The sequence below is a fragment of the Vreelandella nigrificans genome (assembly GCF_002374315.1).
Lineage (GTDB): Bacteria > Pseudomonadota > Gammaproteobacteria > Pseudomonadales > Halomonadaceae > Vreelandella > Vreelandella nigrificans.
This window is the reverse complement of the sequence record NZ_NWUX01000007.1, coordinates 1-56,445: the sequence shown is the minus strand read 5'-3', so window position 1 is coordinate 56,445 and position 56,445 is coordinate 1. Positions and strand designations below refer to the sequence as shown.

57 protein-coding genes and 1 riboswitch (1 of these 58 only partly in view) are annotated in these 56,445 nt (G+C 55.4%); of the genes, 43 read left to right on the top strand and 14 right to left on the bottom strand.

Annotated features, from left to right (window positions below; genetic code table 11):
• The 4 genes from zwf to CPA45_RS10145 all read left to right on the top strand — a co-directional run.
• Window positions 1–272, top strand: the end of a protein-coding gene (gene zwf / locus CPA45_RS10160) for a glucose-6-phosphate dehydrogenase (RefSeq protein ID WP_096651438.1). Its footprint begins 1,222 nt before the window's first position; the window shows 272 of its 1,494 coding nt (coding positions 1,223–1,494); its start codon lies beyond the left edge, outside the window; it ends in the stop codon at window positions 270–272.
• Between the two features lies 1 nt (window position 273).
• A complete protein-coding gene (gene pgl, locus CPA45_RS10155; RefSeq protein WP_096651437.1) occupies window positions 274–939 on the top strand; it encodes a 6-phosphogluconolactonase in 666 nt (221 codons plus the stop codon).
• Window positions 940–980: 41 nt separating this feature from the next.
• Window positions 981–1,643 carry a bifunctional 4-hydroxy-2-oxoglutarate aldolase/2-dehydro-3-deoxy-phosphogluconate aldolase gene (locus CPA45_RS10150; protein WP_096651436.1) on the top strand — a complete coding sequence of 221 codons (663 nt, stop codon included), beginning with the start codon at window positions 981–983 and terminating at the stop codon, window positions 1,641–1,643.
• Window positions 1,644–1,848: 205 nt separating this feature from the next.
• A complete protein-coding gene (locus tag CPA45_RS10145) occupies window positions 1,849–3,375 on the top strand; it encodes a glycoside hydrolase family 32 protein (RefSeq protein WP_096651435.1) in 1,527 nt (508 codons plus the stop codon).
• A gap of 77 nt (window positions 3,376–3,452) precedes the next feature.
• Here CPA45_RS10145 and CPA45_RS10140 read toward each other — a convergent pair whose 3' ends face one another.
• From CPA45_RS10140 to CPA45_RS10115, 6 genes are all read right to left on the bottom strand, one after another.
• Window positions 3,453–4,412, bottom strand: coding sequence for a carbohydrate kinase family protein (locus CPA45_RS10140; RefSeq protein WP_096651434.1), 960 nt, complete (start codon window positions 4,410–4,412; stop codon window positions 3,453–3,455).
• A gap of 37 nt (window positions 4,413–4,449) precedes the next feature.
• The gene (locus CPA45_RS10135) at window positions 4,450–5,319 is read right to left on the bottom strand and encodes an aldo/keto reductase (RefSeq protein ID WP_096651433.1); all 870 of its coding nucleotides are present in this window, start codon (window positions 5,317–5,319) and stop codon (window positions 4,450–4,452) included.
• 16 nt (window positions 5,320–5,335) lie between these two features.
• On the bottom strand, window positions 5,336–6,301 hold the full coding sequence (gene glk / locus CPA45_RS10130) for a glucokinase (protein WP_096651432.1): 966 nt from the start codon (window positions 6,299–6,301) through the stop codon (window positions 5,336–5,338).
• Complete coding sequence (gene edd, locus CPA45_RS10125; protein WP_096651431.1) at window positions 6,301–8,190, bottom strand: phosphogluconate dehydratase; 1,890 nt, start codon at window positions 8,188–8,190, stop codon at window positions 6,301–6,303. The genes glk and edd overlap by 1 nt, the downstream gene beginning before the upstream one ends.
• A gap of 190 nt (window positions 8,191–8,380) precedes the next feature.
• The gene (locus CPA45_RS10120) at window positions 8,381–11,479 is read right to left on the bottom strand and encodes an efflux RND transporter permease subunit (RefSeq protein WP_096651430.1); all 3,099 of its coding nucleotides are present in this window, start codon (window positions 11,477–11,479) and stop codon (window positions 8,381–8,383) included.
• A gap of 8 nt (window positions 11,480–11,487) precedes the next feature.
• A complete protein-coding gene (locus CPA45_RS10115) occupies window positions 11,488–12,546 on the bottom strand; it encodes an efflux RND transporter periplasmic adaptor subunit (protein ID WP_096651429.1) in 1,059 nt (352 codons plus the stop codon).
• 214 nt (window positions 12,547–12,760) lie between these two features.
• On the opposite strand from CPA45_RS10115, the gene CPA45_RS10110 reads away from it, so the two are divergent.
• The 13 genes from CPA45_RS10110 to CPA45_RS10055 all read left to right on the top strand — a co-directional run bounded on the left by CPA45_RS10110 (window position 12,761) and on the right by CPA45_RS10055 (window position 25,065).
• Complete coding sequence (locus tag CPA45_RS10110) at window positions 12,761–14,260, top strand: efflux transporter outer membrane subunit (RefSeq protein ID WP_244287577.1); 1,500 nt, start codon at window positions 12,761–12,763, stop codon at window positions 14,258–14,260.
• A 115-nt stretch (window positions 14,261–14,375) separates the two neighbouring features.
• Window positions 14,376–15,425 (top strand): nicotinate-nucleotide--dimethylbenzimidazole phosphoribosyltransferase, encoded by a 1,050-nt coding sequence (cobT, locus tag CPA45_RS10105; RefSeq protein ID WP_096651428.1) that lies wholly within the window; start codon window positions 14,376–14,378, stop codon window positions 15,423–15,425.
• 2 nt (window positions 15,426–15,427) lie between these two features.
• Window positions 15,428–16,432 (top strand): adenosylcobinamide-phosphate synthase CbiB, encoded by a 1,005-nt coding sequence (gene cbiB / locus CPA45_RS10100; RefSeq protein ID WP_096651427.1) that lies wholly within the window; start codon window positions 15,428–15,430, stop codon window positions 16,430–16,432.
• A complete protein-coding gene (cobD, locus tag CPA45_RS10095; RefSeq protein ID WP_096651426.1) occupies window positions 16,429–17,544 on the top strand; it encodes a threonine-phosphate decarboxylase CobD in 1,116 nt (371 codons plus the stop codon). Before cbiB ends, cobD begins: the two co-directional genes overlap by 4 nt.
• A complete protein-coding gene (locus tag CPA45_RS10090) occupies window positions 17,528–18,091 on the top strand; it encodes a bifunctional adenosylcobinamide kinase/adenosylcobinamide-phosphate guanylyltransferase (protein ID WP_096651425.1) in 564 nt (187 codons plus the stop codon). Before cobD ends, CPA45_RS10090 begins: the two co-directional genes overlap by 17 nt.
• A 13-nt stretch (window positions 18,092–18,104) precedes the next feature.
• A complete protein-coding gene (gene cobS, locus CPA45_RS10085; protein ID WP_096651424.1) occupies window positions 18,105–18,875 on the top strand; it encodes an adenosylcobinamide-GDP ribazoletransferase in 771 nt (256 codons plus the stop codon).
• Window positions 18,812–19,465 carry a histidine phosphatase family protein gene (locus CPA45_RS10080; protein ID WP_096651423.1) on the top strand — a complete coding sequence of 218 codons (654 nt, stop codon included), beginning with the start codon at window positions 18,812–18,814 and terminating at the stop codon, window positions 19,463–19,465. The genes cobS and CPA45_RS10080 overlap by 64 nt, the downstream gene beginning before the upstream one ends.
• Window positions 19,417–19,842: a bifunctional adenosylcobinamide kinase/adenosylcobinamide-phosphate guanylyltransferase gene (locus tag CPA45_RS10075; RefSeq protein WP_096651422.1), complete on the top strand. Its 426-nt coding sequence runs from the start codon at window positions 19,417–19,419 to the stop codon at window positions 19,840–19,842. The genes CPA45_RS10080 and CPA45_RS10075 overlap by 49 nt, the downstream gene beginning before the upstream one ends.
• Window positions 19,843–19,941: 99 nt before the next feature.
• Window positions 19,942–20,106: a hypothetical protein gene (locus tag CPA45_RS22835; RefSeq protein WP_165771535.1), complete on the top strand. Its 165-nt coding sequence runs from the start codon at window positions 19,942–19,944 to the stop codon at window positions 20,104–20,106.
• Between the two features lie 20 nt (window positions 20,107–20,126).
• A riboswitch (cobalamin riboswitch) is annotated at window positions 20,127–20,369 on the top strand.
• 170 nt (window positions 20,370–20,539) lie between these two features.
• Window positions 20,540–22,357, top strand: a complete 1,818-nt coding sequence (locus CPA45_RS10070) for a TonB-dependent receptor domain-containing protein (protein ID WP_096651421.1) — start codon at window positions 20,540–20,542, stop codon at window positions 22,355–22,357.
• 25 nt (window positions 22,358–22,382) lie between these two features.
• A complete protein-coding gene (locus CPA45_RS10065) occupies window positions 22,383–23,261 on the top strand; it encodes a cobalamin-binding protein (RefSeq protein WP_340640221.1) in 879 nt (292 codons plus the stop codon).
• Window positions 23,261–24,292 carry a FecCD family ABC transporter permease gene (locus tag CPA45_RS10060; RefSeq protein WP_096651419.1) on the top strand — a complete coding sequence of 344 codons (1,032 nt, stop codon included), beginning with the start codon at window positions 23,261–23,263 and terminating at the stop codon, window positions 24,290–24,292. Before CPA45_RS10065 ends, CPA45_RS10060 begins: the two co-directional genes overlap by 1 nt.
• Entirely contained in the window at window positions 24,292–25,065 is a 774-nt protein-coding gene (locus CPA45_RS10055; RefSeq protein ID WP_096651418.1) for an ABC transporter ATP-binding protein, read from the top strand. Before CPA45_RS10060 ends, CPA45_RS10055 begins: the two co-directional genes overlap by 1 nt.
• A 43-nt stretch (window positions 25,066–25,108) precedes the next feature.
• Here CPA45_RS10055 and CPA45_RS10050 read toward each other — a convergent pair whose 3' ends face one another.
• From CPA45_RS10050 to CPA45_RS10040, 3 genes are read right to left on the bottom strand one after another with little or no spacing between them, the layout of a single operon-like run.
• A complete protein-coding gene (locus tag CPA45_RS10050) occupies window positions 25,109–25,873 on the bottom strand; it encodes an ABC transporter ATP-binding protein (RefSeq protein WP_096651417.1) in 765 nt (254 codons plus the stop codon).
• Complete coding sequence (locus CPA45_RS10045) at window positions 25,873–26,937, bottom strand: FecCD family ABC transporter permease (protein ID WP_096651416.1); 1,065 nt, start codon at window positions 26,935–26,937, stop codon at window positions 25,873–25,875. Before CPA45_RS10045 ends, CPA45_RS10050 begins: the two co-directional genes overlap by 1 nt.
• A 31-nt stretch (window positions 26,938–26,968) precedes the next feature.
• Entirely contained in the window at window positions 26,969–27,982 is a 1,014-nt protein-coding gene (locus tag CPA45_RS10040) for an ABC transporter substrate-binding protein (RefSeq protein ID WP_096651415.1), read from the bottom strand.
• 342 nt (window positions 27,983–28,324) lie between these two features.
• Between CPA45_RS10040 and CPA45_RS10035 the strand changes: the two genes are divergently transcribed.
• From CPA45_RS10035 to cobJ, 9 genes are read left to right on the top strand one after another with little or no spacing between them, the layout of a single operon-like run.
• On the top strand, window positions 28,325–30,073 hold the full coding sequence (locus CPA45_RS10035) for an AAA family ATPase (protein ID WP_096651414.1): 1,749 nt from the start codon (window positions 28,325–28,327) through the stop codon (window positions 30,071–30,073).
• On the top strand, window positions 30,060–30,653 hold the full coding sequence (cobO, locus tag CPA45_RS10030; protein ID WP_096651413.1) for a cob(I)yrinic acid a,c-diamide adenosyltransferase: 594 nt from the start codon (window positions 30,060–30,062) through the stop codon (window positions 30,651–30,653). The genes CPA45_RS10035 and cobO overlap by 14 nt, the downstream gene beginning before the upstream one ends.
• Window positions 30,653–32,023 (top strand): cobyrinic acid a,c-diamide synthase CobB, encoded by a 1,371-nt coding sequence (locus tag CPA45_RS10025; protein WP_096651412.1) that lies wholly within the window; start codon window positions 30,653–30,655, stop codon window positions 32,021–32,023. The genes cobO and CPA45_RS10025 overlap by 1 nt, the downstream gene beginning before the upstream one ends.
• The gene (gene cobW / locus CPA45_RS10020) at window positions 32,010–33,116 is read left to right on the top strand and encodes a cobalamin biosynthesis protein CobW (protein ID WP_096651411.1); all 1,107 of its coding nucleotides are present in this window, start codon (window positions 32,010–32,012) and stop codon (window positions 33,114–33,116) included. The genes CPA45_RS10025 and cobW overlap by 14 nt, the downstream gene beginning before the upstream one ends.
• Entirely contained in the window at window positions 33,116–36,979 is a 3,864-nt protein-coding gene (gene cobN, locus CPA45_RS10015; protein WP_096651410.1) for a cobaltochelatase subunit CobN, read from the top strand. The genes cobW and cobN overlap by 1 nt, the downstream gene beginning before the upstream one ends.
• A complete protein-coding gene (locus CPA45_RS10010) occupies window positions 36,957–38,117 on the top strand; it encodes a cobalamin biosynthesis protein CobG (RefSeq protein ID WP_096651409.1) in 1,161 nt (386 codons plus the stop codon). The genes cobN and CPA45_RS10010 overlap by 23 nt, the downstream gene beginning before the upstream one ends.
• Window positions 38,107–38,736: a precorrin-8X methylmutase gene (locus tag CPA45_RS10005; protein WP_096651408.1), complete on the top strand. Its 630-nt coding sequence runs from the start codon at window positions 38,107–38,109 to the stop codon at window positions 38,734–38,736. Before CPA45_RS10010 ends, CPA45_RS10005 begins: the two co-directional genes overlap by 11 nt.
• Window positions 38,733–39,458 (top strand): precorrin-2 C(20)-methyltransferase, encoded by a 726-nt coding sequence (locus CPA45_RS10000; protein ID WP_096651407.1) that lies wholly within the window; start codon window positions 38,733–38,735, stop codon window positions 39,456–39,458. The genes CPA45_RS10005 and CPA45_RS10000 overlap by 4 nt, the downstream gene beginning before the upstream one ends.
• A complete protein-coding gene (gene cobJ, locus CPA45_RS09995) occupies window positions 39,455–40,204 on the top strand; it encodes a precorrin-3B C(17)-methyltransferase (RefSeq protein WP_096651406.1) in 750 nt (249 codons plus the stop codon). The genes CPA45_RS10000 and cobJ overlap by 4 nt, the downstream gene beginning before the upstream one ends.
• 15 nt (window positions 40,205–40,219) lie before the next feature.
• On the opposite strand, the gene CPA45_RS09990 is transcribed toward cobJ, so the two are convergent.
• On the bottom strand, window positions 40,220–40,954 hold the full coding sequence (locus CPA45_RS09990) for a cobalt-precorrin-6A reductase (RefSeq protein ID WP_096651405.1): 735 nt from the start codon (window positions 40,952–40,954) through the stop codon (window positions 40,220–40,222).
• On the opposite strand from CPA45_RS09990, the gene cbiE reads away from it, so the two are divergent.
• From cbiE to CPA45_RS09965, 5 genes are all read left to right on the top strand, one after another.
• Window positions 40,953–42,161 (top strand): precorrin-6y C5,15-methyltransferase (decarboxylating) subunit CbiE, encoded by a 1,209-nt coding sequence (gene cbiE / locus CPA45_RS09985; protein WP_096651404.1) that lies wholly within the window; start codon window positions 40,953–40,955, stop codon window positions 42,159–42,161. The two genes, CPA45_RS09990 and cbiE, sit on opposite strands and share 2 nt — an antisense overlap.
• Window positions 42,158–42,571: a cobalamin biosynthesis protein gene (locus CPA45_RS09980; protein WP_096651403.1), complete on the top strand. Its 414-nt coding sequence runs from the start codon at window positions 42,158–42,160 to the stop codon at window positions 42,569–42,571. The genes cbiE and CPA45_RS09980 overlap by 4 nt, the downstream gene beginning before the upstream one ends.
• Entirely contained in the window at window positions 42,568–43,371 is an 804-nt protein-coding gene (cobM, locus tag CPA45_RS09975) for a precorrin-4 C(11)-methyltransferase (protein ID WP_096651402.1), read from the top strand. The genes CPA45_RS09980 and cobM overlap by 4 nt, the downstream gene beginning before the upstream one ends.
• Entirely contained in the window at window positions 43,368–44,147 is a 780-nt protein-coding gene (cobF, locus tag CPA45_RS09970) for a precorrin-6A synthase (deacetylating) (protein WP_096651401.1), read from the top strand. Before cobM ends, cobF begins: the two co-directional genes overlap by 4 nt.
• Window positions 44,148–44,222: 75 nt before the next feature.
• Window positions 44,223–44,663 carry a YtoQ family protein gene (locus CPA45_RS09965; RefSeq protein ID WP_096651400.1) on the top strand — a complete coding sequence of 147 codons (441 nt, stop codon included), beginning with the start codon at window positions 44,223–44,225 and terminating at the stop codon, window positions 44,661–44,663.
• 625 nt (window positions 44,664–45,288) lie between these two features.
• Here CPA45_RS09965 and CPA45_RS23185 read toward each other — a convergent pair.
• On the bottom strand, window positions 45,289–45,420 hold the full coding sequence (locus tag CPA45_RS23185) for a hypothetical protein (protein ID WP_279628811.1): 132 nt from the start codon (window positions 45,418–45,420) through the stop codon (window positions 45,289–45,291).
• 294 nt (window positions 45,421–45,714) lie between these two features.
• On the bottom strand, window positions 45,715–46,551 hold the full coding sequence (locus CPA45_RS09960; protein ID WP_208858486.1) for a helix-turn-helix domain-containing protein: 837 nt from the start codon (window positions 46,549–46,551) through the stop codon (window positions 45,715–45,717).
• Between the two features lie 144 nt (window positions 46,552–46,695).
• Between CPA45_RS09960 and CPA45_RS09955 the strand changes: the two genes are divergently transcribed.
• The 7 genes from CPA45_RS09955 (at window position 46,696) to srmL (ending at window position 52,067) form a co-directional block, all read left to right on the top strand.
• Window positions 46,696–47,241, top strand: a complete 546-nt coding sequence (locus CPA45_RS09955) for a GNAT family N-acetyltransferase (protein ID WP_096651398.1) — start codon at window positions 46,696–46,698, stop codon at window positions 47,239–47,241.
• A 110-nt stretch (window positions 47,242–47,351) separates the two neighbouring features.
• Window positions 47,352–47,786 (top strand): GNAT family N-acetyltransferase, encoded by a 435-nt coding sequence (locus CPA45_RS09950; RefSeq protein ID WP_096651397.1) that lies wholly within the window; start codon window positions 47,352–47,354, stop codon window positions 47,784–47,786.
• Window positions 47,787–48,124: 338 nt separating this feature from the next.
• Window positions 48,125–48,730 carry a GNAT family N-acetyltransferase gene (locus tag CPA45_RS09945; protein WP_208858485.1) on the top strand — a complete coding sequence of 202 codons (606 nt, stop codon included), beginning with the start codon at window positions 48,125–48,127 and terminating at the stop codon, window positions 48,728–48,730.
• An 83-nt stretch (window positions 48,731–48,813) separates the two neighbouring features.
• Window positions 48,814–49,068 carry a GNAT family protein gene (locus tag CPA45_RS09940; protein ID WP_208858484.1) on the top strand — a complete coding sequence of 85 codons (255 nt, stop codon included), beginning with the start codon at window positions 48,814–48,816 and terminating at the stop codon, window positions 49,066–49,068.
• A 336-nt stretch (window positions 49,069–49,404) separates the two neighbouring features.
• On the top strand, window positions 49,405–49,866 hold the full coding sequence (locus tag CPA45_RS09930; protein ID WP_096651396.1) for a GNAT family N-acetyltransferase: 462 nt from the start codon (window positions 49,405–49,407) through the stop codon (window positions 49,864–49,866).
• A gap of 85 nt (window positions 49,867–49,951) precedes the next feature.
• The gene (locus CPA45_RS09925) at window positions 49,952–50,407 is read left to right on the top strand and encodes a GNAT family N-acetyltransferase (protein WP_096651395.1); all 456 of its coding nucleotides are present in this window, start codon (window positions 49,952–49,954) and stop codon (window positions 50,405–50,407) included.
• 535 nt (window positions 50,408–50,942) lie between these two features.
• Window positions 50,943–52,067, top strand: coding sequence for a PheS-related mystery ligase SrmL (srmL, locus tag CPA45_RS09920; protein WP_096651394.1), 1,125 nt, complete (start codon window positions 50,943–50,945; stop codon window positions 52,065–52,067).
• 83 nt (window positions 52,068–52,150) lie between these two features.
• Here srmL and CPA45_RS09915 read toward each other — a convergent pair whose 3' ends face one another.
• On the bottom strand, window positions 52,151–52,459 hold the full coding sequence (locus tag CPA45_RS09915; protein WP_096651393.1) for an AzlD family protein: 309 nt from the start codon (window positions 52,457–52,459) through the stop codon (window positions 52,151–52,153).
• Window positions 52,449–53,177, bottom strand: a complete 729-nt coding sequence (locus CPA45_RS09910) for an AzlC family ABC transporter permease (protein WP_244287576.1) — start codon at window positions 53,175–53,177, stop codon at window positions 52,449–52,451. The genes CPA45_RS09915 and CPA45_RS09910 overlap by 11 nt, the downstream gene beginning before the upstream one ends.
• A 113-nt stretch (window positions 53,178–53,290) precedes the next feature.
• Here CPA45_RS09910 and CPA45_RS09905 point away from each other — a divergent pair, with 113 nt between their 5' ends.
• From CPA45_RS09905 to CPA45_RS09890, 5 genes are all read left to right on the top strand, one after another.
• Complete coding sequence (locus CPA45_RS09905) at window positions 53,291–54,157, top strand: LysR family transcriptional regulator (protein WP_096651392.1); 867 nt, start codon at window positions 53,291–53,293, stop codon at window positions 54,155–54,157.
• A gap of 747 nt (window positions 54,158–54,904) precedes the next feature.
• Window positions 54,905–55,192, top strand: a complete 288-nt coding sequence (locus CPA45_RS22965) for a hypothetical protein (protein WP_208858483.1) — start codon at window positions 54,905–54,907, stop codon at window positions 55,190–55,192.
• Window positions 55,185–55,562 carry a hypothetical protein gene (locus tag CPA45_RS22960; protein WP_208858482.1) on the top strand — a complete coding sequence of 126 codons (378 nt, stop codon included), beginning with the start codon at window positions 55,185–55,187 and terminating at the stop codon, window positions 55,560–55,562. The genes CPA45_RS22965 and CPA45_RS22960 overlap by 8 nt, the downstream gene beginning before the upstream one ends.
• A 12-nt stretch (window positions 55,563–55,574) precedes the next feature.
• Window positions 55,575–55,826 carry a transposase gene (locus CPA45_RS22955; RefSeq protein ID WP_340640253.1) on the top strand — a complete coding sequence of 84 codons (252 nt, stop codon included), beginning with the start codon at window positions 55,575–55,577 and terminating at the stop codon, window positions 55,824–55,826.
• A gap of 223 nt (window positions 55,827–56,049) precedes the next feature.
• A complete protein-coding gene (locus CPA45_RS09890; protein ID WP_208858481.1) occupies window positions 56,050–56,427 on the top strand; it encodes a hypothetical protein in 378 nt (125 codons plus the stop codon).
• Window positions 56,428–56,445: the final 18 nt, after the last annotated feature.

Sequence of the window (56,445 nt, the reverse complement as noted above, 5' to 3'; positions counted from 1 at the left end):
GTCCATTGCATTTGGATTTTAATAGCGCTTTCCCAAAATCGCGTATCCCTGATGCCTATGAACGTTTGCTGCTAGAAGTGATGAAAGGCCAGCAGTATCTATTTGTACGCCGGGATGAAGTTGAGCATGCCTGGCGTTGGTGCGACCAGCTCATCGACGGCTGGAAAGTACGGGAAACACCGCCGCGCCGCTACCCCGCCGGCTCTTGGGGGCCGGTTGCCTCCATCGCTATGATTACCCAAGACGGCCGCAGCTGGTATGAGGATTATTGATATGAGTGAATTACGCCAAGCGTTGGCCGAGCAGTTAGCAGAGGCGGTTTTTCAAGCATTAACGGATGATCTTGCCCGACAAGAACGTGTTCTCTTGGTCGTATCTGGTGGCTCCACTCCGGTGCCATTTTTCAAAGCCCTAGCGGCGAAGCATCTGCCTTGGAAGCAGGTTGATATTACCCTGGCCGATGAGCGTTGGGTCGATGAGCAAAGCCGCGATAGTAATGCCAAGCTCGTACGGGAAAACCTGCTCCAGGGAGCGGCTGCTGATGCCAACTTTGTACCATTGACCACTGGTGATTTGACGCCGGAAGAGGGTGTTGAGGAGGTTGCTAAGCGCGCAGCATCTCTGCCCTGGCCTGCCAGTGTTGTCATCTTGGGTATGGGGGGAGATGGCCATACAGCATCGCTATTCCCTGATAGCCCCGAACTGACCCTGGCGCTTGCCACGGATGAGCTTTTAGTGGCGGTAAGAACACCAAGCCAGCCACAACCACGGATTACCTTCTCTGCCGACCGTCTGCATCAGGCAAAGCGGCATATTCTGCATATTACCGGCGATGAAAAACGCACTGTATTGGCCAATGCCATGAGTGGTGATGATGTTCGCCAACTGCCCATCCGCGCCTTCCTATCTTGCCCGCTGGCGATTTACTGGGCGCCCTAGGGGCAGGCCTTCGCCAATAATAATTGCTTGGAGATTTATAGATGACCATCGATAAACAGTTACCCTCAACCCGCACCGCCGAGCTAGACAGCATTTGCTTAAAAGCTGAAGTCATTCCGGTAATTACCATAGAGCGCATTGAAGATGCCGTACCGCTGGGTCGCGCCCTGGTAGAGGGTGGCTTAACTGTGTTGGAGATCACCCTGCGTACTGACTGTGCACTAGAAGCCATCAAACGTATGCGTCAAGCGTTACCGGGTGCCAGTATTGGCGTGGGTACGGTATTAACGCCGGCCCAGTACCGTCAGGCTGAGCAGGTCGGTGCAGATTTTGTGGTCACCCCCGGCGCAACCGAAGCGCTATACCGCTACGGCGTAGAGAGCCCTGTGCCCATGTTGCCCGGTGTTTCGACTATTTCCGAGCTAATGACCGGGTGGCAGTACGGCTATCGCCGTTTCAAGTTCTTCCCTGCTGAATCCAGTGGCGGTGCAAAAGCGATTAAAGCATTTGGTGCCCCGATACCGGAAGCGCGCTTCTGTCCCACTGGCGGCATTACCGTAGACAATGCTGATACATACCTTTCCCTACCCAACGTCATGTGTGTAGGTGGCTCCTGGTTAACGCCCAAAGCAATGGTTGATGCAGAAGATTGGGACGGCATCCGTGAGCTAGCTCGGCAAGCCTCCGAACGGTTTCACCACTAATCTGTGATTAGCATGATGTAGGCCATACTGAGCACTCTCGTAACTTGCCTCACTGATGTCGGGTCGTGTGCGCAAGACGTTTGCCCGAGCATATTGCCATGCTCGGGCTTTTTTATACCTACTTTACACATACGCCTAAAGAAGGTAAGCCTTATAGCTATTGGTCGTGATACGCTAACTTAAACGATTAAGTTAAGGTTTTAGCATGACGTTAGCGAATTTTGTGCCCCAGCGGCCGCAGCTGCACATGACGCCGCCTATGGGCTGGATGAATGATCCCAATGGGTTGGTATATTTTGAGGGCGAGTACCATCTCTTTTATCAATATCACCCTTTTGACACGGTTTGGGGGCCTATGCACTGGGGGCATGCGGTTAGTAAAGACCTATGCCGCTGGCAACATTTGCCTATTGCGCTTGCACCAGATGAGCAGGGGGCGTGCTTCTCAGGTAGTGCGGTGGTGGATGAGCTCGATGTAACAGGACTATTTGGTGGTAAACCGGGGTTGTTGGTGTTTTACACCTGCCACAAAGTGCTCTCCAGTGACCCAGAGGATTATGAGCAGTCTCAGTGCGTAGCCTACAGCTGTGACCGTGGGCGTACTTGGCAGCGTTTTGCACATAATCCAATCTTGCCACCGCCAGGATTTAAAGACTTTCGTGACCCAAAAGTGTTGTGGCACTCGGCTACCCAGCGTTGGGTAATGGCGCTGGCCTGCGGGCAGGAAATTCATTTTTATACTTCGAAAAACCTGCTGGACTGGCAGTTTGCCAGCGCCTTTGGTGAGGGCCACGGGGCGCATACTCAGCACCCTTGGGAATGTCCTGATCTGTTCGAACTACCCGTGGAAGGTGCTAGAAATGGGCAAGTGTCTAGCCGTTGGGTGTTAATCGTAGGCATTGGCGCTACGCCAGATAATGCCTTTGGCTCGTTCACGCAATATTTTGTGGGGGAATTCGACGGGCAGTGTTTTATTAACGATCATTCGCCCCATGACGTCATGATGATGGACGAAGGGCGCGACTTCTACGCCGTGCAAAGCTGGTCGAATACCCCGGGGCGTCGTTTAGCCGTGGCTTGGCTCAATAATTGGCAGTATGCCAATCATGCGCCCGAAGCAGGTTGGCGAGGAATGATGAGTCTACCTAGAGAGCTCACCCTGCGTGCGACATCAAGAGGTATTCAGCTTTGTCAGCGTATCGCCAGCGAGTGCCATGAAGCGTTAACGGCTTATCCGCAAACCATTGTGCCGCAGGAGTGGCTAGGTGTTGGCCAGCATGTGCTCTTGGCCTCTCAGCAAGCGATAGGGCGTGGGGTGCTTACGTTTACCTTGATGCCAGGCAGCCGAGTGGCGCTGTCACTTCAACAGGGCGATCATCAGTGGCTTATTCTTGAAGCGGGAGACGAGGACGTTGCACTGCGCTATACGCGACAAGGTGTGAATGGACAAGCTGCTTTCGATAACCATTTTGCCTGTGATCATGCGGCGGGTAGCATTGATGGATTAACCGTCACGGTAGAGTGGTGGTGCGACCATGGCTCGTTGGAGATTCTGGTTAACGGTGATACGCAGCAACGAGCGATTACTCAGGTTAGCTTTATAAGTCAAATTAAAGGCTCACTTGATGTGAAAGTTTTGGAAGGCAGCGCAAGGTTACTAGAAGGCAATGTGGTATCGAGGAAAGAAGCGGTAGCGCAAGAAAAAAATGCGGTCACTTCTTGTACTTATTAGCGTGTTAGTGGGATGTAGCGTATAAGCTGGAGACATGGTTAAGGGCGTGTTGTTGCACGCCCTTTTTGCTACAGGCGTTACGTATTTCTTAGCGCTTCAATATCACTATGAGTTGGCAGTGCGGCGTAGGCGCCTGGGCGTGTCACTGCGTGAGCGCCACAGCGGCAGGCAATATCTACCGCTCGGGTTAGAAAGGCACTGTCCTGATGCCAGTTCTCATCAATGCCGTGTTGTGAAAGCTCCGCCAGCAGGCCGCCAATAAACGCATCACCGCCAGCGGTAGTATCAACAGCGGTCACCTGTGGCGGCGTGATTGTGTGATCAAGGCCGACGCCTTTCAGGACCACATTGTTAGGGCCGTCGGTGATTAAAATCACTTTTACCCCACTGGCAAGCCGTTCAGATAGCCACGCTTCCTGTGAGTGCCCGCCACGCAGATAATCAAGCTCCTCTAGCGATACTTTGATGAGATCGGCGCTGTCCAATAGCTCGGTCACTAGCCAGAGGTTAGCTGACCCTTCGATCCACAAATTGTGGCGTAGGTTGGCATCTACACTCACTAAACAGCCTGCACGCTTAGCCATCGATGCAATGGCTAAGGTAGTGTCGGCAATTTCTGAATCAGTCAGACTATTGCTGCATAAGTGGACAATAGCGGGTTGTTCAAATACGCCGTGGGGCAGGTGCTCAGTGCGATAAAGCAAGTCGGCTGCCGGTGGGCGATAAAAATCAAACGTGCGCTCGCCGCTACTGTCCCTGGAGACAAACGCCAGCGCCGTCCGTGCTTCTTTTGTCAGTACCACGCCCTGGGTATCCACACCATGGCTTTTTAGCTCACGAATAAGGAAGTGGCCAAACGTATCGTCGCCTACCATGCCTAAAAACTGGCTGGGCACGTTAAGTCGGGCACAGGCAACGGCGACATTAGCAGGTGCGCCACCTGCGTAAGGTGTGAAGGTTTCCTGCCCAGTGTCATCGCCTAAGCGGCTGGATAGCATATCAACCAAGGCTTCACCGAAAGCAATCACCGGCGTCATAAGTTATTCCTTGTCATTATTAATATTGATGAAGGGGTTACGCGACACAGTGGCCTCGCGCGGCCTCTAATAGCGCGTACCAGGTCTCTCTTGGAAGCGTCTCAGGCCCGTTTAGCATTTCAGCAATCCGCTCTGGCTTTACGCTGCCCACAACGGGGACCGGGCGATTAGGCAGTGTACGCAGCCAGGCTAGTGCTAGCGCATTAGGGGTGCTGTTTTGCTCGCGGGCAAAGTGGTTAAGAGCGTTACCCACGTCGCCTTGCATTAGTGTGCCGCCCGCTAGCGGTGACCATGCCATCGGCGCATGACCGTCGGCACATAGATCATCAAAGCTGCCATCAAACAGTGGGGCGGTATGGTTAATGGAAAGCTCGATCTGGTTGGCACGTAAAGGGTGGTGCATGGCGTTTTGTAGCCTGCGCCACTGACTTGGCAAATGATTGGAAATGCCCGCCGCGCCAATTTTGCCTGCCATAATCGCTTCATCCAGTACCCGGCCAGTAGTGACGGCATCCATTAGTAGATCAGGGCGGTGAATCAAAAAATGATCTAGCCGCTCAACGCCCAGGCGGTTCAGGGCATTGTCAATGGCGTGGCTTAGATAATCGGGGCTAGCATTGTAGTGCTTCACCTTGTTAGAGCTGCGGGCTGGGTTGTCGTTGGCAATGCTAGCCTTGGTCACCACGTGAAGCCGCTTGGCCAGCGAGGGGCGGGCGCGCAGCGCTTGACCAAACAGCGTCTCGCAATCACTGTTTCCGTAAATGTCAGCATGGTCGAAACAGTGCAAACCCTGCTCAATACGCGCTTCGATCCAGTCGGCAAGGTGATTCGTTTGGTGCATCTCTGGTGCTTCATGCAGGCGCATCATGCCGAGAACAAAGGGCACGTCGAAGGTGTGAGCAGGCATGGGCATTCCTAATAAGTTAAAAGACTTCTTCGTTGTGCAGCGCTTCGGCGGCGCCCAGCAGCCCCACCCATGGGTGGGTAACAACCCATACGGGGATATCGGCGTTATAGGCGCCCATACGACCCTTATTCACAAAACTGTCACGTAACTCGGACTTTGGTAGCCACTCCAACAGGCGCGGTAAAATACCGCCGCAGAGGTACACGCCACCTCTGGCGCCCATGGTCAGGGTCGCATCGCCACATACATCGCCAAGAATTTTTAAAAAGCGCAATAGGGTAGTGGTAGCAATGGGATCACCCTGGTTAGCAGCTTGGGTAACCTCTGCTGGCGTTGTGTAGCTAGGTGTTTGTTCGTTCAGTGCACAATGTGCCTGATACAGTTCCAGAAGGCCTTGGCCGCATAAAATGCGCTCGACGCTAACGCGGTTGTGGTGTTGTAAAAATACGTCAAGCAGCGCACGTTCGGTGCTATCCGTCGGGGCGAACGTCACATGGCCGCCTTCGGTGGGCAGCGGTATCCATGCATGCTGACCGGGGAAAACACCCGCAACGCCTAGCCCTGTACCGGGGCCAATCACCAAACGGGCGGAATGGGATTGAGCCACACCTGCTTGTACTTGCACTAAGTTGCCAGTGTCCACATGGGGCACGCCCAGCGCCTGAGCGGTAAAGTCGTTAATCACTTTGAACAGCGACAGGTTCAGCGTCTGCTGAACATCACTTTTCATAAAGTCCCAGTGATTATTGGTCATTTTGACCCGCTCGGCGTGAACGGGGCAGGCGAAAGCTAAGCAAGCTTCTTGAGGCGCGTTGTCACCCGTCGCGCCGACACGTTCCAGGTAGTCCTTAACCGCTTCCACTACACCTGGGTAGTCGGCGCAGGGCAGGTTCACAATGTCGTGAGGCGCTACCTCGCCTGGCGTGACCAGCGCCAAGCGTGCATTAGTGCCACCAATATCACCAATTAATGCCGATCGCATCAGGCATCCTCTTGAAGAATCTGGTCTTGTTGGCGAGCAAGGTCGTCGGCTTCGAAGCCGCCCAGCGAGCCGGCGCCTTCTTCACCACGCATGGCCAAGTGGCGGAAGCCGCTAAATAGTTCGCGGCCCAGACCAACGTGATAGTGGTCCAAGTTAGCCTCTACGTGCTCGCGATCTGTCCAGGTAGCGGTGTCAACTTTCGCTTCCAGCGTACCTGCATTGGCGTCCAGGCGTACAATATCGCCGTCCCGTAGTTTTGCCAGCGGGCCGCCATCCAGCGCTTCAGGGCTGATGTGAATCGCTGCTGGCACTTTGCCAGAAGCACCGGACATGCGGCCATCAGTTACCAGCGCCACCTTGAAACCGCGATCTTGCAGCACGCCTAAGAACGGTGTCAGTTTGTGCAGCTCTGGCATGCCGTTGGCTTTCGGGCCTTGGAAGCGTACGACCACAATCACATCGCGATCCAGAGAACCCGATTCGAAAGCCGCCTTCATCTCGTTTTGGTCTTCGAAAATCTTTACGGGTGCTTCTACTACACGGTGCTCCTCAGCAACCGCCGAGACTTTAATCACACCACGGCCTAGATTGCCTTTCATTACGGTCAGGCCGCCGGTAGCGGCGAAAGGGGTGGCCACTGGGCGTAAGACGTCTTCATCCAGGCTTTTCTCAGGGCCTTCACGCCATACTACTTTGCCATCTTCCAGAAATGGTTCTTGGGTGTAGGCAGTGAGATCAGTACCGAATACGGTGGGAATATCCCCGTGCAGTAGGCCTGCACCCAGCAGCTCGCGGAACAGGTAGCTCATACCGCCCGCTGCCTGAAAATGGTTAATGTCCGCTTGGCCGTTGGGGTAGACCTGCATCAAGCTAGGGGTGACCGCTGACAGATCAGTGAAGTCGTCCCAGTTTAGGGTGATGCCTGCGGCAGCAGCCATGGCAATCAGGTGCATCGTGTGGTTGGTTGAGCCGCCAGAAGCGAGTAAGCCCACCACCGCGTTGACAATTGCGCGCTCGTCGATCTGTTTATAGAACGGGCGGTAGTCGCCGCCGGGTGCGGTGTTACGAATCGCTTGTTCCGTGGCGTAACGGGTGAGTGCTTCACGCATCTCAGTGCCTGGGTTTACAAACGAGGTACCCGGTAGGTGAAGCCCCATTACTTCCATCATCAACTGGTTAGAGTTAGCCGTGCCGTAGAACGTGCAGGTGCCAGGGCTATGGTAGGAGTCGGACTCCGCTTGCAGTAGCTCTTCTCGGCCAACTTTGCCTTCAGCGTAAAGCTGACGAATGCGCGCTTTCTCTTTGTTCGGTAAACCGCTGGGCATCGGGCCCGCCGGTACGAACATCGCAGGCAGGTGGCCAAAGCGTGCCGCGGCGATAAACAGACCAGGGATAATTTTGTCGCACACCCCCAGATAAAGGGCAGCATCGAACATGTTATGAGAAAGCCCTACAGCCGCGGCCATAGCGATGACATCGCGGGAAAACAGCGAAAGCTCCATGCCTGGTTGCCCTTGGGTAACACCATCGCACATGGCAGGAACGCCACCGGCAAACTGGGCGGTTGAGCCCATGGCATTAGCGGCTGCTTTAATCGTTTCAGGGAAGGTTTCAAACGGCTGGTGGGCCGAGAGCATATCGTTGTAGGAGGAGATAATTCCCAGGTTGGCGCTGTTCATCAGCTTTAAGGCATCTTTCTCCTGGGCGCTACAGGCGGCAAAACCATGGGCTAGGTTGCCGCAAGAGAGCTCCGCGCGATGCACGCCACGGCTGTGCTGATCGGCCATGCGGCGCTCATAAAGTGCGCGCCGTTCGGCAGAGCGTTCACGAATGCGTTGGGTAACATCAGCAACAGTTGAGTTGAGGGTGGCGGGGGTTGGGCTCGGCATATAGACCTCTGCACGGTAGAAACGGCAAGTTTGGATTGTGGTTATCTTACATATTTTATACTCATTTTAAGATACTTTGCGGCAATAAAAGCTAATTTTGTAGTTTTATTACTCTACTTTTGTGTTGTTGAGCATTGGGCGACACCCAGCGCCAGCAGAAGGGCCTGCTGGTGCTGGGCGGATAGGTTGGTTATTTCTCTACCTCATCGCTTTGTATACTAAATAGCATGGCATAAAGGGTGGGAACTGCCACTAGCGTTAGCAACGATGCGAATGCAAGGCCGCCCATAATTGTGACCGCCATATTGTTGAAAAAAGCATCTACAAGCAGTGGCAGCATACCTAGGATGGTGGTTCCGGCAGCTAGGAAAACTGGGCGTAGTCGGCTAACGCTGGCATCTAACAGAGCTGTAAAACGTGCTTTGCCTTCGTGAATTTGTCCATCTATTTCGTCCACCAAGACGATGGCATTTTTCATTAACATGCCGGATAGGCTGAGCATGCCCAGAAGAGCGGTGAAAGAGAAAGGCAGGCCCGATATCAACAAGCCAATTACCACGCCACATACCGACATTGGCACTACCAACCAGACGATAAGCGGCTGTTTCAGTTTACCGAAAAGCAGTATTGAGATCAGTAGCATAACCAGCAGGCTAATAGGTAGCTGTTGGGCTAGTCCTGCCTGGGCTTCGCCAGAGTCTTCGTGCTCTCCGCCCCACTCTAAGCGATAGCCTGGCGGTAGAGGAATCGACTCGATCTCTTGGCGAATGGCATCAAAGGCTTGCGCTGCGGTATAACCCTCAGCGGGGTCGGCGCCGACCGTTAATGTACGTACGCGATTGCGTCGTTGTATTAACGACTCTTCGCTTTGCAGTTCAAACTCGCTAACCACTTGGCTTAGCGGTATAAATCGCTGCTGGGCGCCGCTCCAGACATGGCGATCTTGAAGGAGTGCCACATCGTCACGCTCCATCGCGGGAGGGCGAGCGACAATCGGCAGTAAATATTCCCCTTCTCGGTAAGTGCCCGCCCGCACGCCTGATGAAGCAAACTGCAGTGTGCGGGTGATATCCTCGCGGCTGACCCCGGCAATGCGCGCCCGCTCTTCGTTAATGTGTGGTGCAACCACCAACTCCTGCTGGCGCCAATTATTACGTGGGTCAATAAGATATGGGCTGGTATCTATACGTCGTTCTGCCTCAGCTGCCAGTTCGCGCAATACCGTAGGTGAAGGCCCTTGAAAACGGGCTTCTATATCGGCGCCATCCCCTGGGCCAAACTGTAGCCGTTGGGTGCGAATCTGTGCACTAGGAAAGGCTTCATTGAGTTCCCGATAGAACTGACGGTCAAGCGCTGGAATAACGTCCAGATCTTCAGTGCGTACCATTAGTTGAATATAAGCACTGTTCGGCTGCTCAGGGGCGTACGTCAACATGAAGCGCGTGGCACCTTGGCCTATAAAGCTGGCCACTGACACGACGCCATCTTGCTCCAATATATACGCCTCTATCTCCTCAGCATGGCTGGCCGTCGCACGAATATCACTGCCCTGGGGTAGCTCCACATTGACCAAGAAGAGTGGGGTGGTGGATTGAGGAAAGAAGGATTGGGGGAGGTGTGTAAAGGCCCATATACAAACAGCAGTAACGAGTACCAGTGCTGAAACGGTAATCACGCGCAAACGCAAGGCTAGTATCAGTAGCTGGCGGTAGACTCGATAAAACAGGCCGCCATAGAGTTCGTGCTCGCAGGCCTCTTCCTCGTTACTGTTTGCCCGCTGGTCTGTTGTGTTTTCTGAGTCTGAGTCGTTCTTGCGTAGCAGGTAGTAGCCAAATAGTGGGGTAACCGTAATGGCAAGCAGCCAGCTCAGCAGTAGCGAAACCAGAATAACGATGAACAATGAGTAGAGAAATTCACCGGTCACATCATCTGAAAGCCCAATGCCTGCAAAGGCCATAATGCCGATAATAGTGGCACCTAATAGTGGCAGCTGGGTGCGATTGGCTGCTCTGCTTGCGGCCTCTTTGGCGCCCACCCCTCGCTTGATATTGCTCACCATGCCTTCTGCAACCACGATGGAGTTGTCTACCAACATCCCCATGGCAATAATTAATGCACCAAGCGATACACGCTCCATATCAATGCCTAGCAGACCCATAAACAGCAGGGTACCTAGCACGGTTAGCAAGAGAGTGCTGCCTACCACAACACCTATACGCCAGCCCATGACTAAGCAGAGTACGCCTATCACAATGGCCACTGACATCAACAGGTTGAGCAAAAAGTCATTGATGGCATCATTAACGACATGGTGTTGTTCGTAGAGTGGATGAAGCTCTACTCCCAGAGGAATTCTGCTTTTCAACTCCTCTAAACGTGCTTCAACGGCTTCACCAACTTCAATGATATTTTCATTGGCGTTGCCAGCAATTCCGATCGTAAAGGCGGCTTGGCCGTTGTAGCGAATTAAGTGTCTGGGCAGTTCACTGGGCTGACGGTAAATATCCGCAATATCTACCAATGATATTTGTTCCGTGGTGCCTGGCCGGCCAATACGGATCGCCTCAATAAGGGCAGTACTGTCAATATCACTGCGCGCTACCAAGCGAACCTGACGGTCTCCAATTCGCAGGCTTCCGGCATTTTCCACAGTATTTTCGGTTTGGATGGTATTAATGACTTGGTCGATGGGAATACCGAGTGTCGTCAGGCGCTCATTAGAGATATCTATATAGATCGTTTCTTCGCGCTCGCCAGCGGAGGTCACACGGGCAACGCCGGGCACTGCAAGCAGTTCTCGTTGTAGAAACGTTGATATATCGCGAATTTCTCGAGCGCTAAAACCCTCGGCGGTTACGGCGTAAAATAGCCCGTAGACCTCACCAAAGTCGTCATTAATTTGTGAGCCAATGGCACCCTCGGGCAGATCGCCTTGGGCATCATTGATCTTGTTACGCAGCTCATCCCAAATTTGGGGTAGCTGGTTACTGTGATAACTGGAGTGCACCTCAACTTTAATCTCAGAGCGTCCAGGCAGCGATTTCGACTCGATAATGTCGATCTGCTCCATCTCCTGAATGGCGCGCTCAAGCCGCTCGGTAACTTCGTCTTCTACCTCTGTGGCGGTGGCGCCAGGGTAAAAGGTGTTAATAATGGCGTTGGGGATGGTAAACGAGGGGTCTTCAAGTTTGCCTACAGTGTTAAAGCCCCATAAGCCCCCAAAGAAGCAAATCACGATAATCAGCCACGTATTTAAGGGCCGCTCAATCGACAGCTTAGCGATATTCATAGGGCCTCCTAAAGCGCTTTTTCGAGCGATTTGACTTGCATGCCATCGCGTAGCAACTGGACACCCGCAGCGGCAATCGACATGCCTGGTGGTAGGCCAGCAACAATAACCACGTAGTCATCGGTTATTTCTCCCGCTGCTACCTGCCGGGGAGAGACTGTGCTGCTGTCAGGGTCATATACCCAAACGCGAAAGCCACCGTTTTCTGTATGGTCCAAAGCGCTGGTGGGAACCATCACCACTGAGGGAGTCAGCGCATCTTCAAGCTCGATAAACACGGTGGCGGTGGTGCCGGGTAAAGCGATAACAGATATGTCATCAGCGGGGGCAAACTCAACCTGGTAGGTTTGCGCAACCTCGTCAGGTTCTGTTACGTGTTCCCGGTAGACCAGGGGAATACGCTTACCGGGCAAAGTGGCAATTTCAGCTTCGATGTTGAAGGCACGGTCGCTTTCTAAATGCTGCATCAGTGCTTCCGGCACGTTAATACGGATACGTAGCTCCGAAATATCTTGGATGCGAACTACTTCAGTATTAGGTGGAACCGTTGTGTGATTTTCCACCAGGCGTCGGGTAATAAGAGCATCGAAAGGAGCGTGTAGCGTGGTGTAGGCAAGTTGCTGCTTGGCATTCTCCAGCTGGGTTTCGGCTAATTCTGCATCGGCGCGCGCCGCATCCAGTACCGATGCGGAAACCGCGTTGTGGGAATAAAGATTGCGCTGTCGATTGAGGTGCTTGCGTGCCTGCTCCACTTCGGCTTCGGCACTCCGAACCTGCAAAGCATAGTCAGTCGGATCTAGCTGAGCGATCAATTCTCCCTGCGCAACGGTAGTCCCCTGGACCACAGGAAGTGTTTGAATACGACCGCCTACCTGAAACGCTAAATTCACCGTACTCTTCGCATCCACACGCCCTACAAAGCGCCGGCTAGGGACAGTGTCCTGCTGCCCTGTTTCAAATAGCTTGATAACTTGCACGGTAGACGGTGGGGGCGCTTCATCGTCAGCGCAGCCAACGAGTAGTAGAGCCGCTGCTATCGATAGTATCCATAAATGGTAGAGCCTCATTACATGCCTCCCTGCAGGCGATAATTCATTCGTAAGTCGTTCCATTGGATTGATGATGTCTGGGTCTTCAACCCAGGACGTGTTTCAACTGCCCACTATAATAGGTACTCTTAACACATTCGAACAGGCGTTTGGTTTTTTGCTGTTCTCAGTCACTTAAATAGCGCAGTAAGAAAAGCGACCACTAAAATTAAGGAAGGCGAGCGTGCAAGGGATGATGCAAAAAACGATGTCAAAAACGGCGCCCAGCAGGGATGGTGCAAAGCGCTACTGTTTAGGCATGATGTTGGCACTGCTGCTAAGCGGCTGCGCCGTTGGCCCCGACTATCAAGCGCCCGAACTTGCACTACCCGATACGTGGCCTGAACACATTACGCTCAGCCAGTCGGAGCGGGATGATTGGCGCAATTGGTGGCAGCAGTTTGATGATCCTGCGTTGGATCGGCTGGTTACCCGTGCCACTCAGGATAACCTTGAGTTAACGATCCAGTTGGCGCGCATTCAAGAAGCGCGTGCTCAGCTCGGTTTTACAGAAGCGGATCAGTTTCCAACTGTAGGCTATCAAGCTGAGGCGACCCGTGAGCGTACTCCGGGGGCTGCGCTGCCAATTGATTTCGAGCCGATCCAAGACCTGTTAACCACGACTAATAATCAGTACACCCTGGCGGCCAGCCTGGAGTACGAAATTGACTTATGGGGGCGCTTGGCCAATGAACGAGAATCAGCCAAAGCGGCTTTTCAACAAAGTCAGTTTGCACGAGATGCGGCAGAGATCGGCGTGATTGGTGATGTTGTGACCACCTACTTCAATCTAAAAAGTGCAGAAGCGCAGCGCCAGTTACTAGACGAAACCATCACCTCTTATGAAGAAACCTATCACTTGCAGCGTCTACGTTTTGAGCATGGTGATATCAGTGAGCTGGATGTTAGGCGAGCTGAGGCCGAACTGCAGGGATTACGTGCAGAACGACCAGCGTTGGCACGGCAGGTCGAGTCACTACGCGGTGCATTAGGTGTTCTCGTTGGTATGTCGCCCCAAGAGCTGATCAGTGCGTTGGATACGGGTAATTCGCAGCTTGCCGATATTACTCAGCCTGAGAGAATTCCACAGGTGATGCCGTCGGAGCTATTGCAGCGTCGGCCTGATATCCGTTCCGCTGAAGCCTCGCTCATTGCAGCAACAGCTCAGGTGGGTGTGGCAGAGGCGAATCGCCTTCCGTCAATTAACTTAACCTCCTTTCTTGGCACAAGTGCGGTAAGTGGCGGTGACTTGTTCAGCAATGCAGCACGAACTTGGGGGGTAGGTGCCTCTGTGATGGGGCCTTTGTTTGATTTCGGCCGAACCCAGGCTGGGGTTGATAGTGCCGAGGCGCGGGTCGAACAGGCCGAAGCACAGTATCGTCTGACGGTCTTGACGGCTTTTAATGAAGTACGTGATGCCCTATACACCTACGACTTTACCTCTCAGCGGTCTGCAGCAGTAGAGGATCAAATAAGCGCAGTGCAGCGCGCCCGTGACTTGGCAGTATTGATGTATGACCAAGGGCAGGTGAGTCAACTGGAACGTTTAGATGCAGAGCGTAGTTTACTTTCAGCACGCCTGGAGCAAGCTGATGCCAGGCGCGAGCAGTTAGCTGCGGCGGCCACACTGTTTAAAACGCTGGGCGGAGGCTGGCAGGCCGAGCACGAAGCCAATCAGGATGCTACTCCGTAATAGCTCAATAATCGAGCCGCTAAAGTGCGTTGGTTTTGATACTATTATGTGCTCTTAAACGGCTGATCTTTTTTCTGATTTTCATTTGGAGCCGTTGTGCTGTTCAGGAGCCGCCATGCATCCCATTGTCACGCTAATTAAGCCAACTAACCATGATGCAGGTGAGCGCACCCGCGTATACCTAGATACCTTGACCAAACCGCCGGGAAGTTTAGGGGCGCTGGAAGATCTCGCTATTCAGCTCAGCGCCATTACTGGCGAGCTTAAGCCCACCGTTACTCCGCCAGCAGTGCTGGTGTTTGCCGCTGATCATGGTGTTGCAGCCGAAGGCGTCTCTGCCTTTCCCCAAGAAGTGACCGCGCAAATGGTGGCTAATTTTGCCAACGGCGGTGCAGCTATTAACGTTTTTGCTCGCCAGATAGGCGCCCAGGTCGAAGTGGTGGATGTAGGGGTTACATCTACTTTAACCATTCCAGGCGTTACCCTGGCGAAAGTGCGTGCGGGCACCGCCAATATGGTGGTGGAAGACGCCATGCAGGCTGACGAAGCTTTAGCCGCGATAGATGTCGGTATCGCGGCTGTTGAACGGGCCAAAACAGCGGGTGCTAACTGCATTGTCGTTGGTGAAATGGGCATTGCCAACACCACCGCCAGCAGCGCAATGCTGGCGGCGTTCCTTGGTGTACCGGTCACCCACGTGGTGGGAGCAGGTACGGGGATTAACAGTGCTCAGCAGGCCCATAAAGCCGCGGTGATTGAGCGTGCCATTTGCGCTCGGCAGGCCAGCCCAGATGCGCCATTAGAGGTGCTTGCTAAGCTAGGCGGCCTGGAAATTGCCGCTATGACCGGCGCTTACTTAGCATCGGCGGCTAACCGGACGCCAGCCATTGTGGATGGCTTTATCGCCACCATCGCGGCGCTTACTGCCTGCCGGCTTTGCCCTGCAGTGCGCGGTTACCTGATTTTTGGCCACCGTTCCCAAGAGCCGGGGCACGACATCGCCTTAAAGGCGTTAGATGCTAAACCACTGCTCGACATGGGAATGCGGCTAGGCGAAGGAAGTGGAGCCGCACTGGCCTATCCTTTACTGCAAGCCGCAACCGCGATGGTGGCGGAAATGGCCACCTTTGCCGATGCGGGGGTTAGCGATAACGCTGGGCTATGAGCATGTTGAGCGATTATTTGCCCGCCGCCTTAGTGATGGTCGTCGTCGCGATAGTGATTGATCTGATCGTCGGTGACCCGCGCTCACTGCCTCATCCGGTAGTGCTAATCGGGCGCTTTATCAGCGCTTTTGAGCGGCTATGGAATCGTGGTTCTGCCTACCAGCGACGGGTAAGTGGGGTGGTGCTAACCATTATCGTGGTGGGTGGTGTATGGAGTGTTAGCTGGCTGATACTGGTGTTGCTGGCGCAACTGCACCCTGGGTTAGCGCTGATCGCCGAGCTTTGGCTGCTCTCTACTACACTTGCCATCAAAGGGTTGGGTGATGCAGCCCGTGCTGTAATCAAGCCGCTTGCTCAAGGCGATTTGGCTGCTTCTCGCATAGCGCTGGGAATGATTGTAGGGCGCGATACGCACAACCTGCATGAAGCTGAGATTACCCGGGGCGCGGTGGAAACCGTGGCAGAAAACACCGTGGATGGAATCACCGCACCGCTATTTTTTGCTCTGATTGGTGGGGCACCGCTAGCACTGGCCTATAAAGCGGTGAATACTCTCGACTCAATGGTTGGTTATAGAAACCAGCGTTATGCCGATTTTGGCTTTGCCTCTGCCAAGCTAGATGATGTAGCGAACTGGATTCCGGCACGTTTAACGGTGCTATGCCTATGGCTGGCTGGACTGCTATTGAGTATTTCAGGTGTTTTGCACCTGCGTTGGCAAGGCGCACTGCGTGGCACTTGTCGCGATGCGCCGCGCCACCCCAGCCCCAATGCTGGCTGGCCGGAGGCCATGGTGGCAAGGCTACTTGGCGTTCAGTTGGGTGGCACCAATTACTATCAAGGAGTAGTGTCTCAACGCGCTACTCTAGGTGAGCCGCTGGAAGTGCTACAGGTCGCACATATCACTGCCACGGTGCGCTTAATGCACGGCGCTTGGCTGCTGTTTATGTTGTTGTCCGTGGCGGTGATAGCTGGATTGTCATTCATTTTTAAGGGGCTACTATGAGTCAATTTATGTGGCCCAGCCACGGTGGCCAAGCCGAAGCACTGCTAGCGCACTTCGGTTTGCCTCTCGATCACCGTCTGGAAGATTTTAGCGCCAACCTTAATCCTTTGGGGCCACCGGCATGGGTGAGTGATTGGCTCGTCAAACAGCTGGCAGGTCTTGAGCGTTACCCTGTGCCGGACTATTCCAATGCTCGTCAGGCCATCGCCGCCCATCATAAGCTTCAACCCGAGCAGGTACTCCTAACCAACGGTGGCGCTGAGGCGATTTTCCTTGCCGCTGCACTGCATGCGGGTAAACAAGCGGCGGTTCTCACTCCCAGCTTTGGCGAATATGCCCGGGCGTGTCATGCGCATCGCCTCTCGCTCACCGAAATTACACTCCCCGCACCACACTTTGCGCTGGATCTTGAGGCACTGCTGGCGTCTCTGAGCGGTATTGATGTGCTGTTTCTATGTCGGCCCAACAACCCGACGGCAACGCTTATCGACTTTCCAACAATGGAGAGTTTGCTTGAGCACACCGCTTTGATGGGTTGCCGGGTGGTGGTCGATGAAGCCTTTATCGATATGGTGGATAACCCGCAAGATAAGGCATCGTTGGCGTCGATAGTAGGGCGCTATCCGCACTTGATTCTGCTGCACTCAATGACCAAGTTTTATACTCTGCCGGGGCTGCGGTTGGGCTATATACTGGCGGATGCGGCAACCATAAACACCGCCGCCACCCATCAGCCCCCCTGGAGCGTTAACCACTTGGCGGCAGAGCTGGTGGCACCTTTGTTGGCGGATGAGGCTTTTGCTCGGCGCACCCAACGCTGGTTGGCCACTGAGCGCCCGAGTTTGGAGCAGGAACTTAACGCACTAGGCATGGACGTCGTGCCTAGCCACGCCTGTTTTTTTCTTATTCGCCCAAGCACTGAACAGCGCAGGGCTGGCCTCACGAGCGATGCACTGTTTGAGCGTTTGCTACGCCACGGGATACTGGTACGTCACACTCATAATTTTTCTGGCCTTAATGGTGAATGGCTACGGATAGCACTGCGTGACGAACCTGCCAATCGCCGGCTAATCAATGTACTGAAAAAGATACTGAATGATTGTCTTTGTTAGTGGTGGAGCACGCTCCGGAAAAAGTGAGCTCGCCGAGCAGCGTGTGCTTAGCGCAGCTGACGGCTCACCCTGCTATTACATTGCTACCGCCGTCGTGTATGACGACGAGATGATCGAACGAGTGGCTCGACACCAACAGGCTAGGAATGGGCAACCCATTCGATGGGCCACAATAGAAGCACCGCTGGCGATTGACCAAGCAGTGGCTCAAGTGCCCGATGGCAGCGCAGTACTGCTGGACTGCTTAACCCTGTGGGCCAGCCAAGTGCTATATGCCAGCGAGCTTAGTGAAGAGGACGGCTTGGCGCTGTTGCAAAGAGCGGTGGGCAGCGCTAAAGCACGCCATGTTCACCTGGTGATTGTCTCCAACGACATTAACGAAGCACTACTTCCCTCCGACCCTGAAACATGGCGCTACCTGGCATTTCTCCAGCGTGTCCACCGCTGGTTAGCGGCAGAGGCGGACTCGGTAGTTGAAGTGGTAGCAGGCTGCGCGATCGAATGGAAAACCGAGGAGTTGAAACCGCCTAAGGAGTGCAGCATATGAAGGAGCGCTCGCCATGAGAAATATACTATTTGGTCTATTGCTGGCGCTGCAATTCCTTACCCGAATTCCGGTTCCCGTTGTCTGCCCCTGGACGCCCGTAACTCGACGCTGGGCCGTTCGCGCCTACCCATTAGTCGGCCTGCTGATCGGCAGCGTACTGGCGCTGGTAGCCATCGCCATGCAAAACGTTCCCACGCCGCTTACCGCTTTGGCGTTACTTAGCTTATGGGTCGCGCTCTCAGGTGGGCTGCATTTGGATGGCGTGATGGACATCGCCGATGCCCTGGGCAGCAACCAGCCTCTGGCGCGCCGCTGGGAGATCATGAAAGATCCGCAAATTGGCAGCTTTGGGATATTAGCGTTGCTGTTTTTGCTCGCCTGGAAGGGTGTGCTGCTATGGGCGTTGCTGACCTATCAGGCGCCGTTATGGTGGCTCTTAGTCATCCCCGCACTAGGCCGGTGGGGTGGCGTTGCGTTACTGGTGTTGACACCTTGCGCCCAACAAAAAGGCTTGGCATGGAGCTGGCAGCAGTCACTTAGCGGTCAGGATGTGGCGTTCGCGCTATTACCATTGGCGGTGATAGCACTGTTAACCCCGCTGGTCGTATTGATATGGCTAATGGCCATCGTTTTTGTAGTACTAATGCGCTGGTTTATATTGCGACTGTTTAACGGCATCAACGGCGATATGGTCGGTGCCACCATTGAAGGAGGAGAGCTTTGGCTACTGATCTTACTGTGGAGCTGGTGGCAGTTCGTCACGGTATCACCGCTTGGAATTTAGAGCGCCGCTACCAGGGCCAACAAGATATTCCGCTACTATTTCCCGATGCCGAAGCAGGATTATTGGCACTGCGTGAAGCTCTGGAGAGTGAACGTTTTGATGCTGTCTACTCAAGTGATCTGCAACGCTGCCAGCAAACCTTGGAATGGGCTGAAGCAGCCAAGCCGGGCGTGCCAATTACGCTTGAACCGCGCCTTCGCGAGCTCGATTTTGGTGAGTACGAAGGTAAGATTTATGACGAGTTAAAAGATTTATCCCATTACCGTGCGTGGGTCGATAGCGTGGGGGAACTGCAAATCCCCGGTGGAGAATCTGCTGCCCAGCTACGCGAGCGTTTGGATGCTTGGCTGCACGATGTTGCGGCTAATGCCCAAGCGGATGGCCATAAAAAGGTATTGGCAGTGACCCATGGCGGCGTGATTCGTGAACTGCGACGACGCTTTGAGACAATTCACTTCTGGGATGGCACGGTAGCTCAGGCCCAAGGCAGGCGCTGGCAGCTAATTTATCACGCCGACACCAATGGAAAAGGAGAATGGCAATGCAGCTCTTCATCGGCGGTGCCTGCGCAGGTAAGCGCGACGCCGTAGCCGCGCGTTTTCCTGCTGCGCAGTGGAGGCGGTTAGCTGTCGATACGCCATTCGCCGGCAGCTACCAAACGCTAGTTGCCAACTCGCCGCTAGTGGTAACAGGTGTGCTTGAGTGGCTCAGCGCTATTTCAGACAGTGCAGACAGTGAGGTTCTTCGCCAGCAGTGGCAGAGAGATTTGGTGAAGCTTTGTCAGCGTGCCAACCAGCTAAACGTACCGTTAATCATCATTGCTACTGAAGTGGGGCGGGGGATTGTTCCCATGCAGCCTCAACAGCGTCGGCTACGGGACCTAAATGGTTGGTTTGTGCAGGATGCCACCACCCAGGCTGAGCAGGTGTGGTACGTGCGCCATGGTTTGGTAATGGCGGTTAAGTAGTCCTCCGTGCAATGAAGTTAATTCACCATTTATTGAATAAAAGTATAATTAGGCCTGGGCTGCTAAATTACGTTTGGCGGCGCCTGCTTGGTTTTACTCATGCAACTACTTATAGCAGGCCATGAACACGGTGTTCCGGTTACTATCCCAATTTTACAATTGGTGATGGGGCTTGCTGTTTTTACCTTGTTGTTGACTGGCCTAGAAGGCGAGCTTGAAAGAGAGGGGCCGCTTATGGGCGTTGAGTGGCCATCACAAAATTGACCGTCCCCCTACAAGTTGCTAGCTTACGCCCACTCTCAGGTGCTGATGGTGGATACCGCTATCAGTTAAACGGGAAGTTGGTGAACACAGTGTGTGATTCCAACGCTGCCCCCGCAACGGTGATCGAGATAAGAACGGCCAAGATGCCACTGTGCTTGCGCATGGGAAGGTGGTCGTGCGGAAAGAAGCGGCTTGCTTAAGTTAATTGTGAAAGCCCTCTTTCGCTCGTTAGCCCGGAGACCGGCCCGAGAGTATAGGTTCAAACAGAACCGATACATGCCGAGACGCGGTGGGCGTTCTCAGGGTGATTAGTGGTGGTGTGATGCGCTCGTACGATGCGACCGTGTAATGCAACCACTACTCCCTTGTTTTGCCCTTCGCCCGGTCAAAAAAATACGCCGTGCGGGTGAGCACGACGAGCAAGGGACCTTCCATGAACCATTGTTTCCAAACTACCGCTAAATTAGCGGCTTTTGCCATGGCCGCATTACCGCTTGCAGTTCAGGCTCAAGTACTAGAGCAGACGACTGCGGCATCCTCTTCCGAAGCAGCGCTAAACCCAGTGGTTGTAACGGCGGCACTTGCACCGCGTACGGCTAATGAAAGCCTTGCCTCTGTTACCGTGCTAGACAAAGACACATTTCGTCGCCAGGACCCTGCCAGCATTACTGACCTTTTACGGGGCCAGCCCGGCGTGGATGTTTCTAGCAATGGCAGCTTTGGCAAAAACAGCAGTGTCTTTATTCGTGGCACTGGCAGCGGCCAAAATGTACTGCTGATTGATGGCATTCGTCTACGTTCAGCCACGAGCGGTGGCGCTGCCTGGCAACACCTAGAGCCGCGTATGTTTGATCGCGCTGAAATTGTGCGTGGCCCGCGTGGCAGCCTATATGGCGCTGATGCAGTGGGAGGTGTCATCCAGCTATTTACACCTGAAGGGCGAGAAGATGGCCCACAGCCGCGCATCTCCGTGGGTGGTGGCTCGTTTAATACCCAGAGGATAAGTACAGGCATTAGTGGTAAGGAGGGCGGCACCCGCTACAGCTTTGCAGGTAGTCATTTCACTACTGACGGTCAGCCAGTGCGCCGCGACGGTGATAATAAAGGCTACGACAACACCACGGCGTTAGCACGGGTGTCTCATACCTTTGATAGTGGTGCAGAGGCGGGTGTGCTAGTCCTTCGCGCCCGTGGCAATAATGAGTACGATGGAGGTGAAAACGACTTTGTGCAGCAAGTAGCGGGTGTTTATGGTGAGCTCCCAGTTACTGACAGCTGGCGTAGCCGTTTAACCCTCAGTGAAGCCCGTGATGAAAACGATGACTTTTCCGCCTTTGGTGATTCCGTCTTCGATACGAAAGTGAGTACCGCTCGTTGGGAGAATACCTTTATTGTCGGCGATCATGAGCTGGTTGCGGGCACAGAGTATAGTGAAGATCGGGTAAATAGCACCACGGCCTATGATGAAACCAGTCGCAGCAACACTGCGGTATTTACCCAGGCGCTTCTCGACTTTTCGCCATTCACGCTACAAGCCAGTCTGCGCTTTGACGATAATGAATCCTACGGTGAGGAAGTGACTGGCAGCGTTGGATTAGGCTACGACTTGGATGGCCACCATACCCTGCGGGCCAACTATGGCACGGCATTTAATGCACCTACCTACAACCAGCTCTATTTTCCTGGTTTTGGTAATCCTGACTTGAACGCTGAGACTTCTGAAAGCGTTGAGATAGGCGTGCGAGGCCAGTACGCTAGCTGGTTCTGGGATGTGGCGCTCTACCAAACCGAGATCGATAATTTGATTACTGGCCAAGGGCTTCAGTTTAATGTGCCGGAAACCCGTATCCGCGGCGCAGAGCTGGCTGCAGGGGTAGAAGTGAATGACTGGACGCTGGCTGCTGCGCTGACATATACCGACCCTGAAAACCGTCTAACCGGGAAGCGCCTTCAGAACCGCTCTTCCCAAAGCATTCGTTTGGACGCTGACCGCGAGCTGGGTGAGTGGTCGGTGGGCGGTTCTTGGGTGGCACAAAACCATCGCTACCGCGACGCGCAAAATCAAGATCGCTTGAGCGGCTACGGACTGGTCAATCTACGGGCCGGCTGGCAATTCGCTCCGCTATGGAGCGCCCGTGTTACGCTGGAAAATGTGCTAGATCAAGACTATGTCACCACGCGTTCTTTTGACGGTGCCGATTATATCAACGCAGGCCGAGCAGGATTTTTGAGTGTTCACTTTGGGCAATAAAACCAGTTGTTTAACGCGTGGGGCCTTGGGCCTCGCGCTGTTACTGGTAACCACTATTTCTGCGGCACACGACCATTCTCGCTGCGCCATTGACGATCGTGATCGTGAGGTGTGTCTTTACGACCATGCAAGACGCATTGCCACGCTCTCTCCTGGCGCTACCGAATTAACCTACGCGGCAGGGGCGGGAAGCCAGGTGGTTGCTGTTGTTTCTTACAGCGACTATCCACCTGAGGCCAAAGAAGTGGCTTCGGTAGGCAGCCATACACGTATCGATTTAGAAAAACTGGTGGGGTTAGCGCCAGATTTAGTGATTGGCTGGGTGACTGGCAATCCCGCTGAACAGCTTGAAACCCTCGAAGCTTTGGGCATGCCGGTATTCTACATTGAACCCCGTGATATGGAGGGGGTGGCCAGCGCTATTGAGCGTTTGGCGCGGTTAGCAGGTACTGAAACAGCCGGGCAGGCGGTAGCAGATAACTTCCGAGACACCATGGCCGCGCTTGAGGAGCGTTATAGCACTCGCGATCTGGTACCAACATTCTACCAAGTGTGGGACGCGCCACTAATGAGCGTTAGCAGCCAACACCTTATCGGCCAAGTGGTCGAAATGTGTGGTGGTGAGAATGTGTTTGGTGAGCAGGCACGCCTCGTACCGCGGATAGATGATGAAGCCGTGCTGGCTGCCAATCCGGAAGCAATTATTGCCGGTGGGATGGGCGAGGAAAACCGCCACTGGTTGACTCACTGGAAGCAGTATCCGCAGTTGAGTGCTGTATCTCAAGATAACCTCTTCTTTGTGCCACCCTCACTTATTCAGCGGCCTACGCCACGCCTTATGGAGGGCGCACAACTGCTTTGTGAGAAGCTTGAGAAAGCTCGCCAAAAACGCAGGCATCACTAATGTTATCGCGCTTGGGTCTGCCGCTTTTCCTATTATTGTTAGCTGCTTTAGCCTCGCTACTGCTCGCGCTTGGCATCGGTAGCGCACAAATAGCGCCTGGGCAAATCTGGGCCATCGTTCTTAATGACTTAGGCCTTAATAACTTAGCCTTTAACAACTTAGGCCCTGGTGAGATAGCCCAGGGAGAGGGCGATGCGCTGGCGCGCATTATGGTAGTAGAGCTGCGCTTGCCCCGGGCGCTGTCTGCTTTTGCGGTGGGTGGGTTGTTGGCGGTGGCTGGTGCATTAATGCAGGTGTTATTGCGCAACCCCCTGGCAGACCCTTATGTATTGGGCCTTTCAGGTGGTGCTTCCATTGGGGCACTGGCTGCTATGTTGGGCGGATTTGGTGGGCTGGCAATTTCAGGTTCAGCATTCTCAGGCGCGCTGTTTTCGACCTTTTTAGTGTTTGGTTTAGCTCACGGTAGTGGTGGTTGGACGCCTTCGCGGTTGTTGCTTACCGGGGTCGTCGTGGCGGCGGGGTGGGGCGCAGTCATTACGCTGATGCTGGCCTTAAGCCCTGCCGAGCGCCTGCCTGGTATGCTTTACTGGTTGATGGGCGATCTATCATACTCACGTACACCATGGCCGCCGTTACTACTATTATTGGCTATTTGCGTAGTACTGGTGCCGCTGGGGCGTAGCCTGAATGTGCTGGCCCGAGGCCCTCAACAGGCCGCAGCACTGGGCGTTGCTGTTAAACCGTTGGAGTGGTGCATTTACATTGCTGCCAGTCTACTAACTGCCGCTGCGGTAACCACGGCAGGCAGTATAGGTTTTGTGGGGCTGGTGGTACCGCATATGCTGCGGTTACTGCTTGGCAACGATCAGCGGCTGATACTGCCCGCCTGTGCATTGGCAGGGGGTACGCTGTTAGTGCTGGCAGATACCCTGGCACGCACCATGGTTGCACCGGAACAGCTACCCGTTGGCGTAATCACCGCGTTATTAGGCGTACCCACCTTCCTGTTTCTGCTCTACCGGAGCCGCTGATGAGTGTGCTTTCTACCCATAATCTCATCATTGATGTACCAGGCCGGGAAAGTGGCACGCCGCTTAATATAACCATTGAACCGGGACAGAGGTGGGGGGTGTTAGGCCCCAATGGTGCGGGTAAAACGACACTGCTGCACACCTTGGCAGGGCTACATGCTCCTCGTTCAGGTGAGGTGAAATTGAGTGGTCAATCACTTAGCCAGCTGCGCCGCCGTTATGTCGCTCAGCGCTTGGGTTTGGTGTTTCAGGATCGCCAGGATGGCTTTCCTGCGACGGTGTTGGAAACCGCGCTGATTGGCCGTCATCCTTATCTATCGCCCTGGCAGATGGAAGGCGCCGATGACTACACTCGTGCTGAAGCAGCCCTTGAGCGCTTGGATGTGTCGCACCTGCGCGACCGCTTGGTGAGCACGCTTTCCGGTGGTGAGCGCCAGCGGGTGGCGATAGCCACGGTAATGACTCAGGCACCGGCCGTGTGGTTAGCAGACGAGCCTACTAACCATCTGGATCTTCACCACCAAAGTGCCGTGATGGCGCTAATGGCAGAGCAGGCCGCTGAAGGGCAGGCGGTGGTGATGTGCTTACACGATCTTAATCTTGCTGCCCGCTGGTGCGATCACATTTTACTACTGTACCCCAGTGGTGAGGCGTGCTGGGGGCCTCGGGATAGCATGCTAGTGCCCAGCGCATTGGAGCGTCTCTACCGCCAACAGCTAACGGTAGTCGAGGTCGATGGCGCCTCGGTATTTGTGCCCAAAGTAGGTAAGTAAAAAATTAATAAGTAAAAAGGCAGTGTATAAGTAAGCTGTGCTGTTACAGCGCACTGCGAAAACGCATCACTTGGCTATTATCTACGGGGTCGGTGAAGATATCGGCGTAGACACCAAAAGTTTGGCGTAGCCTAAACGCCGTCAACACGCCTTTGGGCGGTCCTGCATCAACCAGTCTCCCTCCATCCATTACGCCAATGTGGTCGCACTCCATGGCGTGATTAAGATCGTGCAGGGAAATAATCACCGTGATAGGCAGCTGTTTAACCAGTTTAAGGATTGAGAGCTGGTGACGAATATCCAGATGATTGGTCGGCTCATCGAGCAGTAAGACCTTGGGTTGCTGGGCCAGTGCGCGGCCGATGTGAACGCGCTGGCGTTCGCCACCAGAGAGGGTGTGCCACAGCCGGTTGGCCATATGCTGCATATCCACGTCGAGCAAAGCCTGTGTGACAATCGCCTCATTCTGGTCGGACCATGGCTGTAACGCCGAGAGAAAAGGCGTGCGGCCAAGGGCTACAACTTCTCGTACCGTGATACGGTCGGTGGTTTCCGCTTGCTGCTCTACTAGGGCTATGGACTGAGCGATAGCCCGTTGTTTAAGGGTGTGCAGGGGCTGGTTGCCAATCAGCACCTGGCCCGCCTTGGGTTTGTTCAGGCCCGCCAGCAGACGAAGCAGGGAGGTTTTACCCGAGCCGTTAGGCCCAACCAAGCCAAAGGTCTGGCCAGACGCCACAGTAAGATTTACATCAACGAGCAGTGGCGTGCCATGTACCGCCCAGGTAAGTTGTTCTGCGGATAATTGCATTAATGCCTCTTGCCACGGACAAGAATAAGCGCAAAAGCGGGCGCGCCGATCAGGGATGTAATCACTCCGATGGGAAGCACTTGGCCAGATACCAGAATGCGCGAAAGAATATCCGAACCGATCAAAAATACCGCACCAGCAAGCGCCGTGGCAGGCACTAAACGTGTGTGCTGACTACCTACGATAAAACGCATGGCATGGGGAATCACCAGCCCCACAAAGCCAATTGCCCCCACAATAGAAACCATCACTGCGGTCACTAGCGCCATGGAAATAATCAGCATCCCACGCACCGGGCGCACGGCAATACCCATGGAGGCAGCACTGTCGGCCCCGAAGGTAAATGCATCCAGGGAGCGTCGGTGCCATAGGCAAACCAGCAGCCCGAAGAGGGCGGCAGGTACCGCCAAGGTCACATCGGCCCAGCGCACCCCTGAGAGATTGCCCATCAGCCAAAACATAATTCCCCGGGCCTGTTCGGCGCTCGCCGACTTGGTAATGATAAACGCGGTTAGCGCATTGAACAGCTGCGAACCGGCAATGCCTGCCAGAATAATCGCCCCCGCTGCTTGAACACCACGTCCACCACCGACGCCGCTGTTGGCCGCATGGGCGAGCATTACCACAATGCCAAAGGCGAGGAGGGCGCCTACAAAGGCGCCCAAGGAGAGCGATAGTGCCCCTGCACCTAATCCAGCCACTGCCACGGCTACCGCGCCGGTAGAAGCCCCAGCGGAAATGCCCATTAAATAGGGGTCGGCCAAGGGGTTACGCAGTAGTGCCTGAAGCACTACTCCCGCCAGCGCCAGGCTGGTGCCGCAGCAGGCAGCGACGACGGCGCGGCTGAGTCGATAGTTCCAGATAATACCTGCATCTATTCGATCAACAGCATAATCCGCGCCCAGTAGCTGATTGGCGAGTACTTTGAGAATGGTATCAACCGGAATCGGTGTCTCGCCGATGGCGGTACCCGCGATCAGTGCTGCCAGTAGAACGATGGGCGTTATCCATAACCAGCGTAGCCCCAAGCCCGCCGCCGATGACCGCGTTAATGCTATGCGCATTAGTTAAACGCCATATCAGTTGAACGATACATTACTTAAACGTCATCGCAGATAGCGCTTCAGCCAGTGACTCAAGGCCGTAGATGCTACGCATAGTGGCGCTCATGGCATGAGCATCCATCTCCACGATGCGGTTATTTTGGACTGCGCTCATCTCGCTGGTGACCGGGTCACTGCGCAGAAACTCACGCTTGGCTTCGATATCGTCGGCAGGAAAACGGCGGCGGTCCATGGCGGCGATAACAATCACATCGGGATTAGCTCTGGCGATGCTTTCCCACCCCACCGTGGGCCACTCTTCATCAGACTCAATCACATTACGAATGCCGAGCTTATCCATCATATAGCCCGGTGCGCCCAGCTGACCCGCAACGAAGGGGCTAACCCCCAGGTCCGTCGATGAGAACCAGAATACAGCTGACAGGTCCTGCGGCAAATCAAGGCTGCTTGCCAAGTCAATGGCGCGCTCTTCGCGGTCGATAAGATCGGCTACCAGCGCTTCACCAGCCGCTTGAACATCATAAATGTGCGCTAACTCAGTAATTCCTTTGTAGATAGACTCTGTCGAGAAAGCGGCCGTGCGTGTCCCATCACCGCCAGTAGAGTTATCTTTAGTGTCGCAGTCGGCGGGCATAATATAGGTATGAATACCCAGCTCGTGGAACTGCTCACGGGTTGCTACGCTGCCGGTGGGGCCTACGTGCCACTCATATTGTACCGCTACCAGGTCAGGTCGTTTATTGACCACGGCTTCAAAGCTCGGGTCGTTGTCGGCGATCCGATCAATCTCTTCATTGGCCTTCGCAAACTGGGGCAGGACAGGATTAAACCAAACTGAGGTACCATTCACCCGGTCAGCGAGTCCCAGCGAATAGAGAATCTCAGTGGCTGATTGGCCCACCGACACTGTTCGCTCCGGGGCCGACGCTACGCTAATCTCTGTACCACAGTTAGTTAAGGTCACGGGATAATTTGTGGCATCGGCCATCGCGTAAGAGAGGGGTAGCAGCGATGTTGCTGCCAGTAGGTAATGGAGGGTCTTCATGTCGGGCTTCCAGTAAACTTGGGTGCTAGAGCGGTAGTAGTCTTGGCCGCGTCTATTAGTCATTATTTGTTATGTTATAACATAATAAATTGACTTGAAATCAAAGAATACTCGTATCTTACCTTATGCTTATCTTGGCTGTCTCTTAAGTGCGGTCTTGGCCAGGCTGGCCTCGCCGCCGCCCCTTCCTCTATACTGAACGCCTTTTATGCTCCCACTTCTTTATGAATGGTTTTATTATCACTCAACTAGTTACCATGAATCATATTCAAGTCCAGCGCTTCTCAAATCAGTTGGCGGATATTGATCGATTAGCGGGCTTGGCCAGCACGGGAGGTGCCGGTGAGTGAGTTTCCCTTTGCGGCGGTAGTTGGCCAGGAAGCGCTAAAAACCGCGCTGCTACTTAACGCCATTAACCCGCGTATCGGCGGGGTGCTGATCAGCGGGCCAAGAGGCAGCGCCAAGTCGACCTTAGCCCGCGCCCTGGCCGCCATCTTGCCTTGCGATAGCGAAGGGCAGCGTGCTCCTTTTGTCACTCTGCCGCTGGGCGCTAGTGAAGATCGGCTGGTCGGCAGTCTGGATCTGCAAAAGGTACTGGCCGATGGCGAAGCCACCTTCCATGCCGGGCTGTTGGCTAAAGCCGACGGCGGGGTGCTGTATGTGGATGAAGTCAATCTGTTGCCGGATACATTGGTGGATTTACTGCTGGACGTGGCCACCAGCGGCACCAATATCGTTGAGCGTGATGGCATTAGTCACTCCCACCCGGCACGTTTTAGCCTGATCGGCACCATGAACCCAGATGAAGGCGAGCTGCGCCCTCAGTTGCTTGATCGCTTTGGTCTCTGCCTTGAACAGGCTGGTGCCATAAGCATCGACGAGCGTATTGCCATTGTGCAGCAGCGGGAAGCCTTTGACCGCGACCCAGCTGGCACGCTGCAACATTTTGAAGGCTCCCAGGCTGCCCTGGCCGAGCGTATTGGTAAAGCCCAGCGCTTGCTCAAGGAGATCACCACCGACCCCTGGGTGTATCGAACGATTGCCAGCCGCTGTGAAGCCGCCGGCGTAGAAGGCCTACGGGCAGATGTTACCTGGCACCGAGCCGCCCAGGCCCATGCTGCCTGGCGTGGCGTGGGTAGCGTGGAGCAGCAGGATATCGACACCGTTGAGCCCTGGGTGCTTACTCATCGGCGTAGCCAGCCGCCTGAGCAGACCCCGCCATCATCGCCGCCTAATAAAACGCCTTCGAAAGGTGAGGGTGGGTCATCTAATCAGCAGGGTGAACAGGGTCAGTGGGGCGCCATGCCTCCTGTGGCCCAGAAAGCAATTAGTCAACCAGCGTTCACTCTTCCCGATAGCGGTGCTTCTGCCACGCGGGCGCAACGCGCCGATACGGCGGCTAGCGCGGGCACAGGCAGTGTGCTGGGCCGAGGCCGCTCCCAAGATGAGACTTCGCGGCTGGACAGTTTTGCGACGCTGATCGCCAATCGCGGCCAGTGGCCGTGGCAGCAGCTGAAGATGCGCAAGTCCCGTGCGGGGCAGACGACAGCACATTTGGTACTGCTGGACACCTCCGGTTCCACCCTGGGTCAGCGCTTGTTAGGCCAGGCAAAGGGGCTGGTCGAATCGCTGGTCAGCCAAGCCTACGCCGCACGGGAGCAGGTGGCGGTGCTGGGGTTTGGCAATGGCGGCGTGGTGTCGATACTCTCCCGCCGCCGAGCGCCCAAAAATGCGCGGCGTACTCTCGATAGTGCCGCGGGTGGCGGTGGTACCCCGCTACGGGAAGCGATTATTGAGGCCAAGCGACTAATCTTACAGTGGCAGCGCCGCGAGCCTGGCTTAAAGGTGCGCACCTATCTGATTACTGATGGTCGCACCCGAGAAACCGTTGACGATCTCGCCCCGCTAGGCGACTGCCTATTGATCGATACCGAACAGTCCAAAGTCAAACGCGGGCAGGGCGCGCGAATCGCTCAGCAGCTGGGTGCTCGCTACTGGCCAGCCTCATTTGGCAAACTCTGTTTGGGAAATCCTGTTTTTGCAGACCCTGTTTTGCAAACCAACCTGGTGAAATCTTATGAGCGACGCTAGCCATCTAAACCGCATGCAGCGCAAAAAAGAGGTGGTCGATGAGCGGATTAGCCGCGCCACCGAAGAGCGCGGCGTATTGATTCTGCTCAAAGGCAACGGCAAGGGCAAAAGTAGCTCCGCCTTTGGCACCATGGCGCGCTCGCTCGGCCACGACCAGCAGTGCGCGGTGATTCAGTTTATTAAAGGCCGTCGCGAAACCGGGGAGTACCTGTTCTTCCGCGATCATCCCAAACTGGATTGGCACATTATGGGCCACGGCTTTACCTGGGAAACCCAGGACCGGGAGCGGGATATTGAAGCCGCCCAGGCCGCCTGGCTGGTAGCCAAAGGGTTGCTGGAGAATCCCGCTTATCACCTGATCGTACTGGATGAGATGAGCTATATGTTCAAGTATGGCTATCTCGATCCCGAGCCGGTGGTTGAAGCGCTCAAGCGCCGCCCCGCCCATCAAAACGTTATCATTACCGGCCGCACCATGGCGCAGTCGCTGCAGGAGATCGCCGATACCATCAGTACTGTTCAGGACGAACGCCACGCCTTTCGTGGCGGCGTCAAAGCTCAGCAGGGGATCGAATACTAATGAGCACGCCAACGACCACTTGTCCAGCACTGTTTATCGCTGCTCCCGCATCGGGCCAGGGCAAAACCACCGTGACGGCGGGGCTGGCGCGCCTGCTGCGCAATCAGGGCAAGGTGGTGCGGGTGTTCAAAACCGGGCCGGATTATTTAGACCCGCAAATACTTGCCCAAGCGTCAGGGCATCCGGTGGATCAGTTGGATCTGTGGATGGCAGGGGAAGCCTACTGCCGCCAGCGCTTCTATGACGCAGCCTGTGTAGCGGACTTGATTCTGGTTGAGGGCGCCATGGGGCTGTTCGACGGCGAGCCTTCCAGCGCTGATCTAGCGGCCTTGTTTGATATTCCCATGGCGATTGTCATGGATGTAAAAGGTATGGCCCAGACAGCTGCCGCGCTGGTCTCCGGGCTGGCCAGCTTTCGTGACGATATCCATATCGCTGGGCTGGTGGCCAACGCCTGTGGTTCGGCGCGCCATCGGGAGTTGATCGAAGACGCGCTGCCGCCATCGATTCCTTTATTGGCCGCGGTGCCCCGGGACCCCGCTTTGTCACTCCCCGAGCGCCACCTGGGGTTGGTGCAGGCGGCAGAAATCCGTGAGGATCTGGAAGCTCGCTTTGAGGCAGGTGCCAAAGCATTAGAGGTCGCAGGGCTAATGGAGGCGCTCGCTGTACTGCCACCGGTGACCTTTAGCGCACCTCAAGAGCAACTTGCAATCGTGCAGCCAGCGCTTAAAGACCACGCTATTGGGGTTGCTCGGGACGCTGCCTTTAGCTTCATCTACCAGGCGAATCTTGATCTACTTGAGCAAATGGGCGCCACGCTGCGCTTCTTCTCGCCGCTAACGGATAGCAACCTGCCCGAATGCGACGCCCTATGGCTGCCGGGGGGTTACCCGGAGCTGCACGCCCAAACCCTTGCCGATAACAGCGCCATGCGCGGGGCCATTCAGGCGTTCTTTAACGCCGACAAACCGATCCTAGCTGAGTGTGGCGGACTGCTCTACTGCCTGGAAACCCTGGCCGGCTACGACGATATCACCCATACCATGCTGGGCCTGCTGCCTGGTCAGGGCGCCATGCGCGGGCGGCGCGGCTGTCAGGGGATGCAAACCGCCGAGCTGCCGGAAGGCCCGGTTCGTGGCCATGCTCATCATCGCTCCATGTCGGAAGGCACTCCCGAGCCGATTGCCCACGGCCGCCGCCAACGTCACCCCGCGCCGGGGGAGGCGATTTACCGCCAAAAGCGCCTGACAGCGACCTATTTACATCTGTTTTTCCCTAATAATCCTGACGCCGTGGCAAGGCTCTTTTCTGCCAGCCCGGCGCACGCGGAACCGCAACACAGCGAGGCACTTACCCATGCAACTCAATAAGATTCCCGCCACGGTCGTCACCGGTTTTCTCGGCAGCGGCAAAACCACGCTGTTGGCCAATATTCTGCGCCAAGTCACCGGCAAGCGGATCGCCGTGATCGTCAATGAGTTCGGCGAGCAGGATATTGACTCCAGCCTGCTGCGCAGCTGTGCGCTTGGTTGTGAAGAGGGCAGCGAAGGCGGGCAGCTAGACGGTGAAGACGGCAGTATTTATGAGCTGGCCAACGGCTGTATCTGCTGCACGGTGGAAGAGGAGTTTCTGCCGGTAATGAAAAAGCTGGTCGCCCGCCGTAATGATATTGACCATATCCTGATCGAAACCAGCGGACTGGCATTGCCCAAGCCGCTGGTGCAGGCCTTCAACTGGCCCGACGTCCGCCAGCACTGCACCGTAGATGCGATTATCACCGTGATCGATGGCCCCGCCGTGGCTGCTGGCCGCTATGCTAGCGACGTGGATAAGGTCGAAGCCCAGCGCCGTGCCGACGAAAGCCTTGATCACGACCCTAGCTTGCGCGAACTGCTCGATGACCAGCTCAGCGCGGCGGATCTGGTGCTGGTCAGTAAAGCCGACCTGCTTAGCCCGGAAGAGCGTACCCGAGTGGAAGCGGTGATTCAGGCGCGGGTGACTGCCTCGGTGAAAACGCTATTTATTGATCAGACAGTGGCCGGTGATACCGCTCAGCTGGAAGCGCTGATGGGTATCGGCGCGGCCAGCGAAGAGCATATTGATAGCATCACCAATCACCACGATAAGCACCACGCCGAAGGCGCTCACCACGACCACGCCCACGACAACTTTGATTCCTGCGTGATTACCCTGGGCGAAGTGGATGGCGATGTGCTGACCAGCAAACTGCAGCAGTTGTTGAAAAGCCACGAGATTTACCGCGCCAAAGGCTTTGCGGCGATCCCTGGTAAACCGATGCGCCGAGTCATTCAGGCGGTGGGTGAGCGTTTAGAAGGCTACTTTGACCGGCTTTGGGCTCAGGACGAACTTCGCCAAACCCAATTGGTGATTATTGGCAAAACCTTGGACAGCGCAGCGCTGCGTGAAGCGCTAGTGGAAGCAGAGGTTCAAACGGCTACCTAATGCACTTATTTGCCGCTAAGCCCGGGGGCTTTGTCGATGATGAAGGCATCATCGATCTACAGCAGAGCCCCGCCGAGGTCGTGATACTCTCCGCCGCCGATAGCAATCTTTCGGCGTTGGCCCAGGCGGTTGATCGTCTGGGAGAGGCATACCCCTCGGTGCGACTAGCCAACTGGATGAACCTAGTAAAACCGGCAGCCTATGATCTCTACGAAGATCGGGTGCTGGAAAAAGCCCGGCTGGTCGTCGTTTCGCTGCTGGGAGGCAAGGCCTACTGGCAGTATGGTCATGAGCGTCTGCTCGCCTGGGCGGCGGCCAAGCCCGAGCGCCAGTTGATTCTGGTGCCGGGCTGCGATGCCCCGGATGATGCGCTGCTGGAAGATTCCACCATTGCCTTTGATGGCGCCTACCGGGTGTGGCGCTATTTAAGAGAGGGTGGCACCGATAACGCCGAGCACTTGCTGCGCTTTATCGCCAGCGAGTATATGGGTAAGCACTTTAGCGACTGGCAGGAGCCCAAGGTCATTCCGCCAGCGGTGATTTATGCGCCGGAAGATCAGCAGGCTTCAAGCCTAAGCGAGTGGCGTGATCGTCAGGTGCCAGGGCGGCCAGTGTGCCTGCTGCTGTTTTATCGCAGCCACCTACAGGGGGCGAATACTGCTGTGCCCGACGGTATGATTGCGGCGCTTAAAGACCAGGGGCTTGAGCCGTTGGCGGTGGCCGTGGCGTCCCTGAAAGAGGGGCCGTGTATTGATTTTATCAATCACCTGATTGAGCAGACCGGCGCCATGCTGGTAATTAATACCACCAGCTTTGCGGTCAATCGCAACGCTGACGGACTGGATGCCATGGGTGAGGAATTACCTGACAACCTTTTTGTAGGCCGTCCCGTGGTGCTGCAGGCGATACTTGCCAGCAGCACCGAGGAAGACTGGCAGAGCATGGCCGCCGGGCTGCATAGCCGCGATGTGGCCATGCAGGTGGTGCTTCCCGAAATGGATGGCCGCGTCATCACCCGGGCGGTGGGTTTTAAAGCCGAAGCCCACTATAACCAGCGCTGCCAGCTGGCAGTGACCCACCACGTCATCCATCCGGAGCGGGCCGCCTTTGTGGCCGAGCTGGCACGGCGCATTTGCTCGCTGCGGCTCACCCCCAATAGCCAAAAGCGCATCGCGCTGATAATGGCCAACTACCCCAATCGCGATGGCCGGATCGGCAACGGGGTAGGGCTGGATACCCCCGCTTCAACGCTGAATATTTTGACCGCCTTGGCCGAGGCGGGTTACCCCCTTAGCGAGCTGCCAGAAAATGGTGATGAGTTGATCCGCCAGCTTCAGGGCGCGGTGACCAACGATCACTGCAGCCTCGACCAGCGCGCCTGCTGGCAGAGCATCAGCGTTGACGACTATCTGGCCTGGTTTAAAACCCTGCCTGCAGAGCTGCAGAGCATTGTATGCACGCGCTGGGGCGCACCTCACGAAGACCCCAAATGCCGCCAGGGGCGCTTGATGATCGCGGGTATTCGTCTGGGTGAGACCTTCGTGGGTATCCAGCCGGAACGCGACTTTATCGACGATCTCACCCAGTCCTACCACGATATGGAGCTGGCGCCGCCCCACAGCTATCTGGCGTTTTATTTTTGGCTGCGCGAGCACTACCAGGTTGATGCGGTCATCCACGTCGGCAAGCACGGTAATTTAGAGTGGCTACCGGGTAAGAGTATCGCTTTAAGTGCCGACTGCTGGCCGGATATTGCCCTGGGGCCGCTGCCGCACTTTTATCCGTTTATCGTTAATGACCCCGGTGAGGGTGCCCAGGCGAAACGGCGCAGTCAGGCGGTGATTATCGACCATCTGATGCCACCCCTGGCCCGGGCCGAACTCTACGGCCCCATGGCCGAGCTTGAAGCACTCACTGACGAGTACTATCAAGCGCTGGATATGGACCCGCGCCGTGAAGCACTCATACGCAGCCAGATTCTTGCCCACCTGCGTGATACCGGTATCGACCAGGAACTGGCGCACGCCGTCGACGGTTTTGCAAACAGTGCTGATGACGCTGAAATCCTCAACGAACTGGATACCTTCCTCTGCGATATTAAAGAGTCCCAGATTCGCCATGGCCTGCATGTGCTTGGCACCTTGCCGCCTGAGGAGAAGCGGGCAGGTACCTTGGTGGCGCTGCTGCGGTTGCCCAGGGGCGAAGCAGTGGCCCAACGCGGCCTGCTGCACAATTTAGCCTGTGATTTGGGGTTGATTAATCAACACGATGGCAAACCTTTTGACCCGTTAGCCGCTGCTAGCGAGCCATGGCAGGGGGCTAAACCTGCCATTTTACTTGACCAACTTGATACTCCTTGGCGCTCCGGCGCGGACACCCGTGAGCGGCTGGAACTGCTGGCCGAGCGCTGGGTGGCCGACTACGTGTTAGCACCGGGCTGCCTGGACGAGCTGGCACGGGATTATCCGGCCACGGCGGAGCAACTGCGCTACGCTCGCGACCAGCTATGGGTCGCCATGCAGCGTGGTGTGAAGATGGAAATTCAATCGCTGCTCGACGGCCTTGAGGGCATCTTCGTGCCCGCCGGGCCCAGCGGCGCGCCAAGTCGAGGGCGGCTGGATACGCTGCCCACCGGGCGTAACTTTTTCAGCGTGGATAACCGTTCAATTCCATCGCCCGCCGCCTGGACGCTGGGCGAAAAATCTGCCCAGGCGTTTGTCGAGCGCTACCTGCAGGATAATGGCGACTATCCACGTCGTTTGGGGCTTTCGATTTGGGGTACCGCCACCATGCGTACTGGCGGTGATGATATCGCCCAGGCCTTCGCGCTGATGGGCGTGCGTCCCAAGTGGTCGCTGGGCTCCCAGCGGGTGAGTGATTTTGAAGTGATCCCCTCGATGCTGCTCAATCGCCCAAGGGTTGATGTCACACTGCGGGTCTCCGGGTTCTTCCGCGATGCCTTCCCCAACGTGATTCGGCTATTTGACGCTGCCGTGCAGGCGGTCGCCGCCTATGAGGAGCCGGGCAACAGCAATACCATTCGGGAGGCAGTGCTTACTCGCCAGCAAGCACTGGAAGAGCAGGGGCTAAGCCCGGAAATGGCCGCTCAGGAGGCGAGCTACCGTATCTTTGGCAGCAAGCCAGGCGAATACGGCGCGGGCCTCAACCGGCTGATTGAAAACCGCTCTTGGGACAGCGCTGACGATTTAGCTGAAGCCTATCTAGGCGCGGGAGCCTATGCCTACGGCCAGTTTAAGGCTTCCGGCACTGCTGCGCGGGCGGCTTTCGAACAGCAGCTTCAGGGGTTGGATGCGGTGATGCAGAATCAGGATAACCGCGAGCACGATATTCTCGACTCCAACAGCTACTACGCCTTCCAGGGCGGGATGGCCAATGCCAGCCGAGCGCTAAGCGGTCAGGCACCGGTGATTTATCACGCTGACCACGCCAATCCCGCAGCGCCCAAGATTCGCACCCTGAAGAAAGAGCTGGCCCGGGTAATTCGTTCTCGAGTGTTAAACCCCAAATGGATCAACGCCATGCGCGAGCACGGCTATAAAGGCGCCTTTGAGATGGCAGCCACGGTGGACTACCTGTTTGCCTATGACGCCACCACCGATCTAGTGGCTGACTATCAGTATGCCCAGGTGAGTGACGCTCTGGTGCTCGATGCCGCCAATCAGCAGTTCCTGCGCGAGCACAACCCGGCCGCCCTGGAAGAGATGGCCGAGCGATTACTCGAAGCCGCTCAGCGGGGCATGTGGCAAGCCCCCGGCGAGTACGGCGAGGCACTGCAAGACCTGCTGCTGGAAGTGGATGAAGCCAAAGAGGCCAATGGTCATGTCGCCCAGCCCGCGCATTAAAGGGTGGTGCCCCGGCGCGTGGCGCCCCATGGCCACTGGCGATGGCCTACTGGTACGCGTGCGCCCGCCGCTGGGTGAGCTTTCTCGGGAACAGGTATTAGCACTGTGCGACGCCGCCGAGACCTTCGGCAGCGGTTTGATTGAGCTGACCAGCCGGGCCAATATTCAGCTGCGCGGGGTCACCGACGCCAGCTGGCCGCCGCTGATGGCGTTTCTGGTTGAACACCAGTTGGTCAGCGACGACCCGGAAGCAGAACGCCAGCCACAGATGATGCTGGCGCCCGCCTGGCAAAAGGGCAATGACACCTCTACCATTGCGCGCCTGTTGCAAGCGCGGGGCAGTGAATTAGCCGTTATGCCCGGTAAGGTGGGTATCGCCATTGACGCGGGAAACGCACCGGTGCTGGGCGATAGCGTCGCTGATTTTCGTATCGAGCGCTCTAGGGAAGGCGGACTGCTGGTGCGCGCCGATGGCCATGCATTAGGCACGGCGGTTAGCGATAGTGATGCCGCCGTCGAGCAACTGATACGCCTAACCCACTGGTTTGTGGAGAGCGGCGGCTGGGACGCTGGGCGTATGCGCCGTCATAAAGCGCCACTACCGGCGTGGGCGCCCGCTGATACGGCCCCATCGCTCACCGGCGCTAAGCTGGCGCTGGGCAACCATCCCGCAGGCCAAGTGGTGGGGCTACCCTTTGGGCGCGCCACCGCCGCAACGCTGCGTGATTTGGTAGCGCCTGCCAGTGTGATCGCCGTGCAGGTTACCCCCTGGCGGCGCTTGCTGGTTAAACAAAAACTAGGACAGGACGATACAGCGTCAGCAGTTGATGGCTTAATCCGGCATAATAGCGACCCGCGGCTATCCATGGATGCTTGCCCTGGCGCGCCCTACTGTGAACAGGCAAGTGTTGCGACCCAGCCCCTTGCCGAGCGGCTAAGCGGCCTGAAAAACAGCAGCATACATCTATCCGGTTGCACCAAAGGCTGTGCCCGTCGCTCATCGGCCGATGTTTGTTTGGTAGGTGAGGCAGGCCGATTTAATCTTATTGTTAACGGCAGTGCCGAGAGCACGCCGGTTAAAACAGATCTCACTGAGAGTGACGTAATCGCATATTTGGAGAGTTTGGGTGCCCTATAAGTATGAAACACACGGCCCGGCGATTTACCGGCAGTCGTTTGCCATTATCCGCAGCGAAGCCGAGCTTGGCCGCTTTTCAGCGGAAGAAGAGACCGTGGCGGTACGCATGATTCACGCCGCCGGACTGGTGGAGCTGGCCGCGCATATTCACTTTCAAAACGATGTGGTCAATAAAGCCCGCACCGCCTTGGAACAGGGCGCACCGATTCTTTGCGATGCACGGATGGTTTCCGAGGGCATCACCCGCAAGCGGCTGCCAGCCAACAACGACATCATCTGCACCCTCAACGATGAGCGCACCCCTTCGCTTGCCCAGGAAATGGCTAATACCCGCTCGGCGGCAGCGCTGGAACTGTGGCGCCCACACCTTGAAGGTTCCGTGGTCGCCATTGGCAATGCACCCACTGCGCTATTTCACCTGCTCAATATGCTCGAAGACCCAGACTGCCCGCGCCCGGCGGCGATTATCGGCTGCCCGGTGGGCTTTGTCGGCGCGGCAGAGTCCAAAGAAGCGCTACTGTCGAACCCGGCGCTCCCCAGCTGTATCGTGCGTGGCCGCCTAGGTGGCAGTGCGGTGACGGTAGCAGCCATTAACGCCATGGCGGATCGCATCGAATGACCCAAGGGACAATAGTCGGGGTTGGCTTAGGGCCAGGCAGCCAAGACTTAATGAGCGTGCGCGCCGACCGCTTGATTCGTGGTGCCAGTCACGTGGCCTATTTTCGCAAGAAGGGGCGCTGCGGCCATGCCCGCACTATTGTGGAAGGACTGATAGGCCCTGAGGCAATTGAACTGCCCATGGAGTACCCCGTTACCACGGAAATCCCCTTTGACGACCCTCGTTACAATGAACTGCTGTCGGCCTTTTACGAACGCAGCGTGGCCCAATTGATCGAGATGGCGGAAGCGGGATGCGATGTAGTAGTGCTTTGTGAAGGCGACCCGTTCTTCTACGGCTCCTTTATGCACCTCTACACGCGGCTGTTGAACCGCGTGCCGGTCTCGGTAGTGCCGGGTATTACCGGTATGTCGGCAGCGTGGACGGCCACCGGCCAGCCAATTACCTGGGGTGATGACATCATGACGGTGCTGATGGCCACGCTTCCGGAAGAAACACTGGCCGAGCGCATCGCCCAAACCGATGCATTGGTGGTGATGAAAATTGGCCGCAACCTGGCCAAGCTGCGCCGAGCGCTGGCGCGTGCTGGCCGTGAAGGCGAGGCGTGGTTGATCGAGTACGCCGCCATGACCCAGCAGCGTGTGCTGCCACTTAGTGAGGTTGGCGAGAGTGTGCCGTACTTCTCGATTGTACTAATTCATGGCAACGGGCGGCGCCCATGAGCGGCTGGCTGAAAATCGTCGGCCTAGGGCCGGGCTCTGACGCCATGATTACCCCCGAGGTCACGACCGCGCTATTAGAGGCCACCGATGTAGTGGGCTATGTGCCCTATGTGAATCGGGTAGCCCCTAGAGCTGGGTTGATTCGCCATGGTTCGGATAACCGCGAAGAGATTCGTCGGGCAGAGCATGCGCTACAGCTGGCGCTTGAGGGGCACCGGGTAGTGGTGGTTTCCTCTGGTGACCCCGGTGTATTTGCCATGGCAGCGGCGGTGTTCGAGGCTTTGGAAGCTGGCGATGCCCAGTGGCGCAGGCTGGATATTCAGGTACTGCCGGGTATTTCTGCCATGCTGGCCGCCAGCGCAAGCGTCGGCGCACCGCTGGGGCACGACTTCTGCTGCATTAATCTATCTGACAACCTTAAACCCTGGGCGCTGATTGAGAAGCGCCTGCGCTTGGCTGCCGAGGCCGACTTCGCCATGGCGTTTTACAATCCGCGCTCCAAGTCGCGCCCGGTGGGTTTTGAACGAACGCTAGACGTACTGCGGGAAGCTTGCGGGCCGGATCGGTTGATACTCTTTGCTCGGGCGGTTTCCACTCCCGAAGAAGCGATTCGAGTCACCACCCTAGGCGAGGCGACACCGGACATGGCCGATATGCGCACATTGGTGATTGTCGGTTCCCAGCAAACGCGCTTGATCGAGCGAGCAGGAACACCGTTAGTTTATACACCGCGTTCGGCTGATTAGGCGTTGTAATGATTATTAGCGGTCACTAAGCCAGTTCAACACGTCATCAATACAGTGAACCTCATGGCGTAGGGGCAGCGCTGGCCGCTCGATCATCACAATGGGTAAGCCGAGCATACGGGCAACGGTCAGTTTCGAGGCTGCGCCTTCGCCGCCGGAATTTTTACACACGATGTGCTGGATACGCTGGGTTTCAAGCAGGGCGAGATCGCCTTTCAGCGTAAAGGGGCCTCTATCAATCACAGTGCTAACATCGTCCAGAGGCAACGGGCTGGTAGGCGGGTCAACCAAACGCAGCACGTAATGGTGCTGGGGCTGGGTGGCAAAGGCGCTAAGGTGCATTCGCCCAATGGCGAGCAGCACCCGCTGGGGCGGGCCAGTTAAGGCGCTAACGGCTTCGTTGATACTTGCCACGCTCTGCCACTGGTCACCACCTACAGGTCGCCATGCAGGTCGGGTAAGGGCAATGGCCTTTACGCCGCACTGTGCCGCCGCGGCTGACACGTTCACGCTCATCTGCGCGGCAAACGGGTGGGTGGCATCAACAATATGGGTAATGTGCTCCTGGGCCAAAAACGCGGCAAGGCCGCTCACGCCCCCAAAACCACCAATACGGGTCGGTAGCGGCTGGGGTTTAGGCGTATTCACGCGCCCCGCATAGCTAAAAATGGCGGGAAACCCGAGTTTGGCAACCGCACTGGCCAAGGCACTGGCTTCAGAGGTTCCCCCGAGAATTAGGATTTTGATCATGGCTGAGGTTAACAACGTTCCCTGGTTGACGCTATTAGGCTGGGGGGAGGGTGGCACACAGGGGCTAACGGCGGCAAGCCGCGCCGCACTGGAAAGTGCCCAGGTGGTGTTCGGCGCACGCCGCCACCTGCGCCTTTTGCCGCCCCTTAACGCCGAGGTGATTGAGTGGCCAGTGCCCTTTGCCGATGGTATTCCACAGCTGCTAAATCAGCGTGGCCGCCGGGTGGTGATGTTGGTCTCAAACGACCCATTTTGGTTTGGGGCGGGCACCACCCTGGCTCAGCACCTTAGCGCTAGTGAGTGGCTGGCGATGCCTGCCCCTTCCACCTTTAGCCTGGCGGCTTCCCGCTTGGGCTGGCCGGTGGAACACTGCACCTGCTTGGGTTTGCACGCCAAACCACTGACGCGCATTCGGCCTTATCTGCATGCTGGTAGGCGTTTATTAGTGCTGGTAAGAGAGGGCGAGGCGGTGGCTGAGCTGGCGGCGCTGGTAACTAGCGTTGGCTTTGGAGACACCCAGCTAACGCTGCTGGAATCTTTGGGCGGTGATAACGAGCGCATTCGCCATTGTCGTGTAGATACCGTCTTGCCCGACGATATCGCCCACCCAGTCGCGGTAGCGCTGGAAGTCGCCGGTAAAGGCCCCGCTTTGCCACTGACGCCCGGCCTGCCGGATCATTTTTTTGACCACGATGGTCAAATCACCAAACAGACCATTCGCGCCATTACCCTAGCGGCACTGGCCCCCATGCCCGGCGAGCAGCTATGGGATATCGGTACCGGGTCTGGCTCCGTTGCCATTGAGTGGCTACTCGCTCACCCGGATAATCAGGCGGTGGGCTTTGAGCAAAACGCTGAACGGGCAGCGCGAGCGCGCAGCAACGCAAAAAGCCTGGGCGTTGATTGGCTGGAAGTACAAGAGGGCCACGCGCCAGAAGTACTAAACGATACACCGTTGCCCGACGCAGTATTTATCGGCGGCGGGTTATCCCAAGCGCTGTTAGACGATTTATGGCAGCGCTTGCCCAAGGGAGTGCGTATCGTCGCCAATGCTGTCACCTTGGAATCCGAAGCGCTGCTGGCGCACTGGCACCAACAGGCAGGCGGCGAACTGCTACGGCTAGAGCTTGCCAACGCCGCCCCCATCGGCACCCGCCGGGGTTGGAAAGCCAGCTACCCGATTGTTCAGTGGCGGGGCGTCCGATGAAACAATCGGTGTTGAGAGTAGCGGGGTTTGGTTTTCGCAGTGAGGCCACGCTTGAATCGCTCGTTCAAGCGTTAGACCAACTTATCGAGCAGTACGGTTCTGTCTACAAGTACGGCCTCATCAACCGGCTAGCGGCGGCTCACTCCATGCTGCCGTTAGTCGAAGAGCTAGGGCAGCTGCGCAATATTGAAGTCATCGCCGTAGCAGATGCCGAGCTGTCAACAGTGGCAACGCTTACCCATTCAACACACAGTTTGCAGGCGCGCGGCACAGGCAGCGTGGCTGAGGCCGTAGCGCTGCTAGCCGCAGGCCCGAATGCGAGATTAGTGGGGCCCAGAATCATTTCAGCGGATAGACAGGCCACCGCCGCCCTGGCGTTGTTAGAAGTACCAGAAGGAGCCACCGAATGACCGTACACTTCATTGGCGCAGGCCCCGGCGCGCCGGATCTGCTTACCCTACGCGGGCGCGACTTAATCGCCGCCTGCCCGGTGTGCTTGTATGCAGGCTCTTTAGTGCCGGAGCAGATTCTGGAACACTGCCCGGCGGGGGCCAGGGTGATTAACACCGCGCCGCTCTCGCTGGATGAGATCATGCAGGAAATCAGCCGCGCCCACGCCGAAGGCCAGGATGTCGCCAGACTGCATTCGGGGGATCTCTCGGTTTGGTCGGCCATGGGCGAGCAACTGCGCCGCCTGCGCGAGCTGAATATCCCCTACAGCATTACCCCTGGCGTGCCATCCTTTGCGGCAGCGGCGGCAACTCTAGGTCAAGAGTTAACGCTACCCGGCGTGGCTCAGTCGGTGGTGCTCACCCGTACACCGGGTCGTGCCAGTGCTATGCCCAGTAACGAGACGCTTGCCAATTTCGCCCGCACTGGGGCAACGCTGGCCATTCATCTCTCGATCCATAATCTTTCCCAGGTAGTCGAAAGCCTGACGCTTTACTACGGCGCGCAGTGTCCGGTGGCGATTGTGTGGCGAGCAAGCTGGCCCGATGAGCGAGTCGTGCGGGGGCGGTTGGCGACTATAGAAGAGCTGATCGATGATTCCATGCAGCGCACCGCATTGATAGTGGTGGGGCCAGTGCTTGAAAGCGTTGACTTCCAGGAGAGCAGCCTCTACGCGGTGGGGTATGACCGCCGCTTTCGCCCGCAGTCGGCAGATTCGCCTTTTGCTACGGCAAGCCAAGACCAAGAGAGCGACTCATGATCACGCTATCGCTAATAGGCATTGGCACCGGCAACCTTGATCACGTCACCCTGGCCGCCGTGCGCGCCCTCAATAGCGCCGACCTGATCCTGCTGCCCCGCAAAGGCGAGGCTAAGTCGGATCTAATCGATCTACGCCGCTTACTCTGCGAGCGCCTGTTAGAAGAACCGGTGACCACCAAGATCGTCGAGTTCGACCTTCCCAGCCGCGATAGCCGTAATGATCACTTAAGTTATAACTACTTGGGCGCGGTAGACGACTGGCACGCTGCGATTGCTAGTGTATGGGCGCAGTTGATGGATGAACATCTTCCCAATGGCGGGCGGGTTGGCATGCTGGTGTGGGGCGACCCTTCGCTTTACGACAGCAGCCTGCGCATTACCCAGCGCTTAAGCGCTGCGGGCAAGCAGGTGGATGTAGAGGTCGTGCCTGGCATCACCAGCCTGCAGGTGCTTACCGCTGAACATAAAATTCCCCTCAACGCGCTCGCCGAGCCAGTACAAATCACCACCGGCCGCCGCCTACGCGAGCGCGGCTGGCCGAATGATGCCGCCACGGTAGCCGTAATGCTGGATAGCGGCGGGGCGTTTACTACGCTGCCGTTTGACGACACCTACATCTGGTGGGGCGCTTACCTAGGCATGGATAAACAGTGCTTAATCAAAGGCTGGCTAAGCGAGGTCAGCGACCAAATCATCCAACGCCGCGCAGAACTACGCGACACCCACGGCTGGATTATGGATATTTACCTGCTCGCCAAAAAGCCGGAAAAATAAACCCAGGTATCAATATGGAATATTTTTCCATAAAATAATCCTGCCTATTAAATAACCAAGTTATCAGGAGCGACTATGAGCTTTTACGTCTACCTTTCTGGCGAAATCCACACCGATTGGCGCGAAGAGATTCAGCGCGGCGCTGATGCAGCGGGCCTGGATATCGTCTTCACCGCCCCGGTCACCGACCACGACGCCTCAGATGCCGCAGGCGATCACCTGGGCAAGCCGGAAAATGGCTTCTGGCGCGACCATCAGTCCTCCAAGGTCAACGCCATCCGCACCCGCACCATGATCGAACAAGCGGATCTGGTGGTTGTGCGCTTTGGCGACAAGTACAAACAGTGGAACGCCGCCTTTGATGCAGGCTACTGTGCCGCACTCGCCAAGCCCTACATCACCCTGCACAGCGAAGACATCGTCCACCCGCTGAAAGAAGTCGACGCCCAAGCCCAAGCTTGGTGTACCACTACCGATCAAGTCGTTGAAACCCTGAAGTACGTACTGAAAGCCTAAGCACACAGCGCCTCCCGCAACCTCGCAACTGCATTTGTGGTGTTGTGGGAGGGCGCTTTAGCGCGCGATGATCCCGCCCCATGAATCATCTAACCCAAAAGAGTGCCAAGATATTATTGCGAGTGCGCTCCGCTCACCACACACTACAAACCTCTTAAAATCAATCGATTGCACACTTGTAGCGCAGCGTAACGCTTGGCGAGGAACGAGACAAAAGGTACCCGCAGCGGCGGCCCGGCGCGAAGGCAGCGCCAGCTGCCCAAAGCTTTCTTCAGCTCAATTATTCTTCAAAGCCACGTGACCTAATTCAATTTTATGAATAGAGTATGATTAGATCAGAAAAACGAGCGGGTGAATCACTCTAGGTGAGACTGTGTCAGTGAATCAGTCAACCCTAGAGTAATTCACGGGTACGATTTGAGGCTGAGCGACCATGAGGAAATCTATGATTAACACAGGCTAAGGGGCAGGTTATGCATTACAGTCAAATGCAACATCTTATATATACAAACCTTATCATTTAGATTAGCCGTATCTATACATTATCGTCTATTTACTGCTGCATATATCTCAGCGTTTCTCACTAATCCGCTATCATCACTCTCAACTGAGTACGACTTGTAATTTAAGCTTTCACTTCCCGCAATCCAATATCGATTACATCGATATTCATGCTCGCGCCGACCGGCGTGCGGGTAAGCACCACCGACTGAGCCACGCCGGGTAGCGTCAGCTCCTGGCCTAAGGTTGGGCACACGTTCCGCCTTATCACACGCCAGTTTGGTTTTGTGAAAGCGCGCTAAAAAGGACTACGGAAGAACGACAACCAACTGGCGATGTTGTTTACGCTGGCGAACCTATTTCGAGTGGATCAGATGATACGGGCGTGGGATAGCTGTGTTCAAAATGCGAGGTAAGCCTCGAAAAATGTGGATAATAGAATGGAAAGCCGGGATTTAGGATAAATGCGCCCGAATTTTTGAGTAATGATATTTTAAAATATAGGCATGCTATTCATGATGAAGGTGCAACCAGCTTGTTCGCACCATCCCTAAGACCTAAGCTTCCGGTATTCAGTTAACCCAACGCCGGTTATGCGTTTAAAGTATCTTCCGAAATAGGATGCGTCCGAAAATTTAAACTTATGCGCAATTTGCTGGATTGATTCATTCGACTGAGTAAGTTGCTTTTTAATTTCCAAAACCATCTGTCTATCAATCAAAGTCTTAGGCGAGTCATTGAAAAATTTCCTAGTTAATTGCGATAGATAATATGGCGTGATATGCAATAGGTCAGCGTAAAACGCCACTTCCCGCTCCTGCTTACAGTGAGCAGAGATCAGCTCCCAGAATTCCCAGCAGATTGCCTCTTGCCTGCTGTAATCATTTCTTGTGCTCGCACTCATATGTACAGTGCGCTGCGAGACCCATAAGAAAAAATTCTGAAAATGGTTCACAATAATTTGTCGAGTATATTGTAATTCTTCCTTTGAAATTATAGATAGCAACCCTTCCCACGCATTAAGAAAATCCAAGAAATGGCTATCAGGTTTGAAATGCGGGAATCGATACAAGAATAAAAATAAACTATTGGGAAGTTCATACGCAACTTCAGCGGCGATTGACCGATTCATTAAATAGTATGAGCACAAAAAATCGTCTGATTTACTATTTATGACAGCAATAGAATCTTCCGATAAAACCAAGAAATCATTCTTTCCTATTGTATATGACTGAAGATTCACATTCACATCCGCACAGCCTTGCTGGCAGATCAGCAGGACAACATAGGCCAGCGGCAGGGGGGAGCCCAGGAGTCCATCGAGCCGCCCAGACCCCATAAAAAAATCTCCGTTATCGCCACGAAGGGTGTGAAGGTCAGTTTTCATTTTCACCATAAAATAGTCAAATAGTCGTTAAGAAGGTGCTTTTTGTTTTCATAATTACATTTTTTACTCAAGCTCTTACATTGTCAAGCCCCCTGTGTGTGCCCACAATATGGCTTTGATGTATCAACTGACGAGAGAATAAATATGTTAAGCACTGAACGCCTTATTTTGCGGCCTTGGCAGGCCAGTGACGCTCCAAGCCTCTATCAATATGCGAGCGACGAACGAGTCGGCTCCAATGCAGGCTGGGCGGCGCATACAAGCATTGCGCAAAGCTTGGAAATAATCGAGACCGTCTTCTCGACGCCCGAGGTCTATGCTGTGGCTCTGCAGGCTGACAACATCGCGATAGGGTTGGTTGGACTGCTTTTTGGAAAAGATAGCAATTTTGATATCGCTGACAATGAAGCGGAGGTTGCTTATTGGATAGGCGTGCCTTTCTGGGGGCAAGGTCTAGTTCCCGAAGCCGTCAAAGAATTAATGCGCCACGCATTTGAGAAGCTGAATGTTGATACGTTGTGGTGCGGCTATTTTGCAGGCAATGAGCAATCATTCAAGGCTCAGGTCAAATGCGGCTTTAAACACCATCGCACGGAAAAAAATAAGTTCAATAAATTCTTGAACGATTATCGAACTGAGCACATCAGTCGGATTACTAAGGATGAATGGCAAGCATTCAGCAATACTTGATCCAAAGGCTACCTGAAGCCCCACAGGCCGACCTGATAAATTTGATCTGACCGTGCGAACGTATCAACTGGCTATAAAATTAACTACAGACGCAATACAAAGGTAGATCTGTGAATATTACTTTGTCGCAAATCACTAGAGACAATTATGAGGAAGTATGCGAGCTAGAAGTGGCCAAACATCAGGAGGAATATGTTGCGGAGAATACGTGGTCCCTCGTTCAGGCGAGTTTCAATCCGAGCTACGAAACACGTGCAATCTGCCTAGAAGGTAAGCCTGTCGGTTTCTTCATGTGGGTACCTGAGCCTGACGGCGCGCAATCGATATGGCGGTTCATGGTTGATCGGCAATACCAAAATAAGGGCATCGGCCGCAGGGCGCTAGAGATTGCGCTGGAAGAGATAAAAGCGGTCGGCCCTAAGAGAATATTGATTCTTTATGATCCAAAAAATGCTGTCGCGAAGGATTTTTATGCAAGCTTTGGCTTCATCGAAATCGGAATTGACGAAGACATCGACGAGATGTTGGCTGAGATCACAATCTAGGCCAAATCGGATTGCAGAATTGTCTGTGATTGATGCCGAGATTTTGGGCAAGCCACTGGATGAGCGAATGTAGGTTCGACAGACACGTTTGCCCATTCCTCGACGACCTAGATTGCTGGCTGTGCGCCACACTCGATACGCTGTCGCTCAAGTCCGATACGGCGGCGGTATCTTGTACGCGCTCAAGCTCTGGCCAGCACAGTTGCACACTGTGGCGACGGTGCTATCGAGATGGAAAACTCAGCGGCCGAACGCGCTTTGCGAGGGATGGCCGTTGGGCTAAACATTCCGAGGCAGTGCTGTAGGCATGCAGCAAGGGATATATCAGGTGCTGTTGTGTGCATTTAGGGCATGCTGGTTCGGTGCCATCGGATAGTGTGAATGAAGGAGTGATGAAAGTGATGGATGTCGTGGATATTGAACAGCTGGTGATTCGTCGGGCCACAGTGCTTGATGCACCTGCAGTACTGAAGGTCTTCGACGAAGTGATGGCCTGGTTTGTGCAAATGGGCAATGAAGGCCAATGGGGCTGCGAGCCATGGTCAGCATCGCCGCGACGGATTCAACTATTGGAAGATACCTGTGCCTTACCAGGAGCCTGGGTGGCGGAGGACAAGCGTGGCCACCTGTTCGGCGCCTTGGTCTTGGGAGAGGCACAGCCCTATGTGTCTCCCGCAACGGAGCCGGAAATCTACGTGCGCGTGCTGGTCGCCTCGCGCGATGTCCGAGCGCGTGGGATAGGGCGGCGGTTGCTAGCATTTGCGGATAATCGCGCCCGGGCTGCTGGGGTGCAGAGCCTGCGTGTGGACTGCTACGGTGGTGGAACGGGGGCGCTGGTTCGGTTTTATGAGTCTTGTGGGTATGAGCGAATTGCGGCCTTCAGCGTGGATGGCTGGCCCTGCCAATTACTGGGGCGCAGCCTAAAGGCTACCGACGCGAGCTAGTTGATCCTGAAATATGCACCAGAAACCCGCTGTTCCGCTGCGTTGTGAGAAGGGGCCTGACAGAACCCCCGAAGGAAAGAAGGATGATAAGCGCTATTCGGAATTCCCGCCCCGATGAGGGAGCGCGGGTGGTTGAAATCTGGCGCCGCGCAGTGGATGTCACCCATGGTTTTCTGACTCGGGAAGATAGAAAAGCCATTGACGAGCTGGTGTGCGGTTTTCTGCTGCAGGCGCCGCTGTGGTTGGCGGTAGATGCCAAGGACTATCCAATGGAAGAATATTGGAATCCTATGGTAGCTCAATTGTCGGTATCAAACTTCACTGAGATTTTATTGTGAAATCCTCGGTTTTGGGATCAGAAATCAACGATATGATCCCGATGAAACATGGTATGACGTTGGCGAAACACTATCGGGGCAAAAAGAGTTTCTGATACAAGATCCAGATGGTTATCTTTTACGTTTTACCGAGTATTTAGGTGAAAAATCGAAGTCATAGAATTGCGTTATAACAAACAATTCAAGCAGACCCTCAACGCGTGGCATTTTTGGTTTGCGTTGAATTTGGTGTTTACGGTGTTATGCGGAGAGTTGGTAGTAGCGTTTCGGGCTACTTAATTGGACGTTAGGCTGCAGCCAAATAATAACGACGATTCACCCAAGAGGAGAAGTGATATGAGCCTTGAGTTTAGATGGCACCGATTAGAGTCTTTCTCCGCATTGGAGTTACACAAAATTATCAAGGCTCGCGAATCGATTTTTGTTGTAGAGCAAAATTGTCCCTACCAAGAAACTGACGATATGGATCTTCATGCTTGGCACCTATCTGTCTTCTTGAACGATGAGCTTGCGGCTTATGCAAGAGTTGTTGATCCTGGAGTCAAGTACAGCCAGCCTTCTATCGGTCGCGTTATGACCCTTAAGAATTTCCGCGAGCTGAAAATCGGCCGACAACTAATGATAGAAACCATAAGATTCACCGAGATAAAATTTCCTGGCTGCGGGATAAAAATTGGGGCGCAAGTTTATTTGCAGGAATTTTACGAGTCACTGGGTTTTCAGTCTGTCGGAAAACCATACGATGAGGATGGCATACCTCATGTTGATATGGTTAAAGAGTCCGTCAGTACAGCCTAACAATTCATTCAAGCCGACGCCGCTTCGCAGCGCGGTTTAATTCCGGCGTTAGGTCTACAACCAAGAACTAAATATGGAGCACCTAATGAAAGTTGCATACAGGATAGCAACGCCTGACGATACGGCCGAATGCATCGTTTTGAGAGGAAAAACGAGAGAAAATGCTTTCTCTGTCGAACAATTGGAAGAACTCGGTATTACTTTAGAGAGCTGGAAAGCAGGAATTAGCGATGGCTCTTTGCCTAGTTACGTTGGTGTTAGTGAAGGGACGATTATTGGCTATTGCTTCGGTGACAGCGAAGCTGGAGAAATTGTTGTCCTGGCACTATTACCAGAATATGAAAGTAAAGGTGTTGGCAAAGCACTATTAAATCAAATGATTGAGTCTTTCCATTCTTTAGGATTTGAAAGACTTTTCCTCGGATGCTCATCCGATCCGAAAACTCGCTCATATGGCTTTTACCGACACCTAGGCTGGCGTTCCACTGGTCTATTTGATGATGCGGGCGATGAGATACTAGAATATTTTCCTAATAAATAGTGGGTATCCGGATTAACTGGTTGATAGCTTGCTCAGTATGTTCACTTGATCGAAATTGAGGGTGTCCAGATAAGCGGTGGATCCGATCCGACGAGGAGGGGCCAAGCCGCCATCCGCTCGACGGCATCAGATAAGCCAGGGATCTCGGGGAGAATCGTGTGCTCGAGGGAAGTGACCTGTCCTGATGATGCGTGGCAGCGGACAGACTGGCTAGGCTGCTCTCATTGCTGGAAGCCCGCTGGTGAGCACTGCGGCACAAACCCATTCTGCCTGGGGCAGGCTTTGACAGGGCAAGAGCGCCCATGCTAGGTTTATGATCATGATTTCATACATGGCAGTTCGCCTCACTCCGCGATTTATGTACCCTCGGGATCCTTACGGCATCGGCGGGCGGTGAATTGTACACCTCTGAAAGCGGAACCCCCGAGCCAGATCCTGGGGGTTTTTGCTTTCAGGCGGCCTCCCATTCATTGATAATTTGATGAATAACGCCTGATTTTTCCGCCGGCACCCTACATCCCGGAGAAATCAGAAAATGTCTACGTTGTTATCACCCGAAGCACTATGCTCTGCCCTCAACCTTACGGACCTGACCAATCCGCGCCAGGGTACGCATGCCATGCAGTTGCTGATTCAAGAAATCAGACAAGCGCTCATCAAGCAATGGGGCTGCAAACAGCTCTTAGTTCGCAGCGGCTCTGTTGTGCCAATTGCTAACAACTACGATCGCTTGGGCTATCCACCGGAAGGTGCGGCGCGGGACGCTCGCTACACACGCTACGTAGCCGATGGTTATATCCTGCGCACCCAGACGTCGGCGGCCATTCCAGATCTACTGGACGGGCTGAGCCTGGATCCACCCAACGACTTGTTGCTGCTCTTACCGGGACTAGTCTATCGGCGCGACAGCATCGACCGCTTACACTGTGGTGAACCGCACCAGCTGGACCTCTGGCGAGTGGTGGATGCTAACCAAGGATCGAGGATGTCCGTATCCGAGTTACAGCAAATGGTTTCGGTTGTTATGGCCGCTGCCGTACCCGGCCTGGAGTGGCGAACCCTGGCGTCGCCACACCCTTACACCGAGCACGGGATACAAATCGACGTTCGTTGGCGGGATGAATGGATTGAGGTTGGTGAGTGCGGCCTAGCGGCACGCGAGATACTGAATCAAGCGGGCCTTACTGGCCATACTGGTTTGGCCATGGGCCTGGGGCTCGATCGGTTGCTGATGCTGCGCAAGAGAATCCCCGATATTCGGCTACTGCGAAGTGAAGACCCGCGCGTACGCACGCAGATGAATGACCTGGATACCTACAGACCGGTATCTGCGATGCCTCCCATCCGTCGGGACCTATCTCTCTGCGTCGATACTTGGATTAACGAAGAACTGATCGGCGACATGGTCCGCGAACGGTTGCCCGAAGCGGAGAACATTGAAGCTCTGCTGATCAAGGCGGAAACGGGGTTTGAGGATCTACCGGCCTCGGCCCATCAACGCATGGGAATGAAGCCAGGGCAAAAGAATATCCTGCTGCAACTGACCCTCCGACACTTGGAGCGGACTCTGACCGACGAAGATGCCAACCTTATCCGCAACCAAGTCTATTGCCTACTCCACCAAGGTGAACGCCAAGAACTGGCGCAGGATGGTAGTTGAAAGCAACCGCACCCGGGCTTTCCCCTGGGTGCTGCTCGACATTTATGTAGAAAACGCAGCGCGCCCGTGGCGCTGGGGTATGGCTACATCTGACGGAACAGTGCCGCCACCAGAATACCGCCGGCGATCGCTGGCAGTGGCTTCTTCAGCGTCAGCATAATCACGGCAGTGGTCAGCAGGGCCAGGCGGGCGCCATTGTCACCGGTGATCGCCAGCGGCGCTAGCAGCGCCACCAGCACCGAGCCGGACATGGCGTGAATGAACCGTTTGACGCGGTAGCCGATGGGCACGAAGGACATCGCGAAGACGCCACCCCAGCGTGTCACCAGGGTCACCACCGCCATGATCAGAATGATGGCGAGCGCGCTCGGGTTGCCTGCCTCAATACTCATGGTCACGACTCCCCCAAAAGAGGCCGACCAGGCCACCGGCGATGGCGCCCACGACCACATGGCTGTTTTCCGGCAGGTAGCGATAGGCCAGCAGGGAGGCGCCCGCCGCCGCCGCCCAGATCACCAGCATACGCAGGTTCTTCTCGCCGCCCACTACCATGGCGAGCAGGAAGCAGCCCATCACCATGTCCAGTCCTAGGCTCGCGGGGTCGCTCACGGCGTTGCCGAAGTACAGACCCAGCCAGGTGCCGAGGACCCAGAAGCTCCATAGGGCGATTCCACCGCCCAGCAGCAGCCCCAGCCCCGGCCGGCCCTGGCTGAACGCCTGCATGGCCATGGCCCAGTTGGCATCGGAAGCCACCAGCATCACGCCGTAGCGCTTTGCCGGCTTGAGTGGCTGCAACCAGGGGTAGAGCGTAGCGCCCATCAGCAGGTGCCGGGCATTGATCGCGAATACGGTGAGCATCATCGTAAAGAGCGGGATCTGTGGCCCCCACAACTCCAGAGACGCGAACTGTGCAGCACCCGCGAAAACCAGGGTGCTCATGATGACGATGGACGCATCGCTCAGCCCAGCCTGAGTCGCCGCCAGGCCGAAGGCGGCGCCGAAGACGATGACGAACAGCGAGATGGGTACTAGTTCCCTGAACCCTTGCCACGTTAGCGCCCCGTCCAGGCGATGCAGTGCCGCCTCGTCACTTGTCATCTCGTTGGCCATGCCGTGCTCCTCCTGTCTCATGCCATGGACGTCACTATGCCGCGGGCCATCTCTTGATTAAAGCGAATGATTTTGCTATTAGGTATTCGAATATCGAATTCATATGGCAGCGTATGGCCTACCAAGATCTGCAAATCGACTGGCTCAAGTGCTTCGTCGCGGTGGTGGACGCCGGCTCACTCTCCGCCGCCGCCCCGGAGGTGCATCGCTCCCAGTCGGCGGTGAGCATGCAGCTGAAGAAGCTGGAGGCCGCTCTGGGGCATCGTCTCCTGGAACGAGGGCCTCGGTCGCAGCAGCTCACCCCGGAAGGGCAGCGGCTGCTGGGCTATGCCCGCAGGATGCTCGACCTGCACGCCGAGACCCAGGCGGCGTTTCACGGCCGGGTGCTGACCGGGCATATCCGTCTCGGCGTGCCAGATGACTATGCGGCCCGCTACCTGACTCCGGTGCTGAAGCGCTTCGCGCCGCAGCACGGAGCGGTGGAGATCGAGCTGAGCTGCGAGCAGTCAACCGCACTGATTCCGCAGGTCGAGAATGGCGACCTGGACCTCGCCCTGGTCTCGCGGGACCAGCCGCGTCACGGCACCCTCCTGTTCCATGAATCGATGGTGTGGGTCGGCTCGCCGGAATTTCCTACCTGGCGGCGCGACCCGTTGCCCATCGCTGTCTACGAGAGCGCGAGCCTCGCCAAGCGCAGTGCCATCAATTCCCTGGCTCTGCAGGGACGCCGCTACCGGGTGGTGTACAACAGCTCCAGCCTGGCAGGGCAGATCGCCGCGGTGGAGAGCGGCCTTGCCGTTGCCGTGTTGACGCGGTGCAGTGCCCCGCCCCACCTGGAGATCCTTGGAGGCAAGCATGGTCTGGGCCCGCTGGAGCCCATGGCGGTGGCGGCCTATCGCAGTCAGGCCTCTCAGAGCAACGAAGCCGTCGATAGCCTCTATCAGCTGCTGATCAGGACGCTGCGCAGCACGGCGGATTGAGCCGTCGCTCAGCGAGCGGCGGTAGCCCGATACCCCTATGGCCGGTCGAGGGCGGAGCGCAACAGCCCCAGGCCAGCCGTATCCTGGTAGCGGGCACATGATTCCCAAAAGCTAGCTACTACGATCGTCTGTTGGCTAGCGACATTGGACGATCTTTGATCGATCAGGCAGCGCTACTGGCTGTATAAGACCGCTCAGCATCCTAATTATATCAACCGAATAATGCCGGAGAGCATAGGAATAGATGCCACATCATATAGGGGAACTGTCAACCAGTTAATCCGGATACCCTATTTTCAAAGCCCTTTCCTGCGATACCGTTCCCCGCTTCACCACACTGGTAAGCTTCGTCAGCCGCCATGCCGATGAGATTGAAGCGCTATTCGAACAAGTACTGCTGGTGTGCCACGAACAAGGCTTACTGGGCAACGAACTCTTTGCCATTGACGGCTGCAAGATGTCCTCCGATGCCTCCAAAGAGTGGTCTGGCACGCTCAAAGAATTGAGTGAGAAGCGGGAGAAGCTGAGATGCCTGATTCGGCATCACCTACTGGAACACTACGCGCGTGATGAGGCCGAGACGGAAGCCGATCTGGATAGAGATATCCGACGGGCCAAGACGATTCTCTCGCTAGATGCCGCCATGAACAAAGTGGATCGTTTCCTAAAGACGCACAGTCCAAGGATGGGCCGGGGAAGCGAATCAAGGAAGTGAAGAGTAATCTGACCGATAACGAAAGTGCCAAAATGACGACAAGCAAGGGCACGATCCAGGGCTATAACGGCGCCGCCACGGTGGATAAAAAGCACCAGATCGTCATTGACGCTCAGGCCTTCGGCGAAGGCCAGGAACATCACACCTTGCAGCCCGTACTGGAAATGGTCGAAGCCCGTTTTAAGAAACTGGGGATTGCGGACAATATCTACCAGAAAGGCACCGTCGTCACCGCCGATACCGGTTTCGCGAATGACAAATTTATCGGGAATAAATTTGAACAGCCGAAGGCTGGCCCGAAGGGCGAGTCTCATGGATGAGACGAGTAAACCCAATATGAAGTACCTTCACGAGCGACGGATTAATGGCTATATCCCTGATAATCAGTTCCGCAGCCGAGATCCGAAATTCACCGACCAGAAAAACAAATACGGCAAGCGCCACCAGAACTTACCAGATAAAGGCTGGAGAGAGATGACGCCAGCTAGCGCGTTCCAGTTTGATCCAGTAGAGCTAACGTGTATCTGCCCAACCGGTGAAAAACTGTCCTATTGCGGGCAACGAGAAGCTGACAATGGCAAGACCTGGGTACACTTTGAAGGGCGTTTGCTGCAATGTCGACACTGCTCAAAGAAATACCGATGCATGCAGAACCCGAGCTCGGCCGACCATCGCAACGGTGCAGGGTGACAAGTTTCTTTTATTATCGAGAACAAACGCTTACCCAATTATACTGACTGGATGAAGTACCGAGTTGATAGTCCCAAGGGCAAAGAAATTTACAGCCATCGTATGTCAGTCTTGGAGCCTGTCTTCGGCAACATTGGCACAACGAAAAGACTGAACCGCTTCAGCCTTCGGGGTAAGAAGAAAGTGCAAGGCCAGTGGCAGCTATACTGCTTGGTGCATAATATTGAGAAGTTGGCGAATTACGGCCACTTGGCCGCATCATGAAGGGCTTAGAGCGGAGTAAGTTGCTTTGTGAACCCAGCAGGCGGTCTTCAGCGGACTTAAGCTGGGCGCTCAAGTGGCTAAATGCCGATATTAATATTACTCAGCCGGATGACCGGCTGGGTAAATGAATAAGGGCAGCAGGCGGTGGAAACAGCTCGAAATCAGGTTTTTCTACAGCCTCGTTAGCTCTCTTGGTAGTTGTCAATTAAATAAGAGGATTACGATGATTAATGAAGTAGCGCTACTTCTTGGTATGTTAGGCACGGTAATGTTAGCGCTTGATGTGGCAACCCCAAGTATTTTGCCTAACTTGAGCAATAGTTTCCGAAACTTTACAAAACAGAATATTTTCCCAAGATTTCTATTTCGGTGCGGCCATGAACCAACAGATGAGGATAGAGAAAATCTCAGCCGCATTAGCGTTATCGGTTTTTTTAGCCTATTCGTAGCCTTCGGGGTTATGCGGATCACATTGCCAGAATTAGAATCTATTTTAAATAGTTACGCATGGGTTATTGGTATTCCTTTTCTATTGGCTTTAACCCGCCTTATTCATGAGGCCGGCCTGAAAACGAAGATGGCGAGTGGTTTTCTCTTGTAGAATCAGAATGTTCCTGCC

Bases quoted from the DNA above. Each gene is read 5' to 3' on its own strand.
- pgl (WP_096651437.1), top strand. From the start codon at position 274: ATGAGTGAATTACGCCAAGCGTTGGCCGAGCAGTTAGCAGAGGCGGTT.
- CPA45_RS10150 (WP_096651436.1), top strand. From the start codon at position 981: ATGACCATCGATAAACAGTTACCCTCAACCCGCACCGCCGAGCTAGAC.
- CPA45_RS10145 (WP_096651435.1), top strand. From the start codon at position 1,849: ATGACGTTAGCGAATTTTGTGCCCCAGCGGCCGCAGCTGCACATGACG.
- CPA45_RS10140 (WP_096651434.1), bottom strand. From the start codon at position 4,412: ATGACGCCGGTGATTGCTTTCGGTGAAGCCTTGGTTGATATGCTATCC.
- CPA45_RS10135 (WP_096651433.1), bottom strand. From the start codon at position 5,319: ATGCCTGCTCACACCTTCGACGTGCCCTTTGTTCTCGGCATGATGCGC.
- glk (WP_096651432.1), bottom strand. From the start codon at position 6,301: ATGCGATCGGCATTAATTGGTGATATTGGTGGCACTAATGCACGCTTG.
- edd (WP_096651431.1), bottom strand. From the start codon at position 8,190: ATGCCGAGCCCAACCCCCGCCACCCTCAACTCAACTGTTGCTGATGTT.
- CPA45_RS10120 (WP_096651430.1), bottom strand. From the start codon at position 11,479: ATGAATATCGCTAAGCTGTCGATTGAGCGGCCCTTAAATACGTGGCTG.
- CPA45_RS10115 (WP_096651429.1), bottom strand. From the start codon at position 12,546: ATGAGGCTCTACCATTTATGGATACTATCGATAGCAGCGGCTCTACTA.
- CPA45_RS10110 (WP_244287577.1), top strand. From the start codon at position 12,761: ATGATGCAAAAAACGATGTCAAAAACGGCGCCCAGCAGGGATGGTGCA.
- cobT (WP_096651428.1), top strand. From the start codon at position 14,376: ATGCATCCCATTGTCACGCTAATTAAGCCAACTAACCATGATGCAGGT.
- cbiB (WP_096651427.1), top strand. From the start codon at position 15,428: ATGTTGAGCGATTATTTGCCCGCCGCCTTAGTGATGGTCGTCGTCGCG.
- cobD (WP_096651426.1), top strand. From the start codon at position 16,429: ATGAGTCAATTTATGTGGCCCAGCCACGGTGGCCAAGCCGAAGCACTG.
- CPA45_RS10090 (WP_096651425.1), top strand. From the start codon at position 17,528: ATGATTGTCTTTGTTAGTGGTGGAGCACGCTCCGGAAAAAGTGAGCTC.
- cobS (WP_096651424.1), top strand. From the start codon at position 18,105: ATGAGAAATATACTATTTGGTCTATTGCTGGCGCTGCAATTCCTTACC.
- CPA45_RS10075 (WP_096651422.1), top strand. From the start codon at position 19,417: ATGCAGCTCTTCATCGGCGGTGCCTGCGCAGGTAAGCGCGACGCCGTA.
- CPA45_RS22835 (WP_165771535.1), top strand. From the start codon at position 19,942: ATGCAACTACTTATAGCAGGCCATGAACACGGTGTTCCGGTTACTATC.
- CPA45_RS10070 (WP_096651421.1), top strand. From the start codon at position 20,540: ATGAACCATTGTTTCCAAACTACCGCTAAATTAGCGGCTTTTGCCATG.
- CPA45_RS10060 (WP_096651419.1), top strand. From the start codon at position 23,261: ATGTTATCGCGCTTGGGTCTGCCGCTTTTCCTATTATTGTTAGCTGCT.
- CPA45_RS10055 (WP_096651418.1), top strand. From the start codon at position 24,292: ATGAGTGTGCTTTCTACCCATAATCTCATCATTGATGTACCAGGCCGG.
- CPA45_RS10050 (WP_096651417.1), bottom strand. From the start codon at position 25,873: ATGCAATTATCCGCAGAACAACTTACCTGGGCGGTACATGGCACGCCA.
- CPA45_RS10045 (WP_096651416.1), bottom strand. From the start codon at position 26,937: ATGCGCATAGCATTAACGCGGTCATCGGCGGCGGGCTTGGGGCTACGC.
- CPA45_RS10040 (WP_096651415.1), bottom strand. From the start codon at position 27,982: ATGAAGACCCTCCATTACCTACTGGCAGCAACATCGCTGCTACCCCTC.
- cobO (WP_096651413.1), top strand. From the start codon at position 30,060: ATGAGCGACGCTAGCCATCTAAACCGCATGCAGCGCAAAAAAGAGGTG.
- CPA45_RS10025 (WP_096651412.1), top strand. From the start codon at position 30,653: ATGAGCACGCCAACGACCACTTGTCCAGCACTGTTTATCGCTGCTCCC.
- cobW (WP_096651411.1), top strand. From the start codon at position 32,010: ATGCAACTCAATAAGATTCCCGCCACGGTCGTCACCGGTTTTCTCGGC.
- cobN (WP_096651410.1), top strand. From the start codon at position 33,116: ATGCACTTATTTGCCGCTAAGCCCGGGGGCTTTGTCGATGATGAAGGC.
- CPA45_RS10010 (WP_096651409.1), top strand. From the start codon at position 36,957: ATGTCGCCCAGCCCGCGCATTAAAGGGTGGTGCCCCGGCGCGTGGCGC.
- CPA45_RS10000 (WP_096651407.1), top strand. From the start codon at position 38,733: ATGACCCAAGGGACAATAGTCGGGGTTGGCTTAGGGCCAGGCAGCCAA.
- cobJ (WP_096651406.1), top strand. From the start codon at position 39,455: ATGAGCGGCTGGCTGAAAATCGTCGGCCTAGGGCCGGGCTCTGACGCC.
- cbiE (WP_096651404.1), top strand. From the start codon at position 40,953: ATGGCTGAGGTTAACAACGTTCCCTGGTTGACGCTATTAGGCTGGGGG.
- CPA45_RS09990 (WP_096651405.1), bottom strand. From the start codon at position 40,954: ATGATCAAAATCCTAATTCTCGGGGGAACCTCTGAAGCCAGTGCCTTG.
- CPA45_RS09980 (WP_096651403.1), top strand. From the start codon at position 42,158: ATGAAACAATCGGTGTTGAGAGTAGCGGGGTTTGGTTTTCGCAGTGAG.
- cobM (WP_096651402.1), top strand. From the start codon at position 42,568: ATGACCGTACACTTCATTGGCGCAGGCCCCGGCGCGCCGGATCTGCTT.
- cobF (WP_096651401.1), top strand. From the start codon at position 43,368: ATGATCACGCTATCGCTAATAGGCATTGGCACCGGCAACCTTGATCAC.
- CPA45_RS09965 (WP_096651400.1), top strand. From the start codon at position 44,223: ATGAGCTTTTACGTCTACCTTTCTGGCGAAATCCACACCGATTGGCGC.
- CPA45_RS09960 (WP_208858486.1), bottom strand. From the start codon at position 46,551: ATGAAAACTGACCTTCACACCCTTCGTGGCGATAACGGAGATTTTTTT.
- CPA45_RS09955 (WP_096651398.1), top strand. From the start codon at position 46,696: ATGTTAAGCACTGAACGCCTTATTTTGCGGCCTTGGCAGGCCAGTGAC.
- CPA45_RS09940 (WP_208858484.1), top strand. From the start codon at position 48,814: ATGATAAGCGCTATTCGGAATTCCCGCCCCGATGAGGGAGCGCGGGTG.
- CPA45_RS09930 (WP_096651396.1), top strand. From the start codon at position 49,405: ATGAGCCTTGAGTTTAGATGGCACCGATTAGAGTCTTTCTCCGCATTG.
- CPA45_RS09925 (WP_096651395.1), top strand. From the start codon at position 49,952: ATGAAAGTTGCATACAGGATAGCAACGCCTGACGATACGGCCGAATGC.
- srmL (WP_096651394.1), top strand. From the start codon at position 50,943: ATGTCTACGTTGTTATCACCCGAAGCACTATGCTCTGCCCTCAACCTT.
- CPA45_RS09915 (WP_096651393.1), bottom strand. From the start codon at position 52,459: ATGAGTATTGAGGCAGGCAACCCGAGCGCGCTCGCCATCATTCTGATC.
- CPA45_RS09910 (WP_244287576.1), bottom strand. From the start codon at position 53,177: ATGGCCAACGAGATGACAAGTGACGAGGCGGCACTGCATCGCCTGGAC.
- CPA45_RS09905 (WP_096651392.1), top strand. From the start codon at position 53,291: ATGGCCTACCAAGATCTGCAAATCGACTGGCTCAAGTGCTTCGTCGCG.
- CPA45_RS22965 (WP_208858483.1), top strand. From the start codon at position 54,905: ATGACGACAAGCAAGGGCACGATCCAGGGCTATAACGGCGCCGCCACG.
- CPA45_RS22960 (WP_208858482.1), top strand. From the start codon at position 55,185: ATGGATGAGACGAGTAAACCCAATATGAAGTACCTTCACGAGCGACGG.
- CPA45_RS09890 (WP_208858481.1), top strand. From the start codon at position 56,050: ATGATTAATGAAGTAGCGCTACTTCTTGGTATGTTAGGCACGGTAATG.